44 protein-coding genes (2 of these 44 cut by a window edge) are annotated in these 57671 nt (G+C 70.9%); 31 read left to right on the plus strand and 13 right to left on the minus strand.

What is annotated here, in order from left to right; genetic code table 11:
• Positions 1-228, minus strand: the beginning of a protein-coding gene (locus SSPS47_RS25760) for an amino acid ABC transporter ATP-binding protein (protein WP_078074730.1). 558 nt of this gene lie to the left of the window's left edge; 228 of the gene's 786 nt are visible here — the first part of the coding sequence; the start codon lies at positions 226-228; its stop codon lies beyond the left edge, outside the window.
• A 251-nt stretch (positions 229-479) separates the two neighbouring features.
• On the opposite strand from SSPS47_RS25760, the gene SSPS47_RS25765 reads away from it, so the two are divergent.
• Both SSPS47_RS25765 and SSPS47_RS25770 read left to right on the plus strand, forming a co-directional pair.
• Positions 480-1193 carry a response regulator transcription factor gene (locus SSPS47_RS25765; protein WP_164253044.1) on the plus strand — a complete coding sequence of 238 codons (714 nt, stop codon included), beginning with the start codon at positions 480-482 and terminating at the stop codon, positions 1191-1193.
• 6 nt (positions 1194-1199) lie between these two features.
• Positions 1200-2627: a HAMP domain-containing sensor histidine kinase gene (locus tag SSPS47_RS25770; RefSeq protein ID WP_164253045.1), complete on the plus strand. Its 1428-nt coding sequence runs from the start codon at positions 1200-1202 to the stop codon at positions 2625-2627.
• A 95-nt stretch (positions 2628-2722) separates the two neighbouring features.
• Here the strand turns inward: SSPS47_RS25770 and SSPS47_RS25775 are convergent, their stop codons facing one another.
• Together SSPS47_RS25775 and SSPS47_RS25780 are read right to left on the minus strand one after the other, a co-directional pair.
• Positions 2723-3703 carry a TAXI family TRAP transporter solute-binding subunit gene (locus tag SSPS47_RS25775; RefSeq protein WP_239065336.1) on the minus strand — a complete coding sequence of 327 codons (981 nt, stop codon included), beginning with the start codon at positions 3701-3703 and terminating at the stop codon, positions 2723-2725.
• Positions 3704-4069: 366 nt separating this feature from the next.
• Positions 4070-4573 (minus strand): cupin domain-containing protein, encoded by a 504-nt coding sequence (locus tag SSPS47_RS25780; RefSeq protein ID WP_164253047.1) that lies wholly within the window; start codon positions 4571-4573, stop codon positions 4070-4072.
• Positions 4574-4768: 195 nt separating this feature from the next.
• On the opposite strand from SSPS47_RS25780, the gene miaB reads away from it, so the two are divergent.
• Together miaB and SSPS47_RS25790 are read left to right on the plus strand one after the other, a co-directional pair.
• Positions 4769-6295: a tRNA (N6-isopentenyl adenosine(37)-C2)-methylthiotransferase MiaB gene (gene miaB / locus SSPS47_RS25785; RefSeq protein WP_203557927.1), complete on the plus strand. Its 1527-nt coding sequence runs from the start codon at positions 4769-4771 to the stop codon at positions 6293-6295.
• Between the two features lie 90 nt (positions 6296-6385).
• Complete coding sequence (locus tag SSPS47_RS25790; protein WP_164253048.1) at positions 6386-7120, plus strand: class III extradiol dioxygenase subunit B-like domain-containing protein; 735 nt, start codon at positions 6386-6388, stop codon at positions 7118-7120.
• Positions 7121-7313: 193 nt separating this feature from the next.
• Here SSPS47_RS25790 and SSPS47_RS25795 read toward each other — a convergent pair whose 3' ends face one another.
• Positions 7314-7589 carry an antitoxin gene (locus SSPS47_RS25795; protein WP_164253049.1) on the minus strand — a complete coding sequence of 92 codons (276 nt, stop codon included), beginning with the start codon at positions 7587-7589 and terminating at the stop codon, positions 7314-7316.
• A gap of 497 nt (positions 7590-8086) precedes the next feature.
• Between SSPS47_RS25795 and miaA the strand changes: the two genes are divergently transcribed.
• From miaA to hflX, 6 genes are all read left to right on the plus strand, one after another.
• Positions 8087-9025, plus strand: coding sequence for a tRNA (adenosine(37)-N6)-dimethylallyltransferase MiaA (gene miaA, locus SSPS47_RS25800; RefSeq protein ID WP_164253050.1), 939 nt, complete (start codon positions 8087-8089; stop codon positions 9023-9025).
• Positions 9026-9132: 107 nt separating this feature from the next.
• Entirely contained in the window at positions 9133-9573 is a 441-nt protein-coding gene (locus tag SSPS47_RS25805; RefSeq protein ID WP_164255005.1) for a hypothetical protein, read from the plus strand.
• Between the two features lie 56 nt (positions 9574-9629).
• Positions 9630-10556: a diaminopimelate epimerase gene (gene dapF / locus SSPS47_RS25810; protein WP_164253051.1), complete on the plus strand. Its 927-nt coding sequence runs from the start codon at positions 9630-9632 to the stop codon at positions 10554-10556.
• Positions 10557-10716: 160 nt separating this feature from the next.
• Positions 10717-12957 (plus strand): HD domain-containing protein, encoded by a 2241-nt coding sequence (locus SSPS47_RS25815; protein WP_164253052.1) that lies wholly within the window; start codon positions 10717-10719, stop codon positions 12955-12957.
• 181 nt (positions 12958-13138) lie between these two features.
• Complete coding sequence (locus SSPS47_RS25820; RefSeq protein ID WP_164253053.1) at positions 13139-14584, plus strand: M1 family metallopeptidase; 1446 nt, start codon at positions 13139-13141, stop codon at positions 14582-14584.
• 256 nt (positions 14585-14840) lie between these two features.
• Complete coding sequence (hflX, locus tag SSPS47_RS25825; RefSeq protein WP_164253054.1) at positions 14841-16337, plus strand: GTPase HflX; 1497 nt, start codon at positions 14841-14843, stop codon at positions 16335-16337.
• Positions 16338-16426: 89 nt separating this feature from the next.
• Here hflX and SSPS47_RS25830 read toward each other — a convergent pair whose 3' ends face one another.
• Together SSPS47_RS25830 and SSPS47_RS25835 are read right to left on the minus strand one after the other, a co-directional pair.
• Positions 16427-17599: a hypothetical protein gene (locus SSPS47_RS25830; protein ID WP_164253055.1), complete on the minus strand. Its 1173-nt coding sequence runs from the start codon at positions 17597-17599 to the stop codon at positions 16427-16429.
• A gap of 198 nt (positions 17600-17797) precedes the next feature.
• On the minus strand, positions 17798-19021 hold the full coding sequence (locus SSPS47_RS25835; RefSeq protein WP_203557928.1) for a hypothetical protein: 1224 nt from the start codon (positions 19019-19021) through the stop codon (positions 17798-17800).
• Positions 19022-19500: 479 nt separating this feature from the next.
• On the opposite strand from SSPS47_RS25835, the gene SSPS47_RS25840 reads away from it, so the two are divergent.
• The 4 genes from SSPS47_RS25840 to SSPS47_RS25855 all read left to right on the plus strand — a co-directional run bounded on the left by SSPS47_RS25840 (position 19501) and on the right by SSPS47_RS25855 (position 26242).
• The gene (locus tag SSPS47_RS25840) at positions 19501-21447 is read left to right on the plus strand and encodes an IucA/IucC family protein (RefSeq protein ID WP_239065046.1); all 1947 of its coding nucleotides are present in this window, start codon (positions 19501-19503) and stop codon (positions 21445-21447) included.
• A gap of 41 nt (positions 21448-21488) precedes the next feature.
• The gene (locus tag SSPS47_RS25845) at positions 21489-22238 is read left to right on the plus strand and encodes a GNAT family N-acetyltransferase (protein ID WP_164253057.1); all 750 of its coding nucleotides are present in this window, start codon (positions 21489-21491) and stop codon (positions 22236-22238) included.
• Positions 22239-22448: 210 nt separating this feature from the next.
• Complete coding sequence (locus tag SSPS47_RS25850; RefSeq protein WP_164255009.1) at positions 22449-24233, plus strand: IucA/IucC family siderophore biosynthesis protein; 1785 nt, start codon at positions 22449-22451, stop codon at positions 24231-24233.
• Positions 24234-24271: 38 nt separating this feature from the next.
• On the plus strand, positions 24272-26242 hold the full coding sequence (locus SSPS47_RS25855) for an ATP-dependent DNA helicase (protein ID WP_164253058.1): 1971 nt from the start codon (positions 24272-24274) through the stop codon (positions 26240-26242).
• Positions 26243-26404: 162 nt separating this feature from the next.
• Here SSPS47_RS25855 and lexA read toward each other — a convergent pair whose 3' ends face one another.
• Positions 26405-27190 carry a transcriptional repressor LexA gene (gene lexA, locus SSPS47_RS25860; protein WP_147878172.1) on the minus strand — a complete coding sequence of 262 codons (786 nt, stop codon included), beginning with the start codon at positions 27188-27190 and terminating at the stop codon, positions 26405-26407.
• Between the two features lie 532 nt (positions 27191-27722).
• Between lexA and nrdR the strand changes: the two genes are divergently transcribed.
• Together nrdR and SSPS47_RS25870 are read left to right on the plus strand one after the other, a co-directional pair.
• Entirely contained in the window at positions 27723-28232 is a 510-nt protein-coding gene (gene nrdR / locus SSPS47_RS25865; protein ID WP_164253059.1) for a transcriptional regulator NrdR, read from the plus strand.
• Between the two features lie 240 nt (positions 28233-28472).
• On the plus strand, positions 28473-31370 hold the full coding sequence (locus SSPS47_RS25870; RefSeq protein WP_164253060.1) for a vitamin B12-dependent ribonucleotide reductase: 2898 nt from the start codon (positions 28473-28475) through the stop codon (positions 31368-31370).
• 146 nt (positions 31371-31516) lie between these two features.
• Here SSPS47_RS25870 and SSPS47_RS25875 read toward each other — a convergent pair whose 3' ends face one another.
• Positions 31517-32044 carry a TerD family protein gene (locus SSPS47_RS25875; RefSeq protein ID WP_164253061.1) on the minus strand — a complete coding sequence of 176 codons (528 nt, stop codon included), beginning with the start codon at positions 32042-32044 and terminating at the stop codon, positions 31517-31519.
• Between the two features lie 141 nt (positions 32045-32185).
• On the minus strand, positions 32186-33142 hold the full coding sequence (locus SSPS47_RS25880) for a DUF1152 domain-containing protein (protein WP_164253062.1): 957 nt from the start codon (positions 33140-33142) through the stop codon (positions 32186-32188).
• 75 nt (positions 33143-33217) lie between these two features.
• Here SSPS47_RS25880 and SSPS47_RS25885 point away from each other — a divergent pair, with 75 nt between their 5' ends.
• From SSPS47_RS25885 to SSPS47_RS25900, 4 genes are all read left to right on the plus strand, one after another.
• Positions 33218-33823 (plus strand): YdbC family protein, encoded by a 606-nt coding sequence (locus SSPS47_RS25885; RefSeq protein WP_164253063.1) that lies wholly within the window; start codon positions 33218-33220, stop codon positions 33821-33823.
• A 73-nt stretch (positions 33824-33896) separates the two neighbouring features.
• Complete coding sequence (locus tag SSPS47_RS25890; RefSeq protein WP_164253064.1) at positions 33897-34556, plus strand: histidine phosphatase family protein; 660 nt, start codon at positions 33897-33899, stop codon at positions 34554-34556.
• Between the two features lie 12 nt (positions 34557-34568).
• Entirely contained in the window at positions 34569-35516 is a 948-nt protein-coding gene (locus tag SSPS47_RS25895) for an ADP-ribosylglycohydrolase family protein (RefSeq protein WP_164253065.1), read from the plus strand.
• A gap of 467 nt (positions 35517-35983) precedes the next feature.
• Positions 35984-37657, plus strand: a complete 1674-nt coding sequence (locus tag SSPS47_RS25900) for a DUF4173 domain-containing protein (protein ID WP_239065047.1) — start codon at positions 35984-35986, stop codon at positions 37655-37657.
• 115 nt (positions 37658-37772) lie between these two features.
• On the opposite strand, the gene SSPS47_RS25905 is transcribed toward SSPS47_RS25900, so the two are convergent.
• Complete coding sequence (locus SSPS47_RS25905; protein ID WP_164253067.1) at positions 37773-39326, minus strand: MFS transporter; 1554 nt, start codon at positions 39324-39326, stop codon at positions 37773-37775.
• A gap of 132 nt (positions 39327-39458) precedes the next feature.
• On the opposite strand from SSPS47_RS25905, the gene SSPS47_RS25910 reads away from it, so the two are divergent.
• The 3 genes from SSPS47_RS25910 (at position 39459) to SSPS47_RS25920 (ending at position 41742) form a co-directional block, all read left to right on the plus strand.
• Complete coding sequence (locus SSPS47_RS25910) at positions 39459-40085, plus strand: TetR/AcrR family transcriptional regulator (protein WP_164253068.1); 627 nt, start codon at positions 39459-39461, stop codon at positions 40083-40085.
• 161 nt (positions 40086-40246) lie between these two features.
• On the plus strand, positions 40247-40957 hold the full coding sequence (locus SSPS47_RS25915; RefSeq protein WP_164253069.1) for a ribonuclease HII: 711 nt from the start codon (positions 40247-40249) through the stop codon (positions 40955-40957).
• A 149-nt stretch (positions 40958-41106) separates the two neighbouring features.
• Positions 41107-41742 carry a hypothetical protein gene (locus SSPS47_RS25920; protein WP_147878160.1) on the plus strand — a complete coding sequence of 212 codons (636 nt, stop codon included), beginning with the start codon at positions 41107-41109 and terminating at the stop codon, positions 41740-41742.
• Between the two features lie 132 nt (positions 41743-41874).
• On the opposite strand, the gene SSPS47_RS25925 is transcribed toward SSPS47_RS25920, so the two are convergent.
• Complete coding sequence (locus SSPS47_RS25925) at positions 41875-42501, minus strand: hypothetical protein (protein ID WP_164253070.1); 627 nt, start codon at positions 42499-42501, stop codon at positions 41875-41877.
• 229 nt (positions 42502-42730) lie between these two features.
• Positions 42731-44902, minus strand: coding sequence for a RecQ family ATP-dependent DNA helicase (locus tag SSPS47_RS25930; RefSeq protein WP_164253071.1), 2172 nt, complete (start codon positions 44900-44902; stop codon positions 42731-42733).
• Positions 44903-45012: 110 nt separating this feature from the next.
• On the opposite strand from SSPS47_RS25930, the gene SSPS47_RS25935 reads away from it, so the two are divergent.
• The 6 genes from SSPS47_RS25935 (at position 45013) to SSPS47_RS25960 (ending at position 53486) form a co-directional block, all read left to right on the plus strand.
• The gene (locus SSPS47_RS25935; RefSeq protein WP_164253072.1) at positions 45013-46383 is read left to right on the plus strand and encodes a DUF4192 domain-containing protein; all 1371 of its coding nucleotides are present in this window, start codon (positions 45013-45015) and stop codon (positions 46381-46383) included.
• Between the two features lie 476 nt (positions 46384-46859).
• The gene (locus SSPS47_RS25940) at positions 46860-47624 is read left to right on the plus strand and encodes an NUDIX domain-containing protein (protein ID WP_164253073.1); all 765 of its coding nucleotides are present in this window, start codon (positions 46860-46862) and stop codon (positions 47622-47624) included.
• 139 nt (positions 47625-47763) lie between these two features.
• The gene (locus SSPS47_RS25945; RefSeq protein ID WP_164255011.1) at positions 47764-49509 is read left to right on the plus strand and encodes an ATP-binding cassette domain-containing protein; all 1746 of its coding nucleotides are present in this window, start codon (positions 47764-47766) and stop codon (positions 49507-49509) included.
• 158 nt (positions 49510-49667) lie between these two features.
• The gene (locus SSPS47_RS25950; protein WP_187280358.1) at positions 49668-50555 is read left to right on the plus strand and encodes a FadR/GntR family transcriptional regulator; all 888 of its coding nucleotides are present in this window, start codon (positions 49668-49670) and stop codon (positions 50553-50555) included.
• A gap of 391 nt (positions 50556-50946) precedes the next feature.
• Positions 50947-52494, plus strand: a complete 1548-nt coding sequence (locus SSPS47_RS25955) for an RNA polymerase sigma factor (protein WP_078079424.1) — start codon at positions 50947-50949, stop codon at positions 52492-52494.
• A gap of 143 nt (positions 52495-52637) precedes the next feature.
• Positions 52638-53486, plus strand: coding sequence for a serine protease (locus tag SSPS47_RS25960; protein ID WP_164253074.1), 849 nt, complete (start codon positions 52638-52640; stop codon positions 53484-53486).
• 118 nt (positions 53487-53604) lie between these two features.
• Here SSPS47_RS25960 and SSPS47_RS25965 read toward each other — a convergent pair whose 3' ends face one another.
• Positions 53605-53835: a hypothetical protein gene (locus SSPS47_RS25965; RefSeq protein WP_023538184.1), complete on the minus strand. Its 231-nt coding sequence runs from the start codon at positions 53833-53835 to the stop codon at positions 53605-53607.
• A 430-nt stretch (positions 53836-54265) separates the two neighbouring features.
• On the opposite strand from SSPS47_RS25965, the gene SSPS47_RS25970 reads away from it, so the two are divergent.
• Positions 54266-56392 (plus strand): DNA topoisomerase IV subunit B, encoded by a 2127-nt coding sequence (locus tag SSPS47_RS25970; RefSeq protein ID WP_164253075.1) that lies wholly within the window; start codon positions 54266-54268, stop codon positions 56390-56392.
• Positions 56393-56521: 129 nt separating this feature from the next.
• Positions 56522-57671 carry the 5' portion of a histidine kinase gene (locus tag SSPS47_RS25975; RefSeq protein ID WP_164253076.1) on the plus strand. It continues 65 nt past the right edge of the window, so only the first 1150 of its 1215 coding nucleotides appear in the window; its start codon is at positions 56522-56524; its stop codon lies off the right edge, out of view.

The raw sequence follows: 57671 nt of genomic DNA on the forward strand, positions 1-57671 counted from the left end.
ACTGCCGGAGTCGATCGGCTCCAGACGGTTGATGGCGCGGCACAGTGTGGACTTGCCGGACCCCGAGGGCCCGATCACGACGACGACCTCGCCACGGGCGATGGTCAGATCGATGTCCTGGAGCACATGCAGCGCGCCGAAGTGCTTGTTGACGTTGCTCAGCACGACCAGGTCGCCCGACGCCGGCCTGGCGTCCTCGGTGTCCTTGGTCACTGAAACTCCGCTCATCGGCTTCTTGCTCCGTCCTCCTCGGTTGGGAGGACCTTAGTCACGCACTGCGACCAGCGTCATTACATCTGAGGGGAAATTGAGCATAACGATCCGGCCGCAACCGGACACTCCGTGTGAAGAGGGCCGGTTCGGCGTACCGGGTGGGTAACGGAAACCGTCCCTTAACGGGAAGTGACTTGACTGGTGCGGCAGCGATGGGCGTGGATGCCCTGGTACGTACTGTGACCGCCGCACCACTGAGGAGGGCCATGAGGCTGCTGCTCGTCGAGGACGACGACCATGTCGCCGCGGCCCTCGCCGCGGTACTGGCCAGACACGGATTCGACGTCACGCACGCGCGCAGCGGCGAAGAGGCACTCCAGGCCCTGCTCCCGGTGACCGACGGGACGAAGTCTCCTTACGGAGTCGTCCTCCTCGACCTCGGCCTGCCCGACCAGGACGGCTACGCGGTCTGCGGCAAGATCCGCAAGCTCTGCTCGACACCGGTGATCATGGTGACGGCGCGCGCCGACGTCCGCTCCCGCATCCACGGGCTGAACCTCGGCGCGGACGACTACGTGACCAAGCCGTACGACACCGGTGAACTGCTCGCCCGTATCCACGCCGTGAGCCGCCGCAGCGTGGGCGGCGAGGAGACCGGACAGGGCGGCGGGGACTCCCTGCGGCTCGGACCGGTCACCATCGAACTCTCCACCCGCCGCGTCACCGTGGACGACGCCCCGATCCAGCTGACCCGCAAGGAGTTCGACCTGCTCGCGCTGCTCGCACAGCGCCCGGGCGTCGTCTTCCGGCGGGAACAGATCATCAGCGAGGTCTGGCGCACCAGTTGGGAAGGGACCGGACGCACACTCGAAGTGCACGTGGCGTCCCTGCGCTCCAAGCTCCGGATGCCGGCGCTGATCGAGACCGTGCGCGGCGTCGGCTACCGCCTCGTCGCCCCCACCGCCCACCAAGGACCGTAGTACCCGGTGAGTACCCGACTTCTACCGCTGCTCATCGTCCTCATGGCGGGCGTGCTCCTCGCGCTCGGCTTCCCGCTCGCCGTGAGTCTCGCCGCGGCGCAGCAGCAGGGCGTGGTCGTCGACCGGATCGACGACACGGCGCGCGTCGCCGCGCTCGCCCAGTTCGTCAGCGAGGGCGACGTGTCCGGCGCCGGGACCGGCACGGGCACCCGATCCGACGAGCGCGGATCCATGCTGGAGGAGGAACTCAAGCGCTACCACGAGGTGTACGGCATCCGCGCCGGGGTCTTCTACCGCGACGGAGAAGCCATGGCGCGGGCCCCCGAGGACTGGACGGTGCCCCGGACCGGAGAGGGCCGCCTGGCCTTCCAGGAGGCCCTCCTCGGGCGGCGCAGCGACGATCCCCAGCAGGTCTGGCCTTGGCAGACACACGGGCGGCTTATCGTCGCGTCGCCGGTGGTACGCGACGGGGACGTCGTCGCCGTCGTCGTGACCGACTCACCCACCGGACAGATGCGTTCGCGGACCTTCCAGGGCTGGCTGTACATCGCCGCCGGCGAAGCAGCCGCCATGCTGCTCGCCGTCGGGGCGGCGATCCGTCTCACCGGCTGGGTGCTGCGCCCCGTACGCGTCCTGGACGCCGCCACCCACGACATCGCCACCGGGCGCATGAAGTCACGCGTCGCCGCCGCCGGAGGCCCGCCGGAACTACGACGGCTCGCCGACTCCTTCAACGAGATGGCCGACAACGTCGAGGACGTCCTCGAACAGCAGCGCGCCTTCGTCGCCGACGCCTCCCACCAACTGCGCAACCCGCTCGCCGCCCTCCTGCTGAGGATCGAACTGCTCGCCCTCGAACTGCCCGCCGGGAACGAGGAGATCGCCTCCGTCCGTACGGAGGGCAAGCGCCTCGGGCAGGTCCTCGACGATCTGCTGGACCTGGCGCTGGCCGAACACGCCGCCGCCGATCTGCGGCTCACCGACGTCGGCGCCCTGGCGTCCGAGCGCGTGGCGGCGTGGCGCGCGTACGCGGAGGAGAGGGGCGTCCGGCTGACCGAGAGCACCGGCGCCGTCACCGGCTGGGCGGACCCGGTCGCGCTCTCCAGCGCCCTCGACGCGGTCGTGGACAACGCCCTGAAGTTCACGCCCGAGGGCGGCGAGGTGGACGTGCGGGTCGCACGAGGCGGCAGCGACCGCACCACCATCACCGTCACCGACGGCGGCCCCGGACTGTCCGACGACGAGATGGACCGGATCGGCGACCGGTTCTGGCGCAGCAACCGCCACCAGAACGTCAAGGGATCAGGTCTCGGGCTGTCCATCTCACGGGCGCTGCTCACGGCGGGCGGCGGGACGATCGCGTACGAACACGGGGACCCGCGCGGGCTGCGGGTGACGCTCACCGTCCCGAGGTCGTCACCGGGCTCCTCCTAGAAGGACGGCTCCCGGGCGTCGCCTCTTCAGGAAGAGCGACCCGGTTTTCAGGAAGAGCACCCGGCGGACCCGTAGCGCCGCCGTACGGGACGGACCTACGGCTTGACCGACTGGTAGTAGCGCAGCGCGCCCTCGTGCAGTCGCAGCGGATCGGTGTAGATCGCCGTCCGCAGATCCACGAGCTGCGCCGGGTGGACCTTCTTGCCTATCCGGTCGCGGCTCTTGATCACGGTGCGGGTGAAACCCTCGGTCAGCGCGGGGTCGATCCGGTCCGTGGTCACCAGCAGGTTCGCCACGGCCACCGTGGGCACCGCCGTACCGTCCTGCGCCTTCTCGTACGCGTCGGCAGGCATCACCGCGGAGCGGTAGTAGCGGGTCGCCACCGGGGCCGTGTCGTGCAGCTTGTCGACGAGGGCGTCGTCGAGGGGCACCAGCCGTATGTCGAAGCGCTCCGACAACTGCTGGACGGAGGCGGTGGGCAGCCCGCCCGACCAGAAGAACGCGTCCAGGCCGCCCGACTCCAGACGGCCCGGCATGGTGTCGATGCCCGCCGATACAGCCGTCACGTCCTTCGTGGGATGCAGCCCGGCGGCGGCCAGCAGACGGTCGGCGATCAGCCGCACCCCCGAACCCTCCTGCCCGACACCCACCCGCTTGCCCCGCAGGTCCCGCGCGGACTCGATGTCCGACTCCTTCGCCACGATCAGCTGTACGTAGTCGTCGTAGAGCCGCGCGCAGCCCCGCAGCCGGTCGGCACCCGGCCCGTTGTCCCGCTGGTACTTGGCGACCGCGTCGGCCGTGGCGATGGTGAAGTCGGCCTTCCCGGTGGCCACGCGCGAGAGGTTCTCCTGCGACCCCTCGCTGGTCAGCAGCCCTATCGACACGTTGGGCAGATCCTTGGCGAGATCCTCCTTCAGGAGGTCCCCGTAGCGCTGGTAGACCCCGCTCGTCACGCCCGTACTGAACTTGAGGGACCCGCTCGGTGTCTTCCCCCCGAGAGGCACCAGCCACCACGCCAGCAGCCCGGCCACCACCAGGGCGGCCACGCCTCCTACGAAGGCGGTGCGACGGCTCATACGGGGCGGAAGGGGGAACATGCGGTGATCCTGCCAGTTCACGCACCGTGAAGACCAGGCCTTGCCTCCACGGGCTTGGGTCCGCCGCGGCCGGCCGGCCCATCGGCGGCGTCCCGGGAGAAGCGGATGGCGCGGAACGACTGTTCCACGCCACTCGTCCGGCGGTCGGAAGGCCCCGGGACGAGAGGACTGCGCCCCGGTCCCACGTCCTTCGCAGATCCGGGGGACCGGGTTGACCAGCGCCTCAGACCTCCCCAGGCCCGGCGCTGGGCGCAGCCCAGAGCCATTACCCCCGACTCCGGCGGTCAAACCATCCGCTGCCCGACCGGCTTGATCCGGCCCGTCCCCGCCGCCTCCGTACGGACGTCAGACGCGCTCCTCCCACGCCTGACTGCGCGCGTAGTGGTTGTCGTACCTCTCCGAGGAGTCCTTGATGTCCTGCACGGTCGCCCCACCGTCGTGGACGCGGCCGAGCAGCCGGTAGTAGTCGAACCGGTCCATGCCCGGCGTGAAGCCGACCAGGACCTCCGCGGTCGCGTCCGGGGCCGGCGCGAAAGCATGCGGCGTGTGCGGCGGCACAGCGAGGAAATCGCCCTTCCCCAGGGTCAGTACCTCCTCACCCACCAGCACCTGGAGCGTGCCGTCGACGACGAAGAAGAACTCGGTGGCACGGGTGTGGAAGTGCACGGGCGCCCCCGCCGCACCCTTCTCGAAGCGGGCCGTGTTGACGGTGAGCGCGCCGCCCGTGGTGTCCGAGTCGGCGAACAGCGTGATCACGCTGCCAGGTGCGTCGGCAAGGGCCTCGGCGGCGCCGCCGCGGGTCAGAAGCGGCTGGTGGGTGCGGGGTACGGAGTTCGTCGTCCTGTTCATGAAGACGAATCTAGGGCTCATGGTGACTGCCCGAAGGGGGCATTCGGTGAATGAATCAATGGGTCAATCGACACCGTCCCCGAAGGGGCCGAGGCGGTCGAAACGCCGTGGCCGATACGCCGGTGACACAGGGGAATCGCCGGGCTCACCGTTCCACTGGCGGGCCCACCTCGGGCACCCCCTTACCCTGGACGGGTGACAAACAGCAGTGACCGGGCCGCGGCAGTGGACGAAGTGGGCGTTGACCGGACCTACGAGGTGCGCACCTACGGGTGCCAGATGAACGTCCACGACTCCGAGCGATTGTCCGGTCTGCTGGAGGACGCCGGCTATGTCCGCGCCCCCGCGGGCGCCGACGGCGACGCCGACGTCGTCGTCTTCAACACCTGCGCCGTACGCGAGAACGCCGACAACAAGCTGTACGGCAACCTCGGCCGGCTCGCCCCGATGAAGACCCGCCGCCCCGGCATGCAGATCGCGGTCGGCGGCTGCCTCGCCCAGAAGGACCGCGACACCATCGTCAAGAGGGCGCCCTGGGTCGACGTCGTCTTCGGTACGCACAACATCGGCAAACTCCCCGTACTGCTGGAGCGCGCCCGCGTACAGGAAGAGGCGCAGATCGAGATCGCCGAGTCGCTGGAGGCGTTCCCGTCCACACTGCCGACCCGCCGCGAGTCCGCCTACGCCGCGTGGGTCTCCATCTCCGTGGGCTGCAACAACACCTGCACCTTCTGCATCGTCCCGGCCCTGCGCGGCAAGGAGAAGGACCGCCGCCCCGGTGACGTACTCGCCGAGGTCGAGGCACTCGTCGCCGAAGGCGTCTCGGAGATCACGCTCCTGGGCCAGAACGTCAACGCGTACGGCTCCGACATGGGCGACCGCGAGGCCTTCTCCAAGCTCCTGCGGGCCTGCGGGCAGATCGAGGGCCTGGAGCGCGTCCGCTTCACCTCACCGCACCCGCGCGACTTCACCGACGACGTCATCTCCGCGATGGCCCAGACGCCCAACGTCATGCCGCAGTTGCACATGCCGCTCCAGTCAGGCTCGGACACCGTCCTCAGGGCGATGCGCCGCTCCTACCGGCAGGAGCGGTTCCTCGGCATCATCGACAAGGTCCGCGCGGCCATCCCGCACGCCGCCATCTCCACCGACATCATCGTGGGCTTCCCCGGCGAGACCGAGGAGGACTTCCAGCAGACGATGCACACGGTGCGCCGGGCGCGCTTCGCGAACGCCTTCACCTTCCAGTACTCCAAGCGCCCCGGAACGCCCGCGGCCGACATGGACGGGCAGATTCCCAAGGAGGTCGTGCAGGAGCGCTACCTGCGCCTCGTCGCCCTCCAGGAGGAGATCTCCTGGGACGAGAACAAGGCGCAGATCGGCCGCACCCTCGACGTCATGGTCGCCGAGGGCGAGGGCCGCAAGGACGGAGCCACCCGCCGCCTCTCCGGCCGCGCGCCGGACAACCGGCTGGTGCACTTCACCGCGCCCGACCAGGAGGTTCGTCCGGGCGACGTGGTGACCGTCGACATCACCTACGCGGCCCCGCACCATCTGCTCGCCGAGGGGCCGACGACGCGGATTCGGCGCACCCGTGCCGGAGACGCCTGGGAGAGGCGCAACGCCGCCCCGCCCGAGCCCGCGGCTGTACTGCTCGGTCTGCCGTCGATCGGCGTCCCGCCGCCGCTGCCCGCGGCGACCGGCGGCTGCTCGGCGGTGTGACGCCCGCTGCACGCTGTGACGTGCCGGTCGACGACCGGCGGGACACCGACGGGCCGAGGCCGCACATGCCCGTGACCTAGTCTGCGCAGCATGCTCGTATCCGCGGCCGTGTGCCCCTGTCCGCCCCTGCTCGTCCCCGCCGTCGCCGCCGGTGCCGCTCCGGAACTCGACACCGCGCGCGACGCGTGCGCCGACGCCCTCGGCGTGCTCGCCGCCTCCAGGCCCGACCGGCTGGTCGTCGTCGGACCGGCGGCGGGCACGACGGACCTGGTGACGTACCCACAGGGTGCGCACGGCTCCTTCCGTGGCTACGGGGTGGCCGTCGACGTCACGCTCGACGGCCGGCCGCCCAGGCCCGAGGACCGCGACGGTCGATCCGGCGCCGAACTGCCGCCCTCGCTGGCCGTCGCCGCCTGGCTGCTCGCGCACGTCTCCTGGACCGCCTCGCCGATCCAGGGACTCGCCGTCCGGGAACCTCTCGACGCCGGCCGGTGTATCAAGAGCGGCAAGGACATCACGACGGGCGAGGGGCGGGTGGCACTGCTGGTGATGGGCGACGCCAGCGCGTGCCGTTCGCTCAAGGCGCCCGGATATCTCGACGAGCGCGCCGCGGCCTTCGACGCCGAGGTCGCAGGCGCGCTCGGCTCGGCGGACGTGACGGCGCTCGCCGCGCTGGACGAGTCGCTGGCGACCGACCTGCAGGCGGCGGGACGCGCCGGCTGGCAGGTTCTCGCGGGCGCGGCGGAGGGAGCGTCTCTCGGCGGCGCGCTGCTGTACGACGACGCGCCGTACGGCGTGGGCTACCTGGTGGCGGCCTGGTCGTAGCGGGCAGAGGGGGCGGGGTGGGGAGGGGGGAGGGGTCCCAAGCCCCGCAGCTCGCTGATGTTGGCGCCTGATGCCTGATGCCTCATGCCTGACGGCGGGGGCGAAGCGCTGAAAAGGCGCTTCGCCCCCGCCGTCAGGCATCAGGACCTGCCGTCGTCGGCCCTTGTCAGCCCTCGTCGGCCGTTCGCCGGGCTCAGGAAGCCGGCGGCGGGGAGGAGGGCGGGGTTGTGGTGCCGCCGCTCTGGCCGCCGTCCTTGCCTTCCTTCTGGGAAATCCGCTCCAAGGCGTCCTTGGCCTTTCCGGTCCCGGACTCGATCTTGTCGCTGTACTTGCCCTTGGTCTTCTGGTCGACCGTCTTCGCGGCCTTGTCCAGGCCCTCGCCGATCTTCCCCCCGTGCTGCTGCGCGAGGTCGGAGACTTTGTCCTTGGCGGGGGACAGCTTGGACTTCAGTGAGTCAAGGAAGCTCATGGGTCACCTTCCCTCGGGCCCCGGTGAGGGGCGATCGGCTCTGTGCCGACTGTGCGCGGGCGCCATCGCCGACTCCGTGGTCGGAAGCTTCGTCGACGGTCTGCTGCTTCGGGATGTCGACACCGTCGGCAGCTTTCGTGCCGCCGTCGCCGTTGCCTTCACCGTCGCTTCCGCTGTCCGCAACCGTATCCGGTACGGCATGGGAGGCATCGGGGGCGGGGGTTTCGTCCTCGTCGGCCTCGGCCGCCGTGAACGCCGACCCGGCCCCCTCCACCGTCCGCTTGGACTTCCAGCGAAGTCAGGCGAAAACGCCCATATCAACTCCATATGCTACTCGTGTGGGCGAAATTCCGCGTCGCCCACAGCGTCCCCCTCACGGCGTCCATGGGCGCCGCCCGCACACCGGCGGCCGGAATCCCGCAACGGCGAACGACCCGGACAGGGGCCGTCACATAACTCGTTCGGGAACCGGTCACCAGGTTTGCGAGACTGGGGCCGTGAGTACCGCAGCGCCCGCACCGCGGGTCATCGCCGTCGTCGGCCCCACCGCGGCCGGCAAGTCCGACCTGGGCGTCCATCTCGCCCGGCAACTCGACGGTGAGGTCGTCAACGCAGACTCCATGCAGCTCTACCGCGGGATGGACATCGGTACCGCCAAGCTGACGACCGAGGAGCGCCGCGGGGTCCCGCACCACCTCCTCGACATCTGGGACGTCGCCGAGGCGGCCAACGTCGCCGAGTACCAGCGGCTGGCCAGGATCGAGATCGACCGGCTCCTCGCCGCGGGCCGTACCCCCGTCCTCGTCGGCGGCTCCGGCCTCTACGTACGGGGCGCCATCGACGCCCTCGACTTCCCCGGCACCGACCCCGAGGTGCGCGCCCGGCTGGAGGACGAGCTGAAGCTGCGCGGCTCCGGCGCCCTGCACGCCCGGCTGGCCGCCGCCGATCCGCCTGCGGGCCGCGCGATCCTCCCCAGCAACGGCCGCCGCATCGTCCGGGCCCTTGAGGTGTTCGAGATCACCGGTAAGCCGTTCACGGCCAATCTGCCCGGTCACGACGCCGTGTACGAGACGGTGCAGATCGGCGTCGACGTGGAACGCCCCGAACTCGACGAGCGCATCGCGCTGCGCGTCGACCGTATGTGGGAGGCCGGCCTCGTGGACGAGGTGCGCGAGTTGGAGGCGCGCGGCCTGCGTGAGGGGCGTACGGCCTCGCGCGCGCTCGGCTACCAGCAGGTACTCGCGGCCCTCGCCGGCGACTGCACCGAGGACCAGGCGCGCACCGAGACCGTACGCGCCACCAAACGCTTCGCGCGCCGCCAGGACTCGTGGTTCCGCCGCGACCCCCGTGTCCACTGGCTGAGCGGCGCGGCCGAGGACCGGGAGGAACTCCCGCACCTCGCGCTGACGTTGGTCGAACGAGCGGTCACAGCCTGATCACGTGATGGCATCGGGACGCTCAGGCCGTCAATCCGGTGCCCGGGGCCGTGCCATCATCGAGCATCGATCGACCCGTGGAGTCCGAGTTGGGAGGGCGCGTGGCGATGGAGGCCGGCCCTCGCAACACAGATGAGGGGACTCAGGATCCGCAGGAAGAAGCCCCGCGGTTGAGTCCCGACGGACCCGACGACGAAGACACGGTGACTCCCGAGGTGGAGGTCGAGCTGCGTCCGCAGCGACGCCTGCGGATCTGGCAGCTCGCTCCCATCGTGATGCTCGCCGCCATCGGCTCACTGATGTTCGCCTTCCCGCTGGCTTTCGGTACGGGTGACGGCGGCGCCGTCGTCGCGATGCTCGGCCTGCTGATCAGCTGCTGCGCCGCGGGCTGGGGCATGATGGCCGCCCGCCGCGTCGGCCACACCTGGCCCGGTCTGTCGGCCCGCGGATCGGGCGAGCGCCCGGACTGGCGCGTCCTCGCGCTGTACGTGGGCGCGGGCGTCGCCCTCGTCGCCCTCGCCGTCTGGCGGGTCGCCCGACTCCGCTGACCGGGCGCGCCGCCTTCCGCGTCCGCACTGTCGGTCCCATCTCGTACGATTGACGCGTGAGTACCTACCACCCCGCCGCGCAGCCGTCACCGATCCCGTTCCTCAAGGGGCACGGGACCGAGAACGACTTCGTGATCATTCCCGACCCGGACAACGCGGTCGCCCTGTCCGCCGCCGCCGTGGCGAAGCTCTGCGACCGCCGCGCCGGTATCGGTGGCGACGGTCTGCTGCACGTCGTACGGTCCGCCGAGCACCCCGAGGCGCGGTCCATGGCCGACCGGGCCGAATGGTTCATGGACTACCGCAACGCGGACGGTTCGGTCGCCGAGATGTGCGGCAACGGGGTGCGGGTCTTCGCGCGGTATCTGCGGCGCGCCGGTCTCGTTGACGCGGGCGATCTCGCCGTCGCCACCCGTGGCGGCGTGAAGGAGGTTCACATCGCCAAGTCCCTTGAGACGGGCGGTGGAACGGCCGATCCGGAAGACGTGACGGTCCGGATGGGACGAGCCGCCCTCCCCGAAGGGGATGTCAGTGTCGTGGTGGGGGAGCGTGGTTGGCCCGCCCGTGATGTCAACATGGGCAATCCGCACGCCGTCGCCTTCGTCGACGACCTCGACCACGCGGGGAATCTGTTCACCGCGCCGCCCGTCAGCCCCGCCTCGGCCTATCCGGACGGCGTGAACGTCGAATTCGTCGTCGGGCGCGGCCCGCGCCATGTCGCCATGCGCGTCCATGAACGCGGCTCGGGCGAGACGCGGTCCTGCGGTACGGGCGCGTGCGCCGTCGCCGTCGCCGCGGCCCGCCGGGACGGCATCGACCCCGCCGTGACCGGTGAGCCCGTCACGTACACGGTCGACCTGCCCGGCGGACGGCTCGTCATCACCGAACGCCCCGACGGCGAGATCGAGATGACCGGCCCGGCCGTGATCGTGGCGGAGGGGCTGCTCGACGGCGAGTGGGCGGAGTTGCTCGACACGCTCTGAAGTCCTCGGCACCCGGCGGCAGATTCGCTCGAATGGGTGATCCGGTTCACGCTGGGGGAGAGGTGGACCGAGGCACGTGGTGGGGTCGGTAGCATCAAGCACCGGCCGGGAGGGCGCTCCTGTCCCTCCCACCGCCGGTCGGAGCTGCCGGAGGTGCCCCATGAGCGCAGAGGCCACGAGCCCTGGTGCCCGGAGCCGCAGGCGCGGCCGTACCAGTATCGACCTCCGTCGGCTCGGCAAAGCCGCGTTACTGGGGCCCGCTTCCAGGGACCGGCTGCCGGACGCGATCGGCCATGTGGCCGACGCCCACCGCGCGCACCATCCCGACGCGGACCTTCTCGTGCTGGGCAAGGCGTACGTGCTCGCCGAGACGTCGCACCGCGGGCAGTTCCGCAAGAGCGGCGAGCCCTACATCACGCATCCGCTCGCGGTGACCCTGATCCTCGCCGAACTCGGCGCCGAGACCACGACGTTGACGGCGTCGCTCCTGCACGACACCGTCGAGGACACGGATGTGACGCTCGATCAGGTTCGCGCGGAGTTCGGCGACGAGGTCTGCTATCTGGTCGACGGTGTGACGAAGCTGGAGAAGGTCGACTACGGGGCCGCCGCCGAGCCCGAGACCTTCCGCAAGATGCTCGTCGCCACCGGCAACGATGTCCGGGTGATGTCGATCAAACTCGCCGACCGGCTGCACAACATGCGCACCCTCGGTGTGATGCGGCCGGAGAAGCAGGAACGCATCGCCAAGGTCACCCACGACGTCCTCATCCCGCTGGCCGAACGTCTCGGCGTGCAGGCGCTCAAGACCGAGCTGGAGGACCTGGTGTTCGCCATCCTCCAGCCGGAGGAGTACGAGCGCACCCGCACCGTCATCGCGGACAGGGCAGGCGCCGGGCCGAGTCTGGACCTGGTCGCCGAGGATGTGCGGCGGACGGTTCGTGAGGCCGACATCACGGCCGAAGTCGTCATCAGGCCGCGGCACTTCCTCTCCGTGCACCGTGCCCGCCTGAAACGCGGCGAGATGCGGGGCACGGACTTCGGCCGCCTTCTGGTCCTGGTCGGGGAGGACGCCGACTGTTACGCCGTGCTGGGGGAGTTGCACACCTGTTTCACTCCGGTGATCTCCGAGTTCAAGGACTTCATCGCCGCCCCGAAGTACAACCTGTACCAGTCGCTGCACACGGCGGTCGCGGGCCCCGGCGGGGCGGTCGTCGAAGTCCTCATCCGTACGCACCAGATGCACAAGGTCGCCGAGGCCGGTGTGGTCGCGCTGGGCAATCCGTACGCGCCCGTCGACGGTGCGGAACCGGCCGACGGCGAACGCACCGACCCGACCAGGCCCGGCTGGCTCTCCCGCCTCCTGGAGTGGCAGGAGTCGGCGACCGATCCGGACACGTTCTGGACGACGCTGCGCGCCGATCTCGCCCAGGACCGGGAGATCAGCGTGTTCCTCGCAGACGGGGGCATGCTCGGCCTGCCCGCCGGCGCGACATGTGTGGACGCGGCGTACGCGCAGTACGGCGACGGCGCGCACGGCTGCATCGGCGCGCGCGTCAACGGCCGTCTGGCGACGCTGAGTACGGTCCTGGTCGACGGCGACACGGTGCAACTGCTGCTGGCTCACAGCCCCGCCCAGGAGCCCCGGAACGGCCGGGACGGGGACGGCGACGGGAGCGGCACGGGAAAGGCCGGGAGCACCGGCGGCCCCGGGGACGTCGAGGGCACTCCCGGCGGTGGGCGCGGCCAGGACCCGCAGGGCACGGCGGACCCGGCGCACGGCCGGCATCAGGACACCGCCCCCGGCCCCTCTCCCGAGTGGCTGGACCACGCCCGTACGCCCGCCGCGCGCATCGCGATCGCCGGCTGGCTCGCCGCGAATCCGGAGAGCCTGAAGGTGGCCGAGGCGCCGCCCCGTACGCCCGGCGCCGTCACGGCGGGGCGGCGCGGCGTGGCCAATGTGGTTGTGGACGTGCCCGAGGCGACCGTACGGCTGGCCGGCTGCTGCACCCCCGTCCCGCCCGACGCCGTCACCGGCTTCACGGTCCGGGGCGGCGCCGTCACCGTGCACCGCGCGGAGTGTCCCGCCGTCGGCAGGATGACCGCGCTCGGCCGCCCGCCGCTCACGGTGCGCTGGGGCGACGAGGCGGAGTGCCGGGTCACGCTGTACGCGGAGTCCTTCGGCCGGCCCCGGCTGCTCGCCGATCTCACCGAGGCCATCGCCACGGCGGGCGCGGCGATCGTGTCGGCCAACGTGGAGCCGCCGAGCGAGCAGCGGGTACGGCACACGTACACGCTCCAACTGCCCGACGCGGCGGGGCTCCCCGGCCTGATGCGCGCCATGCGGGACGTGCCCGGGGTGTTCGACGTACGGCGCGCGCAGCACGAGCCGGCTCCCTGAGCAGGCGCGCCGCCCTGCGCCCAGGTGCCCGCCCCGTACGCCGCGGCCCCCTGCTCCACCGAGCCGTGCCCCGCCCCGCGGGCGCCGGCACGGCCTGAGCCCGGCGGCCCGGCCGCCTCTTTCGGGTGGGCGTGAAGCGCGCCGCCGCCGTAGGTGCGCCGTGCGCTGGTAGCGGTGGTCCATGCTGCTCACCTCCCCCCGGCTGCGCGCCGCCCTGCTGGCCACCGCGTCGGCCACCCTCGTCGCCGCGACACTCCCCGCTCCCGCCCCGGTGGCGCTCGGTATCGGCGATCCGCTCTTCCCGTATCTGGGCAACCCCGGATACGACGTCCTCGCCTACGACATCGGCCTCACCTACCGGGGCGACAACTCCAAGCCGCTCGACGCGGTCACCAAGATCGACGCGCGGGCGACCCAGCGTCTTGAACGCGTCAACCTCGACTTCACCCACGGCAAGGTCGGCTCCGTCGAGGTCGACGGCGCGCGCGCCGACTTCGCGACCGTCGGCGAAGACCTCGTGGTCACGCCGCGCGAGGCCGTGGAGGCCGGCTCACGGGTACGCGTCACCGTCACCCACACCAGCGACCCCACGGGCGGCAAGGGCGGCTGGGTGCGGACGAAGGACGGCCTCGCGATGGCCAACCAGGCCGACGCCGCGCACCGCGTCTTCCCGGGCAACGACCACCCGGCCGACAAGGCGGCGTTCACCTTCCGGGTCACCGCGCCCGGCAAGCTGACCGTCGTGGCCAACGGTCTTCCGGTGGCGAAGACCCGTAACGGCGCGACCACCACCTGGACGTACCGCACCCGTCACCCCATGGCCACCGAGCTGGCGCAGGTGTCCATCGGGGAGTCGGCCGTGGTGCACCGGGAGGGTCCGCGCGGACTGCCCCTGCGCGACGTGGTCCCGGCCGCCGACCGCGCGAAGCTGGAGCCGTGGCTGGCGAAGACGCCGGCACAGATCGAGTGGATGGAGCGGCAGGTCGGGCGGTACCCCTTCGAGACGTACGGCGTCCTCGTCGCCGCCGCCGAGACCGGTTTCGAGCTGGAGACACAGACGCTGTCGCTCTTCGAGCGTTCGCTGTTCACCCGGCCCGAGTACCCCGAGTGGTACGTCGACTCGGTCATGGTCCACGAGCTGGCGCACCAGTGGTTCGGCGACAGCGTCTCACCGCGCGCGTGGTCAGACCTGTGGCTCAACGAGGGCCACGCGAGCTGGTACGAGGCGATGTACGCGCAGGAGCACGCGGACAAGCCGCTGGAGGAGCGGATGCGCGAGGCCTACCGGCTGTCCGACGGCTGGCGGGCGGCCGGCGGTCCGCCCGCCGCACCGGAGCCGCCCTCGCCCGGCAAGCAGATCAGCCTGTTCCGGCCCGTGGTGTACGACGGCAGTGCGCTGGTGCTCTACGCGCTGCGCCAGGAGATCGGCGCGGGGGAGTTCCGGCGGCTGGAGCGGGAGTGGGTGCGCGACCACCGGGACGGGACGGCGAGTACGGCGGACTTCACGCGGCTGGCGTCGGACATCGCGGGGCGTGACCTGTCGGACTTCTTCGAGGCGTGGCTGTACGGGCGCCGGACGCCGCCCATGCCGGGGCACCCGGAGTGGAAGAGTGCGGCGTTGAAGTAGGAGGCGAGCGAACGGCGCGAGGGGAGGCCGCCGCGAGGGCCGTGGGGGCGGCCGGTGAACCGGACGCGAAACCCATATGACGCTCCCGGCCGTGACGTGCCACCATCAAGGGGTCGGCGGCGCTGCCGGGACCGGTACTCCGGGGCCGGGACGCCGGACCGGGACGCCGGGAATCAATCCGGGTCGTCACGCGTTGTGACCGATATGGGTGGGCAGTCTGTCCACACCCGAACACTCTCTTCGACGTAAGGATCCAATGACCTCCTCTTCTTCCCCTTCCCAGGACGAGCAGATCTCCGCGGACCCCCGCACGGAAAGCCTTCGGGCCGATGCCCTGATGGAAGAGGACGTCGCCTGGAGCCAAGAGATCGACGGAAACCGGGACGGCGACCAGTTCGACCGTTCCGACCGCGCGGCGCTGAGGCGCGTGGCGGGCCTGTCCACCGAGCTCGAAGACGTCACCGAGGTCGAGTACCGGCAGCTGCGCCTGGAGCGCGTCGTGCTGGTCGGCGTCTGGGTCTCCGGGACGGTGCGGGAGGCCGAGAATTCGCTCGCCGAGCTGGCGGCGCTGGCCGAGACGGCCGGCGCGCTCGTGCTCGACGGAGTCATCCAGCGCCGTGACAAGCCCGACCCGGCCACCTACATCGGCTCGGGCAAGGCGCGTGAGCTGTACGACATGGTGCTGGAGACCGGGGCGGACACCGTCGTCTGCGACGGTGAGCTCAGTCCCGGTCAGCTCATCCATCTCGAGGACGTCGTCAAGGTCAAGGTCGTGGACCGTACGGCCCTGATCCTGGACATCTTCGCCCAGCACGCCAAGTCCCGGGAGGGCAAGGCACAGGTCGCGCTGGCCCAGATGCAGTACATGCTGCCGAGGCTGCGCGGCTGGGGTCAGTCGCTGTCCCGGCAGATGGGCGGCGGCGGCGGTGGCGGCATGGCCACTCGCGGTCCCGGTGAGACGAAGATCGAGACGGACCGGCGGCGGATCCGCGAGAAGATGGCGAAGATGCGCCGGGAGATCGCGGAGATGAAGACCGGCCGCGAGATCAAGCGGCAGGAGCGCCGGCGCCACAGGGTGCCGTCGGTGGCGATCGCCGGATATACGAACGCGGGCAAGTCCTCGCTGCTCAACCGCCTCACCGGCGCCGGCGTCCTGGTGGAGAACGCGCTGTTCGCCACCCTGGACCCGACCGTGCGCCGGGCCGAGACACCGAGCGGCAGGATCTACACCCTGGCCGACACCGTCGGGTTCGTACGGCATCTGCCGCACCACCTCGTGGAGGCGTTCCGGTCGACGATGGAGGAGGTCGGAGACTCCGATCTGATCCTGCACGTGGTCGACGGCTCGCATCCCGCTCCCGAGGAGCAGCTCGCCGCCGTGCGCGAGGTCATCCGCGACGTGGGCGCGGTGGACGTCCGCGAGATCGTGGTGATCAACAAGGCCGACGCGGCGGACCCGGAGGTCCTCCAGCGGCTGCTGCGGATGGAGCGGTACGCGATCGCCGTGTCCGCTCGGACCGGTGCCGGTATGGCGGAGCTGCTCGCGCTCATCGACACCGAGCTGCCCAGGCCCGCGATCACGGTCGAGGCACTGGTGCCGTACACCGACGGCGGTCTGGTCTCGCGGGTGCACGCCGAGGGTGAGGTGCTGTCCGAGGAGCACACCCCGGAGGGCACCCTGCTGAAGGCGCAGGTCCACGAGGAGCTGGCATCGGCGCTCGCCGCGTACATGCCTGTTCCCGCGGCCGGCTGACCGCACCGCGCGCCGCGATTCGTTGACGGCGCAAGGCCCGCCCCCTCCACGCGAGGGGGCGGGCCTTTTGCCGTGCGGGCTCCGGGCGTCTACTCGCCCGCGAACTTGTCACTCATCATCGTGTAGAGCTGCTCGGCACCCTCGCCGAGCCGGGGACCGGCCAGCCAGCCCGAAGTGACCGGGCCGATCGAGGTGTTGGAGACCAGTACCGACTTGCCGTCGGGTCCGGCCGCGAACCAGCCGCCGCCGGAGGACCCGCCGGTCATGGAGCAGCCGATGCGCCACATCGTGGGCGTACCGGCGGCGATCGACAGCCTGCCGGCGTTGTCGACGCACTTGTGCATGATCAGCCCGTCGTACGGCGGGGCCGCGGGGTAACCCCACGCGCCCAGGCTGCCGATGCTGCTCGCCTCGGGGGCGTCGAAGTCGACGTCGAGCGCGGCGCCGACCGTCTCCTCCAGCGACTTGCCGCCGTTCTCCGGGGTGACGTGCATGACCGAGTAGTCGTACGCCGCGCCGTCGCCGCCGGTCGGGCCACCGTCGCTGATCCACTCGTTGGAGGTGGCGACCCAGTCGGCCCAGTACTGCCCGTACGGGGCGATCTCCTGCGGCTGCGCGTTCTGCAGATCGGCGGAGGACTTGCCCGTGTTGTTGTAGGCGGGGACGAACATGATGTTCCGGTACCAGCCGCCGCCCGCGCCCGCGTGCACGCAGTGCCCCGCGGTCCACACCAGGTTGGACTTGCCGGGGTTCTTCGGGTCCTTGATCACGGTGGCCGAGCAGACCATCGAGCCCTCGGGTGAGTCGAAGAAGACCTTGCCGACGGGCGCCGCGTGGTCGGTGTACGGCGTCTTCTCCGGCTCGGCCTGGACCGGTCGCGGCTCGGGGTCGGTGACGTCCTGGTCGCCGGAGACGTCACCGGCGGCGAGGGTCTTGGTCGGCGACTTCGCCGTCTTCATCCGCTCGGGCTTCCACAGGTTCTCGATGACCGGGTTGACGAAGTCCTTGGCGCTGCGCAGCCACTTGTCCTTCTCCCAGTTCTTCCACTCACCGTCCTTCCACTTCTCCGGGTCGAGACCGTGCTCCTTGAGCCGGTCGGCCAGATCCGCGGGTATCTCGCTGCCTGCCTCGCCGGCGGCGGGAGTTGAGGCGGCGGGCTTGTCCGCCGCCTTGTCCTCGCCTCCACCGCCGCAGGCCGTCGCCGTCATCGCGAGGGCCGCGACGAGGCTGGTGGCGGCCAGCAATGGACGTATCGATCGCATGAAAAACGTTCCCCCTGAGAACTTGATTCACTTGCCATGAGCGTGTCACGCAAAAAGGTGGCCCTCAGGCGGACCACCTTGCGGTGACCGAACTCTATGCCGCCCCTTCCGGGATCGCCGAGCAGGGGCGTGGACCGTGGGCGTGGAGTGCGGTCCGCCGTGCCCGAGGGCACGGCGGACCGCCCACCGGTCAGTGTTCTACCGGCCGGCGTACTTCTTGCTGACCGCCTCGTAGATGCCCTTGGCCTCGTCACCGAGACGCGGGCCCGCGAGCCAGCCGGCCGTCACCGGGCCTATCGAGGTGTTCGACACCAGGGCGGGCCGGCCGTCCTGGCCGGTGGCGACCCAGCCGCCGCCGGACGAACCGCCGGTCATCGTGCAACCTATGCGGTGCATCGTCGGGTCCTGCGCGTTGATGGACAGCCGACCCGGCTTGTCGCCGCACTGGAAGAGCTTCTGGCCGTCGAACGGCGGCGCAGCCGGGTAGCCGGTCGCCTTCATCGAATCGATCTCCGGCGTGGCCGGTGCGTTGAAGTCGACCGGCAGCGCGGCGCCGACGGTCTCCTCCAGCGACTTGCCGTCACCGCCCTTCTCGGGGGTCACATGGATCACCGCGAAGTCGAACGGGGCGCCCAGACCACCCGTCGCCGCCCCCTCGGAGATCCACTCCTCGGAGGTCTGCGCCCACTCGCCCCACCAGATGCCGTGCGGGGCGATCTCCTCCTTGGCGGCGCTCTCCAACTCGGAGATCGGCAGGTCGCTGTTGTTGTACGAGGGCACGAAGGCGATGTTCCGGTACCAGCCGCCGCTCTTGCCCGCGTGCACGCAGTGGCCCGCCGTCCACACCATGTTGGACTTGCCGGGGTTGGCGGGGTCCTTCACCACCGTCGCCGAGCAGACCAACGAGCCCTCGGGGCCGTCGAAGAAGAGCTTCCCCGCCTCGGGCACGCTACCGTCGTACGGCGCGTTCACCGGCGTCGCCTCCACCGGCTGCGGAGTCGGGTCGGTGACACCCGCGTCGCCGGAGATGTCCTCCTCCTCGACCGGCTTGTCGGGCTCTTCGGCGTCCCGCATCCGGTCCGGGTCCCAGAGGCCCTCGATGATCGGGTTGACGTAGTCCCGTGCCTCACGGAGCCACTTGTCCTTGTCCCAGTTCTTCCATTCGCCGTCCTTCCACTTGTCCAGATCGATTCCGCGCTCCTTGAGGCGGTCCTGGAGGTCGGCGGGAATGGTGATCTTGTCGCCGGAGGACTCGGTCGACGAATCGCTCGGCTTGTCGCCCGCGTTCGTCTCCTCGGTGGGCCCGCAAGCGGTGGCCGTCAATGCGAGCGCCGCGGCGAGGGAGGCGACCACGACGGCGGGAGAGGTTCGCCGCGTGCCTGTCCCTCGGCGAGTGGTGGACGGTGGGCGAATGGCTCGCATGTCGGGATCCCCCTGGGACTTCGGAACTGTTCTGAACTGACGGATCAACCGGATCCAACCGGACCGACTGGCCCGGCCGTGGTGACCGGGGCCGGAAGTCGGCCCCACTATGCCGGTGCCGTTGGGGACGGCGGACGGCAGGGCCGTGGTTCCGCCGACGAAGGATCTTCCGGTCGGCCGTGATCCCAGGCGCTTGCCGTCGTTGGTACCTACGGGGGATTCGACGCCGGCGTTCACCGCATGCGCCGCGGCGCTCGGCCCGCCGCGTCGACGCGTGATGCATCCGTTCCCACGGGAGGACCGACAGCCGTGGCCCTGACCGAACTCCCTCCGCCGGTGCCGCTGGTCGCACCTGACGGCGCCCCTTCCCCCGGTCCGGGAACCGCCGCCGCGAGGACCGTCGGAACGGACGCCGGAAAGACCACCCGACGCCGACCGCACCGGCGCACCGACCCGGCCCCTCACCAGGAAGTCCTCCCGTGAAAACCACCTCCACTCCTACTCCCGACGCACCCGAGATCATCGCCCGTCCCGCCGCTCAGAGCCCCGGACCGGTCACTGCGCACGCCCTCGCGACGGCCGGACCGGCCCCGACCGACACGACCACCGTGCCCCGCCAAGTGCCCCCGGGCGCGGGGGCGGACGCCGCACCCCGTACGGCGGGCACCCCCGCCGCGTCCCGGGCCGCGGACGCGGTGGCGGGCGATCAGCCGGACCCTCTCGACGACCCGGACCCGTGGAAGGCCGCCGACGCCGCGTCCGTGGAGAACCTGCTGCGCTGCTGGGTCCGCGAGTGCAACACCCCCCGGCCGGACGGGAACACCCTCAGGATCCCGCTCGACGCGAGCGGCACCGCCCTGCTCGTCCCCGTGCGCTACTGGTCGGCGACCGGCTGGCACCGCTTCGGCCCGCCCCTTCTGGAGTGCGCGGGGCCGCACACCCCGGCGGCCGACGCCGTCACCGTGGCCGCGCTCCTCAACCGCGAGTCCGGTCGCGGCCAGGGCGCCGAACTGGTCGCCAGGGTCGCCGACTCCGCCCACCGCACCGCAGATTTCCTCGCCGACCGACGCAGAGCCCCCGCTCCCGTGGGCGCCGACCTCTTCCTCACCGCCGAACAGTCGCTCATTCTCGGCCACCCCCTCCACCCCACACCCAAGAGCCGCGAAGGGCTCTCCGACACCGAACACCGCCGCTTCTCACCCGAATTGCGCGGCTCCTTCCCTCTCCACTGGCTGGCCGTCGACCGGTCCGTGCTCGCCACCGACTCGGCCTGGACCGAGCAGGGCCGTGTCGTCCACGCCGAGCAGCTCACCACCCGACTGGCGGGAGACCTGACACTCCCCGACCACACCGTCCCGCTGCCTCTGCACCCGTGGCAGGCACGCGAGTTGACGCACGGTCCCGCCGTACGCGCGCTCCTCGACGCCGGTCTGCTCCACGACCTCGGCCCGCACGGCGACCACTGGTATCCCACCTCCTCGGTCCGCACGGTGCACCGGACCGGCGCACCCGCCATGCTCAAGCTGTCCCTCGGCGTACGCATCACCAACTCCCGGCGCGAGAACCTCCGTAAGGAGCTCCACCGCGGCGTCGAGGTCCATCGGCTGCTGCGCGGCGGTCTCGCTCAGCAGTTGCGCGCCGCGCATCCCGGCTTCGACATCGTGCGCGACCCCGCCTGGCTCGCCGTCGACACCCCCGACGGCGAACCGGTCGCCGGTCTCGACGTGATGCTGCGCCACAACCCGTTCCGCGCCGACAACGACGCCGTCTGCGTCGCGGGACTCGTCACCCCGCGCCCCTGGCCCGGCCGCCCCCTTGTGCACTCGCGCCTCGCCGACATCGTGGCCGCTCTCGTCGCCCGCACGGGCCGGCCCAGCGGCGCCGTCGCCGCGGAGTGGTTCCTGCGCTACCTCGATCACGTCGTACGCCCCGTGCTCTGGCTCGACGCCACGGCGGGCGTCGCCCTGGAAGCCCACCAGCAGAACACTCTGGTGATCCTCGACCCCGACGGCTGGCCGGTGGGTGGACGCTACCGGGACAACCAGGGCTACTACTTCCGCCAATCCCACCGCGAGGCGCTCGACCGCCGCCTCCCCGACATCGGCAGGGTCAGCGAAACCTTCGTACCCGACGACGTCACCGACGAGCGCTTCGCCTACTACCTCGGCATCAACAACGTCCTCGGTCTGATCGGGGCGTTCGGCTCCCAGCGGCTCGCCGACGAACGCGTACTCATCGCCGCCTTCCGTCAGTTCCTCGCCCGCGCCGCGACCCTCGGCTCACCCCTCCCCGGCCAACTCCTGGAGGCGACCACCCTGCGCTGCAAGGCCAACCTCCTCACCCGGCTCCACGGCCTGGACGAACTCGTGGGCCCGGTCGACACCCAGTCCGTCTACGTCACCATCACCAACCCCCTTCGCCATTGACCGCACCCGCCCGTCCGGACTGCCGAGAGGAGCCCGCCACCGTGCCTCCCAGCGACGCGACCACCGACACCGGGGCCGGCCCCGGACCGCACCTCGTCGGGGGCGCCGAGGACACCCTCGACCTGCGGCTGAGCGACGACGTCGTCGCTCTGCTCGGAGACGGTGGGCCGGCGGCGGCCGAGGCGGCCGACACAGCGTCGCCGGACCGCGCCCGCGGGTCCCGCCTGCTCGATTCCCCCGCCGGGTGGGGCGCGGCCGGCACGTCCATCGGTGTCTTCCGGCTCGTCCCCGTACGGCTGGAGCGCGATCTGACCCTCATCAGCCGCTGGATGAACGACCCCGCCGTCGCCGCCTTCTGGGAGCTGGCCGGCCCCGAAGCCGTCACCGCCACCCATCTGCGCACCCAACTGCGCGGCGACGGACGCAGCGTCCCCTGCCTGGGTGTACTCGACGGCGTCCCCATGAGCTATTGGGAGCTCTACCGCGCCGATCTCGACGCTCTTGCCCGTCATTACCCCGCCCGTCCTCATGACACCGGCCTCCATCTCCTCATCGGTGGCGTGGCCGACCGCGGCCGCGGTGTCGGCACCACGCTCCTGAGAGCCGTCTCCAACCTCGTCCTCGACCACCGGCCGCACTGCGGCCGGGTCGTCGCCGAACCGGACCTGCGCAACACCCCCTCCGTCTCCGCCTTCCTCAGCGCCGGCTTCCGCTTCTCCGCGGAGATCGACCTCCCCGGCAAACGAGCCGCCCTCATGATCCGCGAACGAGCCCTGCGAGACCTGCCGTGAACGACCCGCTGCTTTCCACACACCGCACGATCCACATCGGTTCCGTCCCGAGGAGTCCCCGTGCCGACATCCCCGAACACACGCGCCTCCGCCACCACTACCGGTAACCCCAGCACCAGCGGCCCCACGGCCGAAGAGCCAGGCGACGGCACCAGCACCGGCGCCCCGGGCGAACCTCCCGCCCCCGCCCCCCTCTTCACCCCGCCGGAGCTGACCCAGCGGCTCTGGGCAGCGGCCGCCACCCGCCTCCTCGCGAAACTCCTCGGTGAATTCGCGTACGAGGAGATCATCGAGCCCCTCGCACGGCCCGCCACCGCCAACGGCCGAGCACCCGTCGGCTACACACTCCCGCTCGACGACGGCACGCCCCTCACCTTCACCGCCCACCGCGGCGCCTACGGCAGCTGGCGCGTCGACCCGGACTCCGTCGAGCTCGCCGGACAGCCCTTCCGCGACCCCCTTCGCTTCCTCGTCCTCGCGCGCCGCCTCCTCGCGATCGACGGCGCCACCCTCGGCCACCTCGTCCACGAACTGAACGCCACCCTCGTCGCCGACACCAGGATCGACGGCACCGCCCTCACCGCCGCCGAACTCGCCGACCTCGACTACGCCGATCTCGAAGGCCACCAGACCGGCCACCCCTGGCTCATACTCAACAAGGGCCGCATAGGTCTCTCCGCCACCGACGCGACCCGCTGGGCACCCGAGTCACGTGCCCCCTCCCCACTCCCGTGGATAGCGGTCAGCACCACCCTCGCCACCTACCGGGGCGTCCCCTCCCTCGCCTCTCCCGGCCGGCTCTACGGCTGCGAACTCGACCCCGCGACCCGCGACGGCTTCGCCTCCGCGCTCCGCTCCCGGGGCCTGGACCCGGACGCGTACCTCTACCTCCCCGTGCACCCCTGGCAGTGGGACGAGGTGATCCTGCCGCTCTACGCCGCCGAGATCGCCGCGGGCGCGATCGTCCCGCTGCCCACCGACGGCGACAGCAGACTGCCGCAGCAGTCCATCCGTACGTTCCTCAACACCACCCGGCCGGACCGGCACACGGTGAAACTCCCGCTGTCCATCCTCAACACCCTTGTCTGGCGCGGTCTGCCCACCGAACGCACGCTGGCCGCCCCGGCCGTCACCGCCTGGATGCGCGGCCTGTACGAGTCGGACCCCTTCCTCCGCGACGAGTGCGGAGTGATCCTCCTCGGGGAAGTGGCGTCGGTGACGGTGACCCACCCGCTCTACGACCACCTTCCCGAGGTCCCGTACCAGTACAAGGAACTCCTCGGCGCGATCTGGCGTGAACCGCTCCCGGCCAGACTCGCCCCCGGCGAACGCGCGCGGACCCTCGCCTCGCTCCTGCACACCGATCCCAGCGGCCGGGCCTTCACCGCCGAGCTCGTGGAGCGGTCCGGGCTCCCGGCCGAAGTCTGGCTCCGCAGGCTCTTCGCCGCCCTCCTGCCGCCACTGCTGCGCTTCCTCTACCGCTACGGCACCGTCTTCTCACCGCACGGGGAGAACGCGGTCGTCGTCTTCGACGAGCGGGACGTCCCCGTCCGCCTCGCGATCAAGGACTTCGTGGACGACGTGAACGTCAGCGCCCGGCCGCTGCCGGAGCACGAGGGGATGCCCCAGGAGGTCAGGGACACCCTCCTCACGGAGGAGCCGTCCTTCCTGACACAGTTCATCCACTCCGGGCTCTTCGTCGGCGTCTTCCGCTTCCTCGCACCGCTGTGCCAGGAACAACTGGACGTCCCCGAGCGGACGTTCTGGTCACTCTTACGGGCCGAGATCCTGCGCCACCAGGCCCGCTTCCCCGAACTCAAGGACCGCTACGAGACGTTCGACCTGCTCACGCCCCGTATCGCGCGGCTCTGTCTCAACCGCAACCGGCTGCATCTGGACGGATACCGCGACCGCGCGGACCGCCCGCACGCCGCCGTGCACGGGACGGTGCCCAATCCGCTCGCCCCGCCGGCGGACGGTGGAAGCGGGACGTGACCACCGTTGTCAGTGGTGAGCCGTAGGGTGGTCGGGCTATGACGAAGCCATCTCTCTCCGAGCTCCTCCATGCCGCCGTCACCGCTGTCGGCGGTGCGGAACGGCCAGGTCAGGTCACCATGGCCGAGGCCGTCGCGGAGGTCATCGACGACAACTCCCATCTGCTCGTGCAGGCCGGCACCGGCACCGGAAAGTCACTCGGCTATCTGGTCCCGGCGCTGGCGCACGGCGAGCGCGTCGTGGTGGCCACCGCGACCCTGGCCCTGCAACGGCAGCTCGTGGAGCGTGACCTCCCGCGCACGGTCGACGCGCTGAGCCCCCTGCTGGGGCGCCGGCCCGAGTACGCCATGCTCAAGGGCCGTTCCAACTACCTCTGTCTGCACCGCCTCAACGAAGGCGTGCCGCAGGAAGAGGAGGACGGCCTCTTCGACCAGTTCGAGGCGGCGGCGCCCACCAGCAAACTCGGCAAGGACCTGCTGAGGATGCGGGACTGGGCGGACGAGACGGAGACCGGCGACCGCGACAACCTCACGCCGGGGGTCTCCGACCGCGCGTGGGCGCAGATCTCCGTGTCGTCCCGTGAGTGCCTGGGCGCGACGAAGTGTGCCTACGGCGCCGAGTGCTTCGCGGAGATGGCGCGTGAGCGGGCCAAGCTCGCCGACGTCGTGATCACCAACCACGCGCTGCTGGCCATCGACGCCATCGAGGGCGCGCCCGTCGTCCCGCAGCACGAGGTGCTGATCGTCGACGAGGCCCATGAACTGGTGTCGCGGGTGACCGGTGTCGCCACCGGTGAGCTGACCCCCGGCCAGGTCAACCGCGCGGTGCGCCGGGCGGCCAAGCTGGTCGACGAGAAGGCCGCGGACTCGCTCCAGACGGCCTCCGAGACCTTCGAGCGGCTGATGGAGCTGGCGCTCCCCGGCCGCATCGAAGAGATCCCCGAGGACCTCGGCTACGCGCTGATGGCCCTGCGTGACGCCGCGCGCACGGTGATCTCGGCCATCGGGGCCACGCGCGACAAGTCCGTCCAGGACGAGGACGCCGTACGCAAGCAGGCCCTCGCGGCCGTCGAGTCCGTCCACAGCGTCGCCGAGCGGATCGCCAACGGCAGCGAGTGGGACGTGGTCTGGTACGAGCGCCACGACCGCTTCGGCGCGTCGCTGCGGGTCGCTCCGCTCTCCGTGTCGGGCCTGCTGAGGGAGAAGCTCTTCAACGAGCGCTCGGTGGTCCTGACCTCCGCCACGCTCAAGCTCGGCGGCGACTTCAACGGCGTCGGCGCGTCGCTGGGACTGGCCCCGGAGGGGACGGAGGGCGAGGACGTCCCGCAGTGGAAGGGCATCGACGTCGGTTCGCCCTTCGACTACCCCAAGCAGGGAATCCTCTATGTCGCGCGGCATCTCTCCCCGCCCGGACGGGAGGGTTCGCGCGGCGACATGATGGACGAGCTCGCGGAGCTGGTCGAGGCCGCGGGCGGCCGTACGCTCGGACTGTTCTCCTCGATGCGCGGCGCGCAGGCCGCCGCCGAGGAGCTGCGCGGCCGACTCGACACGCCGATCCTGCTGCAAGGGGAGGAGACCCTCGGCGAGTTGATCAAAGCATTCGCCGACGACCCCGCGACGTGTCTGTTCGGCACGCTCTCGCTCTGGCAGGGCGTGGACGTCCCCGGACCGAGTTCACAGCTGGTGGTGATGGACCGGATTCCGTTCCCGCGCCCCGACGATCCACTGATGAGCGCGCGCCAGAAGGCGGTCGAGGAGGCCGGTGGCAACGGGTTCATGGCCGTGGCGGCCACACACGCCGCCCTGCTGATGGCTCAGGGCGCCGGCCGGCTGGTGCGTGCCTCGGGGGACCGCGGTGTCGTGGCCGTACTGGACCCCCGGCTGGCGAACGCGCGGTACGGCAGCTATCTGCGGGCCTCGATGCCCGATTTCTGGTACACCACGGACCGTAACCAGGCGCGACGCTCGTTGGCCGCGATCGACGCGCGGGCCAAGGCGGAGGGCCGGTAGCCGAGCCGGTGGGGCACTCGACGGCGGGCCGGTCGGGGTCCGGTCCGGTCGGTCGTCGCGAGGACCGGCGCGGGCCGACCCCCTGGGGCCGCCCGCTGTGGGCACAGCGAGGCCCCGGGACCGGCGCAGTGGGTCCCGGGGCCGGCCTGAGCCGGCGAGCCCTCACACCCGCCGCAGGACCGCCACAACCTTGCCGAGGATTGTCGCGTCGTCGCCGGGAATCGGCTGGTACGCCGCGTTGTGCGGGAGCAGCCACACATGGCCGTCCTCGCGCCGGAAGCGCTTCACGGTGGCCTCACCGTCCAGCATCGCGGCCACGATGTCGCCGTTCTCGGCCACGGGCTGACGGCGGACCGTCACCCAGTCGCCGTCGCAGATCGCCGCTTCGATCATCGAGTCTCCGACGACCTTGAGGACGAACAGCTCGCCGTCACCGACCAGTTGGCGCGGCAGCGGGAACACGTCCTCGACGGATTCCTCGGCGAGGATCGGCCCGCCGGCCGCGATCCGGCCGATCAACGGTACGTACGACGCGGCGGGCTTGCCGGTCGTGTCCGTCTGCTGGGTGCTGGGCTGGTCGGAGCCCCGGACCTCGTAGGCCCTCGGCCGGTGCGGATCCCTGCGCAGGAATCCCTTGCGCTCCAGAGCCATCAACTGATGGGCGACGGAAGATGTGCTGGACAGGCCGACGGCCTGACCGATCTCGCGCATCGACGGCGGATATCCCCGTCGTTGCACGGAGTCGCGGATGACTTCGATGACCCGCCGCTGCCGGTCCGTGAGACCGGAGCTGTCCGCCCTGATTCCGGGAGGTCGGCCGGGCAGCGAGCGAGTGGGCTTTACGCCCTCCGGATTCGTGGCTGCGTCATTCATGGGATGCACCGGCTCGAGTCGGCTCTGGGAGCGGTCCTGGGCGGTAATGGTGGCGCTGTCTGCGGTGGTGGTCACGTCGGCCCCTCTCGAAATGTTCTCCCTAGCTGGACAACGGTAGTTGCTTTCGAAAGGTTGCGCCAAACACACGTTCGAGTGAAAATCCCCGGAAGTGCTGACGGAGCAATATCAGGGGTGTATGTGGCAGGTATTCGGCGCCCCTCCGCACGGGTCGTCCATGGCTCGTCTACGAGCCGCACACGGCTCATTGCGGAAATCCCCACCGCCGTTCCGGCGGGCCGGCGGCGTCCAGTGTCTCATCGGGCGGCCCCGGATCACGGGACCCTCCGGGCTCCCGTACTCTCGTGCCGAGCCTCCTCGCGCCGGGCGCCGTACGGCGGTCGATCCGTCGTCCGCCGCGACACGCTGAACCGCTCCGAAGCGTGCGCGAGCCCTACATGTAGTGGTTGGATTGGCTCAGTCGCCCAGAAGTAGTGGTCCCGGGTCTTTCCCGCCGGAGGTCATCGCCTATGCTGGAGACCGCTTCGTACGGCCCGACCAGGGCCCTGTCGAGGCTTCTCAGTCGTGCTGTGAAGGAGGGTCGGAAGCCATGCACTGTCCCTTCTGCAGGCACCCCGACAGCCGTGTCGTCGACAGCCGCACCACCGACGACGGGACGTCCATCCGGCGCCGCCGTCAGTGCCCCGACTGCTCCCGCCGTTTCACGACGGTGGAGACCGCCTCGCTGATGGTGATCAAGCGCAGCGGAGTCACGGAACCTTTCAGCCGTACAAAAGTCATCTCCGGTGTCCGCAAGGCATGCCAGGGACGGCCGGTCACCGAGGACGCTCTCGCCCAACTCGGCCAGCGGGTCGAGGAGGCGCTGCGCGCCACCGGCAGCGCCGAGCTGACCACCCACGACGTAGGGCTGGCCATACTCGGCCCCTTGCAGGAGCTCGACCTCGTCGCGTACCTGCGCTTCGCATCCGTATACAGGGCGTTCGACTCGCCCGAAGACTTCGAGGCCGCCGTGGCGGAGCTCCGCACGCGGCCTCCCGCAGAGGAAGGCGGGCCGGGCGCGACCCCCGAGGTCCCCGAGCCCGTCACCGCTGCCGACTGACCGGACACCGGCAGCGGCACGGTCACCGGCACCGACATCTCGGTCGGTGACGACCGATCGGTCATCGATCGGTCACCGACCTATCGCGACAGCTCAGCGACCGATCACTGTCGATCGGCGCCCGGCGGCGACCAGACCGGCCACGAGCGCCCGAGCGGCGCCCATGGCCTTGGACACATCACTGTGCCATGGGAAGAACGTGGCACATCAGGGCGTTTTCGCCTGTACATGGGAGGCGGCATGACAGAGACGGCGAGCGGTCCGACGGCACGGGGTTCCCGCGGCAAGGGAGCCAAGACCGGCAAGGGCCTGCGTATCGAGCGAATCCACACGACCCCCGGCGTGCATCCGTACGACGAGGTGGTCTGGGAGCGCCGGGACGTCGTCATGACCAATTGGCGCGACGGCTCGGTCAACTTCGACCAGCGTGGCGTCGAGTTCCCCGGCTTCTGGTCGGTGAACGCGGTCAACATCGTCACCAGCAAGTACTTCCGCGGGGCTGTCGGCACGCCGCAGCGTGAGACGAGCCTCAGGCAGCTCATCGACCGCATCGTGAAGACGTACCGCAAGTCGGGCGAGGAGAACGGCTACTTCACCTCACCCGCGGACGCGGAGATCTTCGAGCACGAGCTGGCGTACGCCCTCCTGCACCAGATCTTCAGCTTCAACTCGCCGGTCTGGTTCAACGTGGGTACGCCCCAGCCCCAGCAGGTCTCGGCCTGCTTCATCCTGGCCGTCGACGACTCCATGGAGTCGATCCTCGACTGGTACAAGGAAGAGGGCATGATCTTCAAGGGCGGCTCCGGCGCCGGCCTGAACCTCTCGCGGATCCGTTCTTCCAAGGAGCTCCTCTCCTCGGGCGGCAACGCCTCGGGGCCCGTCTCCTTCATGCGCGGTGCCGACGCCTCCGCCGGGACGATCAAGTCCGGCGGCGCCACGCGCCGTGCGGCCAAGATGGTCATCCTCGACGTCGACCACCCCGACATCGAGAACTTCATCGAGACCAAGGTGAAGGAGGAGGAGAAGATCCGCGCCCTGCGTGACGCGGGCTTCGACATGGATCTGGGCGGCGACGACATCACGTCCGTCCAGTACCAGAACGCCAACAACTCGGTCCGTGTGAACGACGAGTTCATGAAAGCCGTCGAGACCGGCGGCAAGTTCGGGCTGCGCGCCCGGATGACCGGCGACGTCATCGAAGAGGTCGAGGCGAAGTCCCTCTTCCGTAAGATGGCCGAGGCCGCGTGGGCGTGTGCCGACCCCGGCATTCAGTACGACGACACGATCAACCAGTGGCACACCTGCCCGGAATCCGGCCGGATCAACGGCTCTAACCCGTGCAGCGAGTACATGCACCTCGACAACACGTCGTGCAATCTCGCCTCGCTGAACCTCATGAAGTTCCTCAAGGACGACGACAAGGGAAACCAGTCCTTCGAGATCGAGCGTTTCTCCAAGGTCGTCGAACTGGTCATCACGGCGATGGACATCTCCATCTGCTTCGCCGACTTCCCCACGCAGAAGATCGGCGAGAACACCCGCGCCTTCCGCCAGCTCGGCATCGGCTACGCCAACCTGGGCGCCCTGCTGATGGCCACGGGTCACGCGTACGACAGTGACGGCGGTCGCGCGCTGGCCGGCGCCATCACCTCGCTGATGACGAGCACCTCGTACAAGCGCTCCGCCGAACTGGCCGCGGTCGTCGGCCCGTACGACGGCTACGCCCGCAACGCCGAGCCGCACCAGCGGGTCATGAAGCAGCACGCGGACGCCAACGGCGCGGCCGTGCACGTCGACGACCTGGACAGCCCGATCTGGGCCGCCGCCACGGAGGCCTGGCAGGACGTCGTGCGTCTCGGCGCGAAGAACGGCTTCCGCAACGCGCAGGCCTCGGTCATCGCGCCCACCGGCACCATCGGTCTGGCGATGTCCTGCGACACCACGGGCCTCGAACCCGACCTCGCGCTGGTCAAGTTCAAGAAGCTGGTCGGCGGCGGCTCGATGCAGATCGTCAACGGCACGGTGCCGCAGGCCCTGCGCCGCCTGGGCTACCAGGAGGAGCAGATCGAGGCGGTCGTCGCCCACATCGCCGAGAACGGCAACGTGATCGACGCGCCCGGACTGAAGCCCGAGCACTACCCGGTCTTCGACTGCGCGATGGGTGAGCGTTCCATCTCCGCCATGGGCCACGTCCGGATGATGGCGGCGATCCAGCCGTGGATCTCCGGCGCGCTCTCCAAGACGGTCAACCTGCCGGAGACGGCGACCGTCGAGGACGTCGAAGAGGTCTACTTCAAGGCGTGGAAGCTCGGCGTCAAGGCGCTGGCCATCTACCGCGACAACTGCAAGGTCGGGCAGCCGCTCTCCGCGAAGAAGAAGGAGCAGGTCGCCGAGAAGGCCGAGGAGACGATCCGCCAGGCGGTGGAGAAGGTCGTCGAGTACCGCCCGGTCCGGATGCGCCTGCCCAAGGGCCGCCCCGGCATCACCACGTCCTTCACGGTGGGCGGCGCCGAGGGCTACATGACGGCGAACTCCTACCCGGACGACGGGCTCGGCGAGGTCTTCCTGAAGATGTCCAAGCAGGGGTCGACCCTGGCGGGCATGATGGACGCCTTCTCGATCGCGGTGTCGGTGGGACTTCAGTACGGCGTCCCGCTGGAGACGTACGTCTCGAAGTTCACCAACATGCGCTTCGAGCCGGCCGGTATGACGGACGACCCGGACGTGCGCCTCGCGCAGTCGATCGTGGACTACATCTTCCGGCGCCTCGCGCTCGACTTCCTTCCGTTCGAGACGCGTTCGGCCCTCGGTATCCACTCGGCCGACGAGCGTCAGCGTCATCTGGAGACCGGCTCCTACGAGCCGTCCCTGGAGGACGAGAACGGCATGGACGTGGAGAATCTGGCGCAGTCCGCTCCGCGCCAGGTGGAGCCGCTCAAGTCGGTGAGCCCGACCGCGACATCACCCGTGTCGGAGGCACCCGCTCCCAAGCAGGCGCACACCTCGGCGGAGCTGGTCGAGATGCAACTCGGCATCAGCGCCGACGCCCCGCTCTGCTTCTCTTGCGGTACGAAGATGCAGCGGGCCGGGTCCTGCTACATCTGCGAGGGCTGCGGGTCGACGAGCGGCTGCAGCTGATCCCGGGCGCCGCTCCGCGTGAGCGGTAGTGCCTGATCAGAGGGGCGTCGGCCGTGTGCTGACGCCCCTCTTGCCGTGCCGGCGCCCCCGGGGCCGGGAGCCCCGCCGGCCCGTGAGAGATCCTCAGCCGGAGCTCGGCGCCGTCGTCACACCGTGCCCATCTGTTCCGTGAACTCCTGGGGGTCGGCGTCGAAGCCGCGGACCGACGGACGGAAGTCCCATGTGCCCGACTCGTTCCTGGAGAACTCCGCGATCGTCGCCGCCGTGGCCGCGGCGACCTCGGCGAAGTCGCTCGTCGTCAGCTCGGCCAGGCCCTCGACGACGCGGATGGACGGGCCCGATATGTCGCCGAACGTCCGGCGGTCCTCGCGTTGCTGGATGGCGACCCCCACGATCACGCGGACATAGTCCGAACTCAGTCGGTCGAGCTCCAGGGTCATCACCTCGTCGGAGCCGAATCCCTGGCCCGTGCGGCTCTCCCTCTCCAGGATGATCGTGCCGTCCGGTGAGCGGCTGTCGAAGTGCACCAGATAGGCCGGCCTGTCGCTCGGCGTCTCCGCGGTGTAGGTCGCGGCCACGATGTCCAGGTCGTGCGGTGGCCGGCCCAGCGGGCTCGGGTCCCATTTGAGGGTGACCTCAACTTTTTCGACGCCTCTGTTGAGACTGCTGCTCACCGGTCATCCCTCCGTACGTCCGACAACTCCGAATACAAGGCTAGTCCGCGAGACCGACAACACACCCCCCGTACGGGTCAGTTGAAGCCACTTGGCCACGACTCGCCATCAAGGGCTGCCACCAGGTCTCCCCGCCCCGTCTCAGTGCGGTATCCGGCGCGGCGCCCTCGTGCGGACCTCCTCACGGAAGAGCTCGATGGCGCTGCTCACCTGCCGGATCAGATGCGTGTTCTCGATACGGTCGAGATAGAGGCAACGGCGCGCGACACCCTCCAGTTCGAAGGCGAAACAGAGCGACATCAGCGGATTGACGAACAGTTCGCTGCCCCGGGTGCGGGAAGTGAACTGGACGTCCCCGAAAGAGCCCTGCACCGCCGCGGCTATCGACCCGTTCACGATGCTCGGGTGGTCCGGTGTGCACTCCTGCGCGTGGGCCACCGCGTCGACGAACAGCGCGCCCTCCCGTGTCGAACGGGGCACCGAGAAGGCTCCGAGATACGCGCCGTCCCGTTCGAGCGCGGCGATGTTCTCCAGTACGAGCCCGTGGCTCACCCCGTGGTACGCGTCGACCCCGAAGCCCACCGAGACGATCAGCCGCTCGGGCACGTCGATCCCGGCCAGCGCGGCGACGCTGGTCAGATCCTCCTCGGGCGTCCCGAGGCCCGACTCGTCGCCGCGCATGAGGATGTCCGTGCCACCGTCGACCAGTACCACGGCGTCGATCTCGTACCTCTCGACCAACGCCCGGTAGGCGGCGCGCAGCGGCTGCACGCCGACGCGGCTGAACGCGTGCACGGTGCTCGGACAGCGGTGCAGGGCCAGCCACTGGGCGAGCGTGCGTTCGGGGAAGTACGCCTGGTGCGGGGCCGAGTCCGCTGTGACGGCGGCGACGTCGGGGGCGAGCCGGTTCTCCGGCGGCAGCCCCTCGACCGCGCTGGACGAGAGGTTCGCGAGCTGGACCCGCTTGCCCTGGTGGAGAAGGGACAGGGTCAACGGCAGCCCCGCGTAGATGTCGAATCCGCCGCCCGCGCCGGCCACCAGCACGCTCTCGGCGGACTCCAGACGGGTGAAGAGCGGGTTGGTGTGCAGGGCTGTCATGTGGATCATTGTGCGGCTCGGGCCGGGTCGGTCGGAGCGTGACCTGGGCCACGTCCGGCCCCGTACGATGGCGCGGTGCTGGTCAAGTGGATTCGCTGCACGGTGACGGACCGACGTGGTTTCGAACGGGGGCAGCGGAAATGGGCGGGGCTGCTCGGTGAGCCGGGATTCCGGGGGCAGGGCGGGGGGTGGAGCAGGGTGCGGCCGGGTGTGGCGCACGTCTTCGCCTTCTGGGAGAGCCGGGCCTTCTACGACTCCTTCATGGCGCGCTCCCACGACCGGCTGGCCGCCGCGCAGTCGGGCACCTTCCGGGACTCCCAGGCCAAGCTCTTCGACTACCGCTTCGATGTGAAGACGGGTTTCGAGCCGAAGTTCACGGACGCGGACGTGGTCCGGATCGCGCACTGCAAGGTGCGTGAGGACCGGGTCGAGCACTTCGCGCTGATGCAGGAGAAGGTGTGGAATCCGGCGATGGCCGGCTCGCCGGGGATGGTGCGCGGGGTGTTCGGGGACGCGCCGGGCAACGAGTTCCTGGTGCTGTCGATGTGGCAGTCGGCGGCCGAGCACGGCAAGTACCGGATCGAGCGCGTGGAGCGGCTGACGCTGCGCGCGCAGACCGCCGCGGACGTGGCGGCCCTGGCGGGCGACGTCGTCGCGCTCGAACCCACCTGGACGGTGTGACAGCAGGGGCAGGTGTGACACGTGTGGCGGGGGCCGCCGCCCCGTCCGTGGTCGCGCGATCTAGGGTCGACCCATGGTGAGACCGCGACGCATCGTCCTAGTCCGGCACGGCGAGTCGGAGGGCAACGCCGACGACACCGTGTACGAGCGTGAGCCCGACCATGCCCTGGGGCTCACCGAGAGCGGATGGCGCCAGGCCGAGGAGACCGGTGCGCGGCTGCGCGAGGTGTTCGGCCGCGAGCGGGTCAGCGTGTACGTGTCGCCGTACCGCCGCACCCACGAGACCTTCCGCGCCTTCGGCCTCGACCCGGAACGGGTCCGGGTGCGCGAGGAGCCCCGGCTGCGTGAACAGGACTGGGGCAACTGGCAGGACCGCGAGGACGTACGGCTCCAGAAGGCGTACCGCGACGCCTACGGGCACTTCTTCTACCGCTTCGCGCAGGGCGAGTCCGGTGCGGACGTGTACGACCGCGTCGGCGCCTTCCTGGAGAGCCTGCACCGCAGCTTCGAGGCGTCCGACCATCCCGCGAACGTGCTGCTGATCACCCACGGGCTGACCATGCGCCTCTTCTGTATGCGCTGGTTCCACTGGTCCGTCGCCGAGTTCGAGTCGCTGTCCAATCCGGGCAACGGGGAGTCACGGACGCTGCTGCTCGGCGAGGACGGGCGGTACACGCTGGACCGGCCGTTCGAGCGCTGGCGGACCCCCGAGCCGTACGGGATCACCGGTTAGAGTGAAGAAGCGATGACCGCTGACAACACACCCCCTCCGTCCGACCCGAACCCGTCCGACCTGCCACCGCCGGACGCCCGCTTCCGGCGCGCCCTGGCCAGCCTGCGCGGGCTGTCCGTCGGGGACGCCCTCGGCTCACAGTTCTTCGTCCCCGTGAACTATCCGCTGCTGAAGCGGCGCGAACTGCCGCCCGGCCCGTGGCAGTGGACGGACGACGCCGAGATGGCCACCTCGGTCCTGGCCGTCCTCGCCGAGCACGGACGCGTCGACCAGGACGCGCTCGCCCGCTCCTTCGCCGCGCACCACGACTTCGACCGCGGTTACGGCCCCGCCGTGAACCGCATGCTGCGGCTGATCAGGGAGGGCGGCGACTGGCGGGAACTGGCCTCCGGACTCTTCAACGGACAGGGCTCCTGGGGCAACGGCGCCGCCATGCGCATCGCACCGCTCGGCGCCTGGTACGCCGACGACCCCGAGCAGGCCACGCACCAGGCGGAGATCTCCGCGTACACGACGCACCAGCACCGCGAGGCCGTGGCGGGCGCCATGGCGGTGGCCGCGGCGGCCGCCATCACCGCCGGCCCCGCCGGACCGCCCGCGCCGAAGGACCTGCTCGACGGCGTCGTCGCGCTCGTGCCCCGCAGCGCCGTGGGGGCCGGACTGCGCCGGGCGCGGGACATGCTCGACTACGACGACGCGGCGACGGTCGCGGCGGTGCTCGGCAGCGGCCGTCGCACGACGGCGCACGACACCGTCCCGTTCGCCCTCTGGTCGGCGGCGCGTTCGCTCGGCGACTTCGAGCGGGCCTTCTGGACCACGGCGCAGGTGGGCGGGGACGTCGACACCAACTGCGCCATCGTCGGGGGAGTGGTGGCTTCGGTAAGTGCCGGCGCACCACCGGCGCGGTGGCTGGAGCAGACGGAAGCGCTGCCCGACTGGCTGCCGGCCGGACCGCACTGAGCGCGTCGCTTCCTGAAGAGGACGAACGAGCGCCGTCCGAACGAGAGACCTCTGTAGGAGGCGCTCCTTCTTCTACTGTCACGGTCCCGCCACAGACTCGCTCCGGAAGTGGCGGCTCCACCGCCTGACGCTAGCCTCGGCCCATGCCGCCGCGTTGATCATCGACGGGCGTGCGCCTACGTGAGCCCGGGATCCGCGCGCCGCCCTGTCGCCGTGCGCATGGCACCGGGCGGTGAGGGGGGCCAGTGTCAGACACATCGTCGAATTCGAGTGGGACGCCGGAACCGGCATCGGCCGGGGAACCGGAGTCAGCTCCGTCGCGCGAGCGGGAGCCACGGCAGAAGCGGGGCGAGCGGAGCCAGCAGGGGCCGCGGTCGCAGCGGCCGGGGGAGTCACCGGAGACGTCGCAGCCGCGCGAAGCCGCTCCGGATGAGGACGTACGGGACGCGGTGCCGCACCCGCGCCGCGTGCCGGCGCACACGGGAGCCCCGGCGCGCGCCGGTACGGCGTCGCCGACCCGGGCCGCGCCGACGCACACCGGACGCCGCCCGCAGCAGCGTCCGGCTCACCCGACGCAGCCGGCCAACTGGCAGCAGTGGCAGCCGGCCCCGCACGAACCTCCCGTCTGGATCGGCGAGATAAGCTCCGACGAGCCCGCCCCCATCCGTGTCGCCACCCTGTGGTGCGTCGCCGTCACCGGTCTGCTCAGCGCGCTGCTGCTCGGCGACGGGCTCGGACTCAACCTCCTGATCGTCACCGTGCCCGCCGCCCTCGCCGCGTACTTCGCCGCGCGGGAGGCCGGACGGCGACCGCGTCCGTGGACCCTGGTCTGGGCCGTCGGCGGCGTCGCGCTGCTCTCCGTCCCCGCCCTGCGCGACGCCGGGTGGCCGACGTTTCTCGCCGTGGCGTCGGCGCTGGGGCTCGGTTCGCTCGCCCTGCACGGCTGCCGTACCTGGCTCGGTGTCGTCCTCGGCCCGCTCGGGCTGTTCGGCTCGCTCGGCACGGGTCTCTTCTGGGGCGTCCGGGGCGTACGCGAGCGCGCCGAGGGCTCGCGCGGCCGGTGGGCACCCGTCCTCCGTACGGCGGCGGTCGCCGTCGTACTGCTGATCGTCTTCGGCGCGCTCTTCGCGAGCGCCGACGCCGCCTTCGCCGATCTGCTCGGCGGTCTGACACCCGACGTCTCGGTCGCCGACGGACCGTGGCGCACGCTGCTGTTCGTGGTCGGCGTCGTCGGGGCGCTCGCCGCCGCGCACACGGCCGCGGCGCCGCTGCGCTGGGACCGCATCACCGTGAAGCAGGGGGCTCCGCGCGGCCTGGCCGAGTGGGCGCTGCCGCTGATCGTGCTCAACCTGCTGTTCGCCGTCTTCATCGCCGTGCAGCTGACCGTGCTGTTCGGCGGCTACGACAAGGTCCTGAGCGAGACCGGCCTCACCTACTCCGAGTACGCCACACAGGGCTTCTGGCAACTGCTCGGCGCCACCCTCCTCACCCTGCTGGTGATCGGTCTCGCGCGCCGCTGGGCACCGCGCGACGGCGCCCGTGACCACACGCTCGTGAACGCCGTGCTCGGCGTCCTGTGCGTCCTCACACTGGTCGTCGTCGCGTCCGCGCTGCGCCGCATGGACCTGTACGTCGACGCGTACGGTCTGACGCGGCTGCGCGTCTCGGTGGCGGCGATGGAGCTGTGGCTCGGACTCGTGATCGTCCTGATCATGGCCGCGGGCGCCTTCGGCGGACGCTGGCTGCCGCGCGCCGTCGCGGTCAGCGGTGCGGCGGGCGTCCTGGTCTTCGGTCTGATCTCGCCGGACGCGCTCGTCGCCGAGCGGAACGTCGAGCGTTACCGGACCTCCGACAAGATCGACATCAACTACTTCCAGCAGCTCTCCGCCGACGCCGTACCGGCGCTCGACACGCTCCCCGAGCCCTTGCGTTCCTGTGCGCTGGAGGGCATCGAGCGGGATCTGGGCGGCGCGGACGAGCCGTGGTACGCGACCAGTTGGGGTGAGTCGCGGGCCAGGGAGATCCTCGACGAGCGGCCGATCGATCCTCGGTGGGAGGCGTGCTCGACGATGAGCCGGCCCAACGATTCGGGCGGCGGGCGCGACTCGTACGACAGCGGGGGCACCGGCGACGGCCTCTGAGAGGGCCCCTCGCCCGCAGGACGCGTCGACGGCCCCCTGTGGGCCCACTCCCCGGCCCGCCGCCTCCGCCTCCTACGGACGGGACGTCCTCCCCCGGGGGATGTCCCGTACGTGTCTACGCCACCGGCCCCGCCGTGCCCGCCTTGCCGCTGAGCGCCTCCAGGTCGCTCTTGCGTACGCGCACCACCAGCGTCGCCGTGAGCAGCGCGAGGACCACCATGCCCACGGCGGCCGTGAACGCGGTCGAGATGCCCTGCGTCAGCACTTCGTGGCCCCAGCGTCCCGGCAGTTCGTGGGTCGCGGCGAACTGCGCCTTCTCCGCCGGGGACGCCTCCGCCATGAAGGACGGCAACTGCTTCCCGGCCTCGTCGCGGCTCGCCGTACCGAAGACCGTGACCAGGATGGACAGCCCCAGTGAACCGCCCACCTGCTGGCTCGCGTTGAGCAGACCCGACGCGGCGCCCGCCTCGTGCTGCCCGACCCCGGAGACCGCCGTCAGCGTCAGGGTCACGAAGTTGAGCCCCATGCCGAAGCCGAACAGCACCATCGGTCCGAGCACGCCGCTCAGATACGAGCTGTCCGGAGTGATCAGCGTCTGCCAGAAGAGACCCAGACCCGTGATGGTCGCGCCGACGACCATGAACGGCTTCGGGCCGAGCACCGGCAGCAGCCGCTGCGACAGGGCCGCGCCCAGGCCGATCGCGAGGGTCACCGGCAGGAACGCGAGGCCGGACCGGATCGGGCTGTAGTCGAGCACGTTCTGCACGAACAGCACGATGAAGAAGAACATCCCGAACATGGCGGCGGCCAGGCTCAGCATGATGACGTAGGTGCCCGACCTGTTCCGGTCGGCGAACATCCTGAGCGGCGTGATCGGTTCCTTCGCCCGCGACTCGACGACGCCGAAGGCGGCGAGCAGGACGACGGCCGCGGTGAAGGAGCCGATCGTGAGCGAGTCGCGCCAGCCTTCCTCCGAGGCCCGGATGAATCCGTAGACGAGCGAGGCCATGCCGAGCGTGGACGTCGCGGCGCCGGAGATGTCGAAGCGGCCGGGGTGGCGCTTCGACTCGGTGATGTACATCGGGGTCAGGACGGCGATCAGCACGCCGATCGGTACGTTGACGAAGAACACCCAGCGCCAGTCGAGCCATTCGGTGAGCATCCCGCCGGCCAGCAGGCCGAGGGCGCCGCCGCCCGCCGAGACGGCGGCGAAGACTCCGAAGGCCCTGTTGCGGGCCGGCCCCTCGGGGAACGTCGTGGTGATGAGCGCGAGCGCGGTGGGTGAGGCGATGGCACCGCCGATCCCCTGGATCGCGCGGGCGGCGAGGAGCTGCCAGGGTTCCTGGGCGAAACCGCCGAGGAGCGAGGCGAGGGTGAAGAGCAGGATGCCGGCCATGAAGACGCGGCGCCGGCCGAGGATGTCGCCCGCGCGGCCACCGAGGAGCAGCAGGCCGCCGAAGGTGAGTGTGTAGGCGCTCAGGACCCAGGAGAGGTCCGTGGTGGAGAAACTGAGCGCATCCTGGATGTGCGGGAGCGCGATGTTCACAATGGTCGCGTCGAGCACGACCATGAGCTGACAGGCTGCGATGACGGCCAGCGCGATCCCGGGCCGTCCCTCCCGGCGGGCCGCACCCGGCTCGCGTTCCGCTTCGAGTTGAGAGGTTGTCACTACGAGAGTCCCCCAAGTGAATTAGTGAACGCGAGCGTTCACTGTGTCGTCCACGGTAGTGAGTCCCCGTCAGTGAACGCAACCGTTCACTGAAGCTGCCGTCTGAATCTTTGCCTCATGGAGACATGCCTGATGGTTACTTCACGCTCGGCGGCCACCGCTCGGTCGCGGACGGTGGTGCCGCGACGTCGAGGTCCAGTGCTGGAACGCGCGATTCTCGACGCCGCGTTGGAGCAGTTGAGTACGGTCGGCTGGGCCGGCCTGACGATGGAGGGCGTCGCCGCGGGGGCCCAGACGGGCAAGGCCGCGGTCTACCGGCGGTGGCCTTCCAAGGAGGATCTCGTCGCCGACGCGCTGGCGGCGGGGCTCCCTCCACTGGAAGACGCCCCCGATCTGGGCGGAATCCGCGACGATCTCTACGAGTTGACCCGGCTGGTCCGGGACGCCATGTACTCCCGGCCCGGGTTCGCGCTCCGCGCGGTGCTGCACGAATGCGACCAGTCGGCCTCCGAGCGTTTCCAGGCGCTGATCACGAACGGTGTGATCGAACCGTCGGCCAATCTGTTCGGGGAGGTTGTGCGCCGCGGTATCCGGCGAGGTGACGTACGGCCCGACGCCACCGGCTCGATGGTCTCCGACGTCATCCCGGCGGTGCTGATGTACCGGTCGAAGGTCTGTGGCAGTCAGTGGCCCGACGAGGAGCTCGCGCGGCTCATCGACGACGTGATGCTGCCGCTGCTCCGGTCGTCGTCCGACTGACGCCACGGTCCCGGGCGTCGCAGGTCGTCCTGCAACCGGGCGCCGAGGGCGTGTTGGGGGCGTGCGGCGCCGGGTGCCGGGCGGGCGGCTCGGGCGGTCGCGTACGGCCGGGGAACCCGGGGTGTCGCGCGGGAAAGCGGCGGCGTAACCTGGATGACGCCATGCCGTACGAACCACCCACCCACGCAGTGGAGCGATCGCTCCGCGCCACCACCGGTGCCAGGATCATCGCTGGTGTCGACGAGGTCGGACGCGGAGCGTGGGCGGGACCGGTGACGGTCTGCGCGGCCGTCACCGGTCTGCGCCGGGCCCCCGTCGGGCTCACCGACTCCAAGCTGATCACTCCCAAACGCCGTGCCGACATGGCGCTGGAGCTCGAGTCGTGGGTGACCTCGCACGCCATAGGGCACGCCTCGCCGGAGGAGATCGACGACCACGGGATGACCGCGGCCCTGCGACTCGCCGCCGAACGCGCCCTGGACGCGCTGCCGGTGCGGCCCGACGCCGTCATCCTCGACGGCAAGCACGACTACCTCGGCAAGCCCTGGCAGGTCCGGACGGTCATCAAAGGCGACATCTCGTGCGTCTCGGTGGCCGCCGCGTCGGTGCTCGCCAAGGTGCGCAGGGACGCCATGATGGCCGAACTGGGCGCCACGTCCGAGGAATGCGACGGCTTCGCCTTCCACGACAACGCCGGATATCCCTCGCCGGTGCACAAGGCGGCGCTGGCGGAACGGGGGCCGACCTCGCACCACCGGCTCTCGTGGTCCTATCTCGACGGGCTGCCCCGGTGGCGCCATCTCAAGAAGATCCGTATCCCCGCCCAGGCGGAGCTACTGGAGAGCGAGGGCCAGCTCGGCTTCGACTTCTGACCCGCACGACCTGACGTGACCGGCCTGTCCGGTTTCTGACGGATACGGCCCGTGCACCGCCCCGGCCGTACTCGGCAAGCGCAACGTATGGGCACAGATGTGCCCACCCGCCGGTGACTTGCGCGCCGGCGTTTGATAGACATCCACCCATGCCTCTCACTCCCGAGGAGCCTCAGATTCACGAGAGCGCCCAGGGTCCCCGCGCCACTCCGGCCACCGGCCGCACCGCGCCGACCCCCCGTCCCGTACCCGGCCCGCGTCCCGTTCCCGGGCCGCGGTCCGCGGCCACACCACGTCCCGGGCATCCGGGCCGCGGTCCCGCGAGGCCCGCACCGCCGGAGCCCTCGCAGGTCCCCGCCGAACGGCCCGCCGCCGTCCCGCAGGAGACCCGTTCCGTCCCCCAGGTCCAGCTGATCCCCGCCTCGGTGGACGGCGCGCTGGACGCGGCCGAGGAAGCCGTCGACCTGCTGCTCGACTCCGGTCGCGCGCCCGGCGACATCCTCGTGCTCACCACCGGCGAACAGCACCCGTGGGCCACGCACGAACTGTCCTTCGGCGCCGTGTCCTACTGGGACCAGCACGACACGGGCGAGGACGTGTTCTTCGCGGACGCCTCGGCCGTGGACCGCGCCAAGGCGCGGCCCGTGGTCGTCGTCGCGCTCAACGGTGGTGACGACAGCGCCGTCGCGCGTGTCCTGCCCACGGCGCGGGAGCGGGCCGTCGCGCTGCTCGTCGTGTGCGGTGACCCGCAGCGGGTCAACTCCGTGCTCGGCGCGGGCGTCTAGACAGGGATCCCACCGGGTCGCGCGGCACACGGCCTGCGGGCCGTTCGGCCGCGCGACCCGGGCCGGCCCCGCGGTCGGCGCGCCCGGCTGCCCCTTCCGGGCGGCCGGGCCGAAACCCGTGGACACGACGGGTCAGCGGGCCGCCACGCGCCGCAACGCCTCGACCGCGCCGCCACCGGAACGCAGCGGCGCGGGAGCGGAGTCGGACACCGCCTCGGCGAGATCTTCGGGCGCGGACTCGGAGTTGGGCCGACGGCCGCCCCGCCCTTCGCCCAGTACCTGCCAGCCGCCACGCGTCAGCGTGATGTACGCGCCGCAGCGCAGACCGTGCAGCGTGCAGGCGTCCCGCAGCCCCCACATCCAGGCCCCGTCCTCCTCCGTCCAACGCTCGTCGCCGTCGCGGCAGTAGAGGAGCACGGCGGTGCGCACCGGCGTACGGCGGCGCAGATCGTGCGGGATGACCCGGCGCAGGTGCGCCAGCAGGGCGTTTCGGAACTCCCATCCGTCGACCGGCACGGCCCGTGGGGCGAACGAGGCGCTGGCGGCGAGGCGTTCCTCATGATCGAGGACTCCGACGACGGCGGTCGCCGGAGTCGGCCGGTGCCGGGAGTGCAGCCCGCTGACGACCTCGCGGGGGCTACGGAGCAGGGGTATCCCGGCCGCCGCCCACTCGGCGGGCTCCAGCATCCTGGCGAGGCGGGTGACGGAATCGGCTGTCGTGATCGATGAGGCTGCGGACGGAGCGAATCCGAAGGTCACGTTCCTCCCTTCGCATACGCGCCCACAGTGCGGGCAGGGGCGGGTGAGGCGCGCCGGGGCACGGTCCATCCGGACCGCGGACGATCCGACCGTGCGGGGGGCGTCTCCAATTCTTGCGGGCACTTGGGCAGGCGGCAACGAGCAATTGCCGCCGCTGACCGGAATGATCGGTAATGACGCTGATATCCCTGCCTTAACCCTGCCCACCCGGGGTCCCGCTGATACGTGGTCACGTCTGAACGGCGAGCACCAGTGGGAACACCCCTTCGGCCCCGGCCCTGCGCAGCAGCCGGGTGGCCACGGCCAACGTCCAGCCGGTGTCAAAGAGATCGTCGACCAGCAGGACGGGACCCGCGGCCGAGGTCAGAGCCTCGGCCAACTCCGGTGACACGGTGAACGCCTCGTGCAGCGCCCGGACCCGCTGGGCGCTGTTGGTGCGGGAGATACGCGTTCCCTCCGCGCCCGGCGCGTACTCGACCGTGCCCAGCAGCGGCATCCGGCCCACCTCGGAGATCCGGCTGCCCAGGGACCCCACGAGTTGGGGCTTGCTCCGCGAGGCGACGGTCACGACGCCCACCGGGCGCGCCGGAGCGTCGTCCAGTCCGGACGCCCAACCGCCGGGCCCCTTGGCCCAGTCGGCGAGGACGCTCACCACGGCGTCCACCACGTCGCCGGGGACGGGGCCGTCCGGTGACTGGGGTGCGAGCATCGGGCGCAGCCTGTTGCCCCACCCGATGTCGGAGAGCCGACCCAGCGCCCGGCCGGGGAAACTCCGCTCACCGGCGGGGACACGACCCCTCAGATCGACACCCACGGCGGTCAGCCCGGTCGGCCACATCTTGCGCGGCTCCACGTCCACCCCGGGCCTGCCCAACTCGCCCCGGGCGGCGTCCAGTGCGCCACCGGAGACCTTGTTCGTGAACCGCGCCCCCGCGCAGTTGTCACACCGGCCGCACGGCGCGGCCTCCTCGTCGTCCAGCTGGAGCCGCAGGAACTCCATCCTGCACGCCGTCGTCGTCGCGTAGTCCCGCATGGCCTGCTGCTCGGTCTGCCGCTGGCGCGCCACCCACGCGTACCGCTCCGCGTCGTACACCCAGGGCTGTCCGGTGCTGGTCCAGCCGCCCTTCACCCGGTGCACCGCGCCGTCCACGTCGAGCACCTTGAGCATCGTCTCCAGCCGTGTGCGCCGCAGCTCGACCAGCGGTTCGAGAGCGGGCAGCGAGAGGGGCCGGTCCGCCTGCGCCAGGACGTCGAGCGTGCGGCGGACGAGCTCTTCGGGCGGGAAGGCGACGGAGGCGAAGTACTGCCAGATGGCCTCGTCCTCCTTGCCGGGGAGCAGCAGCACCTCGGCGTGCTCGACTCCGCGCCCGGCACGGCCCACCTGCTGGTAGTAGGCGATGGGGGAGGAGGGGGAGCCGAGGTGGACGACGAATCCGAGGTCGGGCTTGTCGAACCCCATCCCCAGCGCGGACGTGGCGACCAGCGCCTTGACGCGGTTGGCGAGGAGGTCCTCCTCGGCCTGCTGCCGGTCCGCGTTCTCCGTGCGGCCCGTGTACGACGTGACCGTGTGGCCGCACTGGCGGAGATAAGCGGTGACTTCCTCGGCCGCCGCGACCGTCAGGGTGTAGATGATCCCGGAGCCCGGAAGCTCGACCAGATGATCGGCCAGCCAGGCCAGCCGGTGCGCGGCGTCCGGCAGCCTGAGCACGTTGAGACTCAGACTCTCCCTGTCCAGTGCTCCGCGCAGCACGAGTGCGTCGGTCCCCGCTCCGGTGCCCAACTGGTCGGCGACGTCGGCCGTCACCCGCGCGTTCGCCGTGGCCGTGGTGGCCAGCACAGGGACGCCGGACGGCAGCTCGGCGAGCATCGTGCGCAGTCGCCGGTAGTCGGGGCGGAAGTCGTGGCCCCAGTCGGAGATGCAGTGGGCCTCGTCCACCACCAGCAGGCCGGTGGCCGCCGACAGGGCGGGCAGGACCTGGTCGCGGAAATCGGGATTGTTGAGCCGCTCGGGGCTGACCAGCAGCACGTCGACCTCACCGGCCGCCACCTCGGCCTGAATCGTCTCCCACTCCTCCGAGTTGGACGAATTGATCGTGCGCGCGCTGATTCCCGCGCGGGCGGCGGCCTCCACCTGGTTGCGCATGAGCGCGAGCAGCGGGGAGACGATCACCGTCGGGCCGCTGCCCCGGGCGCGGAGCAGGGATGTCGCGACGAAGTACACGGCGGACTTGCCCCAGCCCGTCCGCTGCACGACGAGTGCTCTGCGTTTGTCGGCGACGAGCGCTTCGATGGCCCGCCACTGGTCCTCGCGCAGGCGGGCGGCGCCGGTGGCGTCACCGACGAGACGGGCGAGGACGGAGTCGGCCGAGGCCCGGAGATCCGCACGTTCTGCGTTGGTCATGTGCCCATGCAACCTGATGGCTCGGGCAAAGCGCGAATGCCGGAGCCGACCTGTGGATAACGTTATCCACAGGGGTCGCGGGATTCTGGCTTCCGCGGGACGGTCGGGGCATGAACAAGCACAGCGAACCGACCCGTCCCGCCGACGAGCAGCAGGTCACCCTGCGCAGCCCCGCGGAACTCGCCGATGCCCTGCCATTCCTGCTGGGCTTCCACCCGTCCGACTCGATCGTGCTCGTCGCGCTGCACGGCGACGAGGGCCGTTTCGGCGGGCGGCTGAGGCTCGGAATCCCGCGCACGCCCCGTGAATGGGCGCCCGTCTCCGAGCAGCTCGCCGACTGCCTGGTGGAGGGGAGCCTGCGGCGTGGGTCCCGTCCGGACGGGATCGTCGCCTTCCTCTGCCAGGACCCGGAGGACGGCGACACGGGCCGTGGTGTGCGCGACCGGCTGCATCCGCTCGCGCAGTTGATCCGCACGAGCTTCGGCCGGCTCGACATCCCCGTGCACGAGGTGCTCTGCATTTCCGACGGCCGTTTCTGGTCATACTGCTGCCCGGACACCCGCTGCTGCCCGCCCGAGGGCACGGTGCTGGCGCTGCCGGGCACATCCGTGATGGCCGCGGCCTCCGCCTACGCGGGGATCCAAGTACGCGGATCCCTGCGGGAGATGGAGGCGCGACTGGAGCCCTGGCGCGCCCCGGCCGAGAAGGCGGCCAAGCAGGAACAGGCGCTGGACGAGGCCGCGGGCGCTCTGGTGCCGATGATTCTGGGCGGCGGGAGCCGCGAGCAGGTCGGAGAGTCCACGCTCCGGTCCGCGCGCGGTCTCATGGACCGGCTGGCCCAGACGCCGCCCGCGCCGCCGCGCCGGAAGGGGGCGGGGCGGGTGGGCGCCGACGTCGGCGACGGCACGGACGTGGGGGACGACCGGCTCATCGCCGACGACGAGGCGGCGGCCGTCATCATCGGCCTTCAGGACCGGGAGGTCCGCGACCGGGCGGCGCAGTGGATGGAGGGCCCCGACGCCGAGCCGGCCCTGCGGCTCTGGCGGGCCCTGGCCCGTCGCTGCGTCGGTTCCTACGCGGAGCACGCGGTGGCCCCGCTCACCCTGGCGGGCTGGGTCGCCTGGTCCTGCGGGGACGAGCCGGCGGCCCGGGTCGCGCTGGGGCTCGCGCTGCGTCTCGACCCGACGTACACCTTCGCCCAACTCCTCCACCAGGCATTCAACGAGGGGCTGGACCCGGAGACGCTCCGGCGCTGTATGCGGGCCCAGGACATGCCACTCGCGGGCCCGCAGCCCCGCGCGACGCGGAGCTCCACGGCGAAGCAGGCCAAGAAGGCGGTGAAGCGGGCGGTGAGGAACGCGACGATCAAGAAGATGACGACCCCGACGGTGCCGTCACCGAGGACCCGTCCCGGTACCCCGGCGGCACGCGCTCGGGCAGCCGGCCGCAGTGAGCGGCGCGGTACCAAGAGCGACAGGTGACAGGGGGAGCGGAGCCTGCCTCGGTGCGCTGAGCGAGAGAGGCGACCGCACCTGCCGAGGGCCGTACGGGTGGGGCTTTCGCGGCGCACCCGGCCCGTCCTTCTCGCCACGGCGGGAGCGCCGTTGTCGGAGCCGTCGACGTTCGCGGGTCCTCCCCGAGAGCGGCCAAGCGGACGTGTGGGGGTCGTGCGGTGGCGACGAGTGGTGCGCTCCGCCTCCGTCACCGCGAACGGCGCCTCCCGGTGGGTCTCGGCGGGTGTGCCCGCCGGGCTTGACGGAGGAAGGCCGGCGGGGGTGCTCGGAGCCGCCCCGGCCGGTGCCCCCGGCCGCCACCCGGCCCTGGCGCACGGCCCTCGTGCTCACTTTCGGGATTCGAAGAAAGGGTGGGCCGGAATCGAGCCGCGACAGGGGGAAGAAGTCGGCGGACCTGACGGGAACGGGTGTTTATCGTCAGGCAGACGACTAAGATCACGGGCATGTCGCCCTACGACCCGTCGGCTTACCCCGCGTTCGCAGTCACCGTCGACCTGGTCGTGCTCACCGTGCGCCGCCATGTCCTGTGCGCGCTGGTCGTACGGCGGGGTGAGGCACCCTTCCAGGGGCGCTGGGCGCTGCCCGGCGGCTTCGTCAAGGGCGATGAGGATCTTGGCGCGGCGGCGGCGCGCGAGCTGACCGAGGAGACGGGACTGTGCGCGCACGACCCGGCGTCGCCCGCTCCCGCGAACGGCGCCCATCTCGAACAGCTCGCCACCTACGGCGACCCGGCGCGCGACCCCCGGATGAGGGTGGTCAGCGTGGCCCATCTCGCGCTCGCGCCCGACCTTCCCGCGCCCCGCGCGGGCGGTGACGCCAACAGTGCCCGCTGGTCACCCGTGGACGCGCTGCTCAGCCACGAGGGCGGGGCGGGCCGGGACGGCGAACAGCCCGCGCCGCTCGCCTTCGACCACGCGCGCATTCTCGGCGACGGGGTGGAGCGGGCCCGTTCCAAGATCGAGTACTCCTCCCTGGCCACCGCCTTCTGTCCCGCGGAGTTCACGGTCGGTGAGCTGCGCCGGGTGTACGAGGCGGTGTGGGGCGTCGCGCTCGACCCCCGTAACTTCCACCGCAAGGTGACGGGTACCCCAGGCTTCCTGGTGCCGTCCGGCGGCACCACCACGCGTCAGGGCGGCCGGCCCGCGCAGTTGTTCCGGGCCGGCGGGGCCACCGTGCTCAACCCGCCGATGCTGCGCCCCGAGGTCTGAGCCCACTCGCCGACGGGCGGGCTCGCCCCACCGGACACCCGGCGCCGCGACGCTGCGCCACAAGTCGGACATGTCGCGTTATCTTGCTGCGGTACCCACACTGCCGCCGAGCGGTCTCACCCTCCCCGCGAGAGAAGCGATGCTCCAGGCCATCGGACTCACCAGCAGCCCCCACCGCGACCTCCCGCCCGCCGTGGACGATCTGACCTTCGAGGCCCCCGCCGGCGCCGTCACGGCGCTGCTCGGCGCCGAGGGCGCGGGCAAGACCACCGCCCTGCGACTGATGCTCGAACTCGAATCCGGCCGGGGAATCACCTACTTCCGAGGCCGGCCGCTCCACCGCATCGCCCACCCGGCCCGCGAGGTCGGTGTCCTGCTCGGCGACGTGCCCGGACACCCCGCGCGCAGCACCAAGGGGCAGCTCCGCATGCTCTGCGCCGCGGCGGGTGTCCCCGCCGCGCGCGCCGACGACCTGCTCGAACTGGTCGGTATCGGCGCCCTGCGCGACGAACCGCTCGGAGCCCTCTCCCTCGGCATGGACCGCCGACTCGGCCTCGCCGCCGCCCTGTTGGGCGACCCGCACACCCTCGTCCTCGACGAACCCGCCGCCGGTCTCTCGCCCCGCGAGAACGGCTGGCTGCACGGACTGCTGCGGGCGCACGCGGCCCATGGCGGCACCGTTCTCTACACCACCGATGATCCCAAAGAGGCGGCCCGCACCGCCGATCGCGTCGTCACCCTCGACGAAGGCCGTCTCGTCGCCGACCAGGACATCGCGGACTTCGCCCGGACCCGGCTGCGCCCGCGCGTCGTCGTCCGGACCCCGCACGCGGCCCGCCTCGCCGACGCGGTCAACCGCGAGGCGCGCGCGGACCGCCGCTCCGTCGAGGTCGTCACCGACAGCGGCGGCCGGCTCACCGTCTTCGGCAGTGACTGCGCCGAGTTGGGCGAGACGGCCTTCCGGCACGGCATCCTCGTCCACCAACTCGCCGACGAGACCGGGGACACCGGCCCGCCGGCCCCCGTGGACCCGCCGGCGCCCTCGGAGGCGCGACAGGCGCCCTCGCGGCCCGACACCGACCTCCTGCCGCCCCCACTGTCCGCGCGGCCCGTGCGCAGCCCCCTGCGCCCGTTCCGGTACGAGCTGCGCCGCTTCCTCGGCGTACGGACACCCTGGCTCGTCGCCGCCGTCGTTCTGGTCGCCTCCGTCGCGCTGAGCCTGCCGCTCGCCCGTGCCGGCGACACCCCGCTGCCCGGCCTCCTCGCGGCTTGGCCGGGATTCCTGCCGCTGCCACCCGCCGCCCTGGGCGCCGGCCTGCTCGGGGCCTTCGCCTTCGGCGACGAGTACCGCTATCCCGCGCTCGCCGCGGGACGCGGCACCGTTCCGCGCCGTCTGGGCCTGCTGCTGGCCAAACTCACCGTCACCGCCGCGGCGGCCCTGCTGCTCGCGGCTCTCACCGTCACCGCCGACGCGCAGGCGATGAGACTGGTGTACGGCGGGGGAACGGACGTGGTGCCCCCGGACTGGCCCGCGCTCGTGGTCAGTTGGGCGGGGCTGACCGTCGGCTGCGCCTGGGCGGGTCTGCTCGGGGCCGGTATCTTCCGCGTCACGGGCGCCGGTGTCGCCGCGGTGCTCGCCGTACCGGTCGTCGTCGTTCCCCTCGTACAGAAGGGGCTTGCCGTTCCGTCGGCGCGTTCGATCGTCGGACTCCCGGGCAGATTGCGTGAACTGGCCTGGCCGCACTGGCCGGAGGCGGTCGACCGCTGGCTGGTGGCGACCGGTCGGGTCGTCGCCCAGCCCGTGGGGACGGCGCTGGCGCTGTCGTTGTCCGCCCTGCTCTGCGCGTATCTGTTCACCAGCCTTCGTCGCAGGGCCCGTTGGTGATCGCCGAGTGACTGGACCTGTCGTACTGCCCATAACTCCCTGATTGCGCCCACTTCTTTACGATAAGTCGTCAATCGAAGGGCGGGCGCCGATCACCCTTTCGTGTGCTTTTCACCAAAGACCTCAAGGGGCCGTGGAAGGGAGCCGACAAAGGATGCGTGAGTACCCTTGCGCACACCATGATGACCGCCGCCCGCGCCGTCGACTCAGGCCTGCCGGCCCCGGGCGGAATCGACCGCTACCCCTACGCGGAGGCGCCCGGCGCCGACCGCCTTCCCGCCCCCTCCTGGGACGGCGGGGACAACGAGCTGGGCCGGGTCGGCAGGCGCTCGGCGGGCAGCCGGGGCCGTGGACTGCACGGCCAACTCGTCCAGCAGCTCGGCCAGATGATCGTCTCCGGTGACCTGGGCGCCGACCGGCCGCTCGTACCGGAGGAGATCGGACAGCGCTTCGAGGTCTCCCGCACGGTGGTCCGCGAGTCGCTGCGCGTCCTGGAGGCCAAGGGCCTCGTCAGCGCCCGTCCCAATGTCGGTACCCGGGTCCGGCCGGTCAGTGACTGGAACCTGCTGGACGCCGACATCATCGAGTGGCGGGCGTTCGGCCCCCAGCGAGACGACCAGCGCCGCGAGCTGAGCGAGTTGCGCTGGACCATCGAGCCGCTCGCCGCGCGGCTCGCCGCCGGCCACGGACGTGAGGACGTCCAGCAGCGGCTGGCCGACATGGTCGAGATCATGGGGCACTCCATCGCCCAGGGCGACTCGATCACGTTCTCGCGCGCCGACGCCGAATACCACTCCCTGCTGATCCAGCTCGCGGGCAACCGGATGCTGGAGCACCTTTCGGGGATCGTCTCCGCGGCCCTCCAGGTCTCCGGCGGCCCCGTCACCGGCTGTGACCGGCCCACCGACGCGTCGCTGGCGCACCACGCGCGGATCGTCGAGGCCCTGGCGGCCGGCGACGGTCAGGCGGCCGAATCCGCCATGCGGCAGCTTCTGATGGTCCACCCGGAAGTGGAGCGTGTCGTTCCCGCGCCCCGCGAGCACTGAGGGCGCCACCGGGGTACCACCGTGGTGCTGAGGGCGAGTCCCGCGGTGCCGAGCAGGAAGACGAAGGTCAGGACGGACGGGGGCGTGTACGCGTCACGTGCCGCCGGACCCACGGGCCCGGCGGCACTAACGTGGGATAAGGCCCTTCTGGTTGTTTTGCCGTAAATGGGGTGTGACTCGGGCCACGTGGATTGGGCGTAACACTCCACGAGGCAGGGCGATGACCTAAGAGGTGACAGCCGCGGAGGGAATAGCGCCACGAAGGGTGGCGCTGTATCCAGCTCCGAGGTCCAGCCCGCGCCGTCGGCACATCCCCAGTCGACGGTCGTCGGCTCCGCCCCGACCCCGGGGGGGAGCCGGAAGCCGTTTCCATCGTTCCGAGAGGTTGTTCGTGTCGGCCAGCACATCCCGTACGCTCCCGCCGGAGATCGCCGAGTCCGAGTCTGTGATGGCGCTCATCGAGCGGGGAAAGGCTGATGGGCAGATCGCCGGCGACGACGTGCGTCGGGCCTTCGAGGCTGACCAGATTCCGCCAACCCAGTGGAAGAATGTTCTGCGCAGCCTCAACCAGATCCTCGAGGAAGAGGGTGTGACGCTGATGGTCAGTGCCGCGGAGTCGCCGAAGCGCGCCCGCAAGAGCGTCGCTGCGAAGAGCCCGGCGAAGCGCACCGCCACCAAGACAGTCGCCGCCAAGACCGTTCATACGAAGACAGTCGCGGCCACCGCCGCCCCGGCGGCCGAGACCGTCGAGACTCCCGGCGACGAGACTGCCGCGCCCGCCAAGAAGGCCGCGGCCAAGAAGACCGTGGCCAAGAAGGCGGCGGCGAAGAAGACCGCCGTCAAGAAGGTCGCGGCGAAGAAGACCGCCGGCAAGAAGGACGCCGACGAGGCCGCCGACGGCGAGGAGACGCCCGAGGAGGTCCAGGCCGGCAAGGGCGAGGAGGAGGAGACCGAGGGCGAGAACAAGGGCTTCGTCCTCTCCGACGACGACGAGGACGACGCGCCGGCCCAGCAGGTCGCCGTCGCGGGTGCCACCGCCGACCCGGTCAAGGACTACCTCAAGCAGATCGGCAAGGTCCCGCTCCTCAACGCCGAGCAGGAGGTCGAGCTCGCCAAGCGCATCGAGGCGGGTCTGTTCGCCGAGGACAAGCTGGCGAACGCCGACAAGCTCGCCCCCAAACTCAAGCGCGAGCTGGAGATCATCGCCGAGGACGGGCGCCGCGCCAAGAACCACCTGCTGGAGGCCAACCTCCGACTGGTGGTCTCGCTGGCCAAGCGCTACACCGGCCGCGGCATGCTCTTCCTGGACCTGATCCAGGAGGGCAACCTGGGTCTGATCCGCGCGGTCGAGAAGTTCGACTACACCAAGGGCTACAAGTTCTCCACGTACGCCACCTGGTGGATCCGGCAGGCGATCACCCGCGCCATGGCCGACCAGGCCCGCACCATCCGTATCCCGGTGCACATGGTCGAGGTCATCAACAAGCTCGCGCGTGTGCAGCGCCAGATGCTCCAGGACCTGGGCCGTGAGCCCACCCCGGAGGAGCTGGCCAAGGAGCTCGACATGACCCCGGAGAAGGTCATCGAGGTCCAGAAGTACGGTCGCGAGCCGATTTCGCTGCACACCCCGCTGGGCGAGGACGGGGACAGCGAGTTCGGTGACCTCATCGAGGACTCCGAGGCCGTCGTCCCGGCGGACGCGGTCAGCTTCACGCTTCTCCAGGAGCAGCTGCACTCGGTGCTCGACACGCTCTCCGAGCGTGAGGCCGGTGTGGTCTCCATGCGCTTCGGTCTCACCGACGGCCAGCCCAAGACGCTGGACGAGATCGGCAAGGTCTACGGCGTGACGCGTGAGCGCATTCGTCAGATCGAGTCCAAGACGATGTCGAAGCTCCGCCACCCGTCACGTTCGCAGGTTCTGCGCGACTACCTGGACTAGGCGGTTTCTCCGGCACGGCACAGCCCTTCCTGAGGGCCCGCATCCCGACCGGGATGCGGGCCCTCAGGCGTTTCGGGGATGCGTTTGTCGGCTCAATGGGTGACTCTGTGTCAGTAGGAGTCACCGGAGAGTCAGGAGCCCGTATGCGTCGCCCTATTGCCCGAGTGCTCACGGCAGGACTGGCCACGATCGCCGCGGGGGCGGTGCTGCCGCTCGTCTCCCCCCTGCCGGCCCACGCGGACCGGGTGGTGGTGGGCGGGGAGCCGGCGCCGGCCGCCGAGACTCCCTGGGTCGTGGCTCTCTCCAGCCGGGAACGGTTCGGGGACACCCGAGCGGGTCAGTTCTGCGGCGGCGTGGTCGTGGCGCCGACGAAGGTGCTCACGGCCGCGCACTGCATGGGCAGGGACGTGCTCGGGGTGAAACCCGAGGACGTGACGGATCTGCGGGTCATCGCGGGCCGGGAGCGGCTCACCGGGAAGGGCGGCAGGGAGGTCCGGGTGGGTTCCGTACGGATCGACCCGGCGTACGACCCCGGGACCCATGCCTCGGACCTCGCGGTGCTGACGCTGGCGCGGGCGCTGCCCGCGAGGTACGCCATCCGGCCGGCCGATCCGGGCGGGCAGGCCTCGGCTCCGGGCGCCGCGGCGAAGGTCTACGGCTGGGGCGACACCACCGGCGAGGGCAAATACGCCTCCGCGCTCCGCTCCGCCCCTGTGACGGTCCTGGCGGACTCGGAGTGCGTGCGGGCCTACCCCGGGGGCTCAGGGGGCCGCTACGACGTCGCCACGATGCTCTGCGCCGGCGATCCCGAGGGCGGGCACGACGCCTGCCAGGGCGACAGCGGCGGGCCGCTCGTCGCCCGTGGGCGCCTCATCGGGCTGGTCTCGTGGGGGAGCGGCTGCGGGCGGGCCGGGAGTCCCGGGGTCTACACGCGGATCACCTCGGCGGTCGACCAGGTCGCCGGAGCGACCGGGGGGCGCCGTCCACGCTGAGGCCTCGGGGCCCACGCCGCGGGCGGCCACGAGAACGGGCCGCCATCCCGGTTCAGCTGGGGTGGCGGCCCGTCGGCCGGTCCTGGATCGGCCCTTGGCTCGTCGTGGATGCGAGGTGTCAGTGTTCCTCTTCACCGGCGGCGGCCTGCACGGCCGTCAGTCGGTCGGTCTCATCCTGTATTTCCGCGGCGATCTTCTTGAGTTCCGGCTCGAACTTACGTCCGTGGTGGGCGCAGAAGAGCAGTTCACCACCGCTGGTCAGGACGACGCGCAGATATGCCTGGGCGCCGCAGCGGTCGCAGCGGTCAGCGGCCGTCAGCGGGCTCGCGGGGGTCAGAACAGTAGTCACGTCGCCTCTTCTCTAGCTCGACGAGCTGTCGTACCAGGGTCAACATCCAACCAGGCCGAAAACGTTCCCGCTCGCGGCCATTCCTCGAAACTTCTTCCCGGGGCGGCTGTCTGCTGCCGGTTGGCGGCGAATGAGCCGTATTGCTTCGCTTTACGGTTTCGCGTTGCTTGTCAGGGTCGATCCTCCCGGCTGGCTTGCCGGTTGTTCATGAGGACGTGCCCGGAGCCTAAATGGTTCATGCCTGGAAGGGAACGTGATGTGTGCTTCACTCCATCGAGGGATCGAACACTCATGCGAGCCTCGGTTAGCATGAGAATTCAATAGGGTGGCGTTACAACGGCTCTACCAGGCCTCTGTACCCTCTGAGCGGCGACCGATGCCGGGCCTTACCCACTGGGCCAGATTTCAAATTCAGCGAGGAGCGAACCGCGTGACCGCCGAGACGTCCGTGCCGTCCAGTGCGCTGCTGACAGCAGATCGTGACGGTTCCAACTACACCGCGCGGCACCTGCTCGTCCTTGAGGGGCTCGAGGCGGTCCGGAAACGGCCCGGCATGTACATCGGGTCGACCGACAGCCGCGGTCTGATGCACTGCCTCTGGGAAATCATCGACAACTCGGTCGACGAGGCCCTGGGCGGCTACTGCGACCGTATCGACGTCACGCTCCACGAGGACGGCTCCGTCGAGGTCAAGGACAACGGTCGCGGTATCCCCGTCGACGTCGAGCCGAAGACCGGTCTCTCCGGCATCGAGGTCGTCATGACGAAGCTGCACGCGGGCGGCAAGTTCGGCGGCGGCTCCTACGCGGCCTCCGGCGGTCTGCACGGCGTGGGTGCCTCCGTCGTCAACGCGCTCTCCTCCCGGCTGGACATCGAGGTCGACCGCAACAGCGCCACGCACGCGATCAGCTTCCGTCGCGGCGTCCCCGGCATCTTCACGGAATCGGGCCCCGACGCCCCCTTCGACCCGGCGAACGGGCTGCTCAAGGGCAAGCGGGTGCCCAAGACGCGCACCGGCACCCGGACCCGCTACTGGGCGGACCGGCAGATCTTCCTCAAGGACGCCAGGCTGTCGCTGGAGACCCTGCACCAGCGGGCCCGCCAGACCGCCTTCCTCGTCCCCGGCCTGACCATCGTCGTGCGCGACGAGCGCGCCGCCGGCGAGAGCGAGGGCAACGGCACGATCGAGGAGACCTTCCACTACGACGGCGGGATCAGCGAGTTCTGCGAGTACCTGGCGCAGGACAAGGCCGTCTGCGACGTGCTGCGGCTGACCGGACAGGGCGTCTTCAAGGAGACCGTGCCCGTCCTGGACGACCGCGGGCACATGACGCCCACCGAGGTCACCCGCGAGCTGGGCGTCGACATCGCCCTGCGCTGGGGCACCGGCTACGACACCACGATGCGTTCCTACGTCAACATCATCGCCACCCCCAAGGGCGGCACGCACATGACGGGCTTCGAGCGCGCGGTGACCAAGACGGTCAACGAGGCGCTGCGCTCGGCGAAGCTCCTGCGCGTCGCCGAGGACGACGTCGTCAAGGACGACGCCCTGGAAGGTCTCACGGCCGTGGTGACGGTACGTCTCGCCGAGCCCCAGTTCGAGGGGCAGACCAAGGAGATCCTGGGGACGTCGGCGGCCAACCGGATCGTCGCGGGCGTCGTCTCCAAGGAGCTCAAGGAGTTCCTGACCTCGACCAAGCGCGACGCCAAGGCGCAGGCGCGCGCCGTGCTGGAGAAGGCCGTCGCCGCCGCCCGTACGCGCATCGCCGCCCGTCAGCACAAGGAGGCCCAGCGCAGGAAGACGGCGCTGGAGACCTCCTCGCTGCCGGCCAAGCTCGCCGACTGCCGCAGCGACGACGTGGAGCGCAGCGAGCTGTTCATCGTCGAGGGCGACTCGGCGCTCGGTACGGCCAAGCTCGCCCGGAACAGCGAGTTCCAGGCGCTGCTGCCGATCCGCGGCAAGATCCTCAACGTTCAGAAGTCGTCCGTCTCCGACATGCTGAAGAACGCCGAGTGCGGCGCGATCATCCAGGTCATAGGAGCGGGGTCGGGCCGGACGTTCGACATCGACGCCGCCCGCTACGGCAAGATCGTGCTGCTCGTCGACGCCGATGTGGACGGCGCCCACATCCGCTGTCTGCTGCTGACGCTGTTCCAGCGCTACATGCGTCCGATGGTGGAGGCGGGCCGGGTCTTCGCGGCCGTTCCGCCCCTGCACCGGGTGGAGCTGGTGCAGCCCAAGAAGGGCCAGGACAAGTACGTGTACACGTACTCGGACAACGAGCTGCGGCAGACACTCCTGGAGTTCCAGCGCAAGAACGTGCGCTACAAGGACTCCATCCAGCGCTACAAGGGCCTCGGCGAGATGGACGCCGACCAGCTGGCCGAGACCACGATGGACCCGCGCCACCGCACGCTGCGGCGGATCAACATCGGGGACCTCGAATCGTCCGAGCAGGTATTCGACCTGCTCATGGGCAACGAGGTCGCGCCGCGCAAGGAGTTCATCACCAGCTCGGCCGCGACGCTGGACCGCGCCAGGATCGACGTCTGATCCACGACCGCACGGCTCCGGGCTCCACCCACGGGTGGAGCCCGGAGCCGTTTCCGCCTCCCCCCAGGAGGGGATCCGGCGGGCCGCCCGGCTCCGTAGCATTCGAAGCCGAGAGAGAGGGCTTCGCCAATGCCGATCGGCGCGGTGACCGTGTGGCCGAGCAGGGAGGCGCTGACCCGCGTGGGGGTGCCGCGCGTCAGGACGGCGCTGGACTGCCTGCTGGTCGGTGGGCTGGTCGGCTGGCTGTTCGCGACCGCGTACACCGCGGACGTCTTCCACGGCTGGCGGGCGGTGCTGCCCGTGCTGGGCATGCTGTGCTTCGGGACGGCCGTGGTGTTCCTGCACCGGTGGACCGTGCGGAGGCGGCTTGTTCCCTCGCTGGGGCTGTTCCTCGTGATCGCGCTCCTGGGGACCGGCGCGAGCGCGGCGGGGGCCGAGGGCACGGCCGCGCTGCTCTGGATCCTGGGCGGCGCCCTCGCGGTGGAGAGACTGCCGCTCGCACCGGCCGTGGGCGTCTGGGCGGTGCTCTCCGCGGCCCTCGCGCTGGCGAACACCGAGGCGTTGACGGAGGTGGCGATCACGATGGGCGCCGTCCTGCTCGGCGGCTACACGCTGCGGCTCGACGCGCAGGCGCGCGGGGCCGGGTTCCGGCTGCTGGCGCAGGAGCGCGCCGCGCGGGCGGCCGAGGCCGAGTCGGCCGCGCTGGCCGAGCGGGCCAGGATCGCCCGCGAGATCCACGACGTGCTGGCCCACAGCCTCTCCGCGCAGCTCGTGCACCTGGAGGCGGCGCGCCTCCAGATCGAGGGCGGATACGACCGTGAGCAGGTGCTGCGGCGCGTGGTGGAGGCGCGGAGCATGGCCCGGCAGGGGCTGGCGGAGACGCGCCAGGCGCTCTCCGCCCTCCGCGGCCAGCTGGTCCCCGTCGAGGACTATCTGCGGGAGCTGGCGGTCGACGGGGTGCGGACCGAGGTCGTGGGGGAGCCGCGGCTGCTGCCCACCGATGCCTCGCAGGCGGTGCGGCGCGTCGCCCAGGAGGCGCTGACGAACGCGCGCAAGCACGCTCCGGGGGCGGGCGTGACGATGCGGCTGGAGTACGCGCGGTACGCGGTGACCCTGGAGGTACGCGACGAGGGCGCGTCCGCGCCGGGCAGCGAACTCGCCGCCTCCGGCTCCGGGTACGGTCTCCTGGGGATGCGGGAGCGCGCCGAACTGCTGGGCGGCACTCTGGAGGCCGGACCCGCGGCCTCTCTTGAAGGCGGCGCCGGCGGAGCCCCGTACG

The sequence above is a fragment of the Streptomyces sp. S4.7 genome, from assembly GCF_010384365.1.
In the GTDB taxonomy this organism is placed as follows: Bacteria; Actinomycetota; Actinomycetes; order Streptomycetales; family Streptomycetaceae; genus Streptomyces.

Bases quoted from the DNA above. Each gene is read 5' to 3' on its own strand.
- SSPS47_RS25820 (WP_164253053.1), top strand. From the start codon at position 13,139: ATGCTGCTCACCTCCCCCCGGCTGCGCGCCGCCCTGCTGGCCACCGCG.
- SSPS47_RS25870 (WP_164253060.1), top strand. From the start codon at position 28,473: ATGACAGAGACGGCGAGCGGTCCGACGGCACGGGGTTCCCGCGGCAAG.
- SSPS47_RS25945 (WP_164255011.1), top strand. From the start codon at position 47,764: ATGCTCCAGGCCATCGGACTCACCAGCAGCCCCCACCGCGACCTCCCG.
- SSPS47_RS25880 (WP_164253062.1), bottom strand. From the start codon at position 33,142: ATGACAGCCCTGCACACCAACCCGCTCTTCACCCGTCTGGAGTCCGCC.
- SSPS47_RS25765 (WP_164253044.1), top strand. From the start codon at position 480: ATGAGGCTGCTGCTCGTCGAGGACGACGACCATGTCGCCGCGGCCCTC.
- SSPS47_RS25940 (WP_164253073.1), top strand. From the start codon at position 46,860: ATGTCGCCCTACGACCCGTCGGCTTACCCCGCGTTCGCAGTCACCGTC.
- SSPS47_RS25855 (WP_164253058.1), top strand. From the start codon at position 24,272: ATGACGAAGCCATCTCTCTCCGAGCTCCTCCATGCCGCCGTCACCGCT.
- SSPS47_RS25795 (WP_164253049.1), bottom strand. From the start codon at position 7,589: ATGAGCTTCCTTGACTCACTGAAGTCCAAGCTGTCCCCCGCCAAGGAC.
- SSPS47_RS25835 (WP_203557928.1), bottom strand. From the start codon at position 19,021: ATGCGAGCCATTCGCCCACCGTCCACCACTCGCCGAGGGACAGGCACG.
- SSPS47_RS25915 (WP_164253069.1), top strand. From the start codon at position 40,247: ATGCCGTACGAACCACCCACCCACGCAGTGGAGCGATCGCTCCGCGCC.
- SSPS47_RS25960 (WP_164253074.1), top strand. From the start codon at position 52,638: ATGCGTCGCCCTATTGCCCGAGTGCTCACGGCAGGACTGGCCACGATC.
- SSPS47_RS25815 (WP_164253052.1), top strand. From the start codon at position 10,717: ATGAGCGCAGAGGCCACGAGCCCTGGTGCCCGGAGCCGCAGGCGCGGC.
- SSPS47_RS25910 (WP_164253068.1), top strand. From the start codon at position 39,459: ATGGTTACTTCACGCTCGGCGGCCACCGCTCGGTCGCGGACGGTGGTG.
- hflX (WP_164253054.1), top strand. From the start codon at position 14,841: ATGACCTCCTCTTCTTCCCCTTCCCAGGACGAGCAGATCTCCGCGGAC.
- SSPS47_RS25775 (WP_239065336.1), bottom strand. From the start codon at position 3,703: ATGAGCCGTCGCACCGCCTTCGTAGGAGGCGTGGCCGCCCTGGTGGTG.
- SSPS47_RS25890 (WP_164253064.1), top strand. From the start codon at position 33,897: ATGGTGAGACCGCGACGCATCGTCCTAGTCCGGCACGGCGAGTCGGAG.
- SSPS47_RS25780 (WP_164253047.1), bottom strand. From the start codon at position 4,573: ATGAACAGGACGACGAACTCCGTACCCCGCACCCACCAGCCGCTTCTG.
- SSPS47_RS25930 (WP_164253071.1), bottom strand. From the start codon at position 44,902: ATGACCAACGCAGAACGTGCGGATCTCCGGGCCTCGGCCGACTCCGTC.
- SSPS47_RS25790 (WP_164253048.1), top strand. From the start codon at position 6,386: ATGCTCGTATCCGCGGCCGTGTGCCCCTGTCCGCCCCTGCTCGTCCCC.
- nrdR (WP_164253059.1), top strand. From the start codon at position 27,723: ATGCACTGTCCCTTCTGCAGGCACCCCGACAGCCGTGTCGTCGACAGC.
- SSPS47_RS25830 (WP_164253055.1), bottom strand. From the start codon at position 17,599: ATGCGATCGATACGTCCATTGCTGGCCGCCACCAGCCTCGTCGCGGCC.
- SSPS47_RS25935 (WP_164253072.1), top strand. From the start codon at position 45,013: ATGAACAAGCACAGCGAACCGACCCGTCCCGCCGACGAGCAGCAGGTC.
- SSPS47_RS25805 (WP_164255005.1), top strand. From the start codon at position 9,133: ATGGAGGCCGGCCCTCGCAACACAGATGAGGGGACTCAGGATCCGCAG.
- SSPS47_RS25920 (WP_147878160.1), top strand. From the start codon at position 41,107: ATGCCTCTCACTCCCGAGGAGCCTCAGATTCACGAGAGCGCCCAGGGT.
- SSPS47_RS25895 (WP_164253065.1), top strand. From the start codon at position 34,569: ATGACCGCTGACAACACACCCCCTCCGTCCGACCCGAACCCGTCCGAC.